Origin of the sequence: Nodularia harveyana UHCC-0300 (assembly GCF_034931085.1) — a bacterium.
GTDB classification, from domain to species: domain Bacteria; phylum Cyanobacteriota; class Cyanobacteriia; order Cyanobacteriales; family Nostocaceae; genus Nodularia; species Nodularia harveyana.
The window spans coordinates 57,672-115,342 of sequence record NZ_JAYGHG010000009.1 but is presented as its reverse complement, the minus strand read 5'-3'; the positions used below and the strand labels follow the sequence as shown (position 1 = coordinate 115,342).

The 57,671-nt window shown below is 42.0% G+C and carries 45 protein-coding genes, 1 other RNA gene and 1 pseudogene (2 of these 47 cut by a window edge); 23 read left to right on the top strand and 24 right to left on the bottom strand.

Annotation, left to right across the window (positions count from 1 at the left end):
* Positions 1-1,226 carry the 5' portion of a form I ribulose bisphosphate carboxylase large subunit gene (locus tag VB620_RS08435; RefSeq protein WP_323195695.1) on the bottom strand. The gene continues 205 nt to the left of window position 1, outside the view, so 1,226 of the gene's 1,431 nt are visible here — the first part of the coding sequence; it begins with the start codon at positions 1,224-1,226; the stop codon falls past the left edge of the window.
* A 955-nt stretch (positions 1,227-2,181) separates the two neighbouring features.
* Here VB620_RS08435 and VB620_RS08430 point away from each other — a divergent pair.
* From VB620_RS08430 to VB620_RS08400, 7 genes are all read left to right on the top strand, one after another.
* Positions 2,182-3,219, top strand: a complete 1,038-nt coding sequence (locus VB620_RS08430) for a ligand-binding sensor domain-containing protein (protein WP_407674188.1) — start codon at positions 2,182-2,184, stop codon at positions 3,217-3,219.
* Between the two features lie 148 nt (positions 3,220-3,367).
* Positions 3,368-4,138 carry a 3-methyl-2-oxobutanoate hydroxymethyltransferase gene (panB, locus tag VB620_RS08425; RefSeq protein WP_323195693.1) on the top strand — a complete coding sequence of 257 codons (771 nt, stop codon included), beginning with the start codon at positions 3,368-3,370 and terminating at the stop codon, positions 4,136-4,138.
* Between the two features lie 30 nt (positions 4,139-4,168).
* Complete coding sequence (locus VB620_RS08420) at positions 4,169-4,924, top strand: Uma2 family endonuclease (protein WP_323195692.1); 756 nt, start codon at positions 4,169-4,171, stop codon at positions 4,922-4,924.
* A gap of 243 nt (positions 4,925-5,167) precedes the next feature.
* Positions 5,168-6,748, top strand: a complete 1,581-nt coding sequence (serA, locus tag VB620_RS08415; RefSeq protein ID WP_323195691.1) for a phosphoglycerate dehydrogenase — start codon at positions 5,168-5,170, stop codon at positions 6,746-6,748.
* A gap of 136 nt (positions 6,749-6,884) precedes the next feature.
* Entirely contained in the window at positions 6,885-7,805 is a 921-nt protein-coding gene (gene prmA, locus VB620_RS08410) for a 50S ribosomal protein L11 methyltransferase (RefSeq protein WP_323195690.1), read from the top strand.
* An 18-nt stretch (positions 7,806-7,823) separates the two neighbouring features.
* Positions 7,824-8,975 carry a tRNA preQ1(34) S-adenosylmethionine ribosyltransferase-isomerase QueA gene (gene queA, locus VB620_RS08405; protein ID WP_323195689.1) on the top strand — a complete coding sequence of 384 codons (1,152 nt, stop codon included), beginning with the start codon at positions 7,824-7,826 and terminating at the stop codon, positions 8,973-8,975.
* A gap of 87 nt (positions 8,976-9,062) precedes the next feature.
* On the top strand, positions 9,063-10,046 hold the full coding sequence (locus tag VB620_RS08400; protein WP_323195688.1) for a tetratricopeptide repeat protein: 984 nt from the start codon (positions 9,063-9,065) through the stop codon (positions 10,044-10,046).
* A gap of 37 nt (positions 10,047-10,083) precedes the next feature.
* Here the strand turns inward: VB620_RS08400 and VB620_RS08395 are convergent, their stop codons facing one another.
* Together VB620_RS08395 and VB620_RS08390 are read right to left on the bottom strand one after the other, a co-directional pair.
* Positions 10,084-11,271, bottom strand: a complete 1,188-nt coding sequence (locus VB620_RS08395; protein ID WP_323195687.1) for a GNAT family N-acetyltransferase — start codon at positions 11,269-11,271, stop codon at positions 10,084-10,086.
* Positions 11,272-11,448: 177 nt separating this feature from the next.
* Entirely contained in the window at positions 11,449-12,177 is a 729-nt protein-coding gene (locus tag VB620_RS08390) for a RibD family protein (protein WP_323195686.1), read from the bottom strand.
* A gap of 297 nt (positions 12,178-12,474) precedes the next feature.
* Between VB620_RS08390 and VB620_RS08385 the strand changes: the two genes are divergently transcribed.
* Positions 12,475-14,532, top strand: coding sequence for a sensor histidine kinase (locus tag VB620_RS08385; protein ID WP_323195685.1), 2,058 nt, complete (start codon positions 12,475-12,477; stop codon positions 14,530-14,532).
* Here the strand turns inward: VB620_RS08385 and VB620_RS08380 are convergent.
* The 6 genes from VB620_RS08380 to groL all read right to left on the bottom strand — a co-directional run bounded on the left by VB620_RS08380 (position 14,519) and on the right by groL (position 21,007).
* The gene (locus tag VB620_RS08380) at positions 14,519-15,556 is read right to left on the bottom strand and encodes a Gfo/Idh/MocA family protein (RefSeq protein WP_323195684.1); all 1,038 of its coding nucleotides are present in this window, start codon (positions 15,554-15,556) and stop codon (positions 14,519-14,521) included. The two genes, VB620_RS08385 and VB620_RS08380, sit on opposite strands and share 14 nt — an antisense overlap.
* Before the next feature lie 9 nt (positions 15,557-15,565).
* A complete protein-coding gene (rnc, locus tag VB620_RS08375; protein ID WP_323195729.1) occupies positions 15,566-16,291 on the bottom strand; it encodes a ribonuclease III in 726 nt (241 codons plus the stop codon).
* A 182-nt stretch (positions 16,292-16,473) separates the two neighbouring features.
* Positions 16,474-16,903, bottom strand: an RNA gene (gene rnpB, locus VB620_RS08370) — RNase P RNA component class A.
* A gap of 49 nt (positions 16,904-16,952) precedes the next feature.
* Complete coding sequence (locus tag VB620_RS08365) at positions 16,953-17,657, bottom strand: hypothetical protein (RefSeq protein WP_323195683.1); 705 nt, start codon at positions 17,655-17,657, stop codon at positions 16,953-16,955.
* 56 nt (positions 17,658-17,713) lie between these two features.
* On the bottom strand, positions 17,714-18,856 hold the full coding sequence (gene corA, locus VB620_RS08360) for a magnesium/cobalt transporter CorA (RefSeq protein ID WP_323195682.1): 1,143 nt from the start codon (positions 18,854-18,856) through the stop codon (positions 17,714-17,716).
* Between the two features lie 465 nt (positions 18,857-19,321).
* The gene (groL, locus tag VB620_RS08355) at positions 19,322-21,007 is read right to left on the bottom strand and encodes a chaperonin GroEL (RefSeq protein WP_323195681.1); all 1,686 of its coding nucleotides are present in this window, start codon (positions 21,005-21,007) and stop codon (positions 19,322-19,324) included.
* 158 nt (positions 21,008-21,165) lie between these two features.
* On the opposite strand from groL, the gene VB620_RS08350 reads away from it, so the two are divergent.
* Positions 21,166-22,248 carry an MraY family glycosyltransferase gene (locus VB620_RS08350; RefSeq protein ID WP_323195680.1) on the top strand — a complete coding sequence of 361 codons (1,083 nt, stop codon included), beginning with the start codon at positions 21,166-21,168 and terminating at the stop codon, positions 22,246-22,248.
* A 19-nt stretch (positions 22,249-22,267) separates the two neighbouring features.
* Here VB620_RS08350 and fabG read toward each other — a convergent pair whose 3' ends face one another.
* Positions 22,268-23,032 (bottom strand): 3-oxoacyl-[acyl-carrier-protein] reductase, encoded by a 765-nt coding sequence (gene fabG / locus VB620_RS08345; protein WP_323195679.1) that lies wholly within the window; start codon positions 23,030-23,032, stop codon positions 22,268-22,270.
* Positions 23,033-23,251: 219 nt separating this feature from the next.
* Between fabG and trxA the strand changes: the two genes are divergently transcribed.
* From trxA to VB620_RS08330, 3 genes are all read left to right on the top strand, one after another.
* Positions 23,252-23,569, top strand: coding sequence for a thioredoxin (gene trxA / locus VB620_RS08340; protein WP_323195678.1), 318 nt, complete (start codon positions 23,252-23,254; stop codon positions 23,567-23,569).
* A 305-nt stretch (positions 23,570-23,874) separates the two neighbouring features.
* Positions 23,875-24,747 carry an SDR family oxidoreductase gene (locus tag VB620_RS08335; protein ID WP_323195677.1) on the top strand — a complete coding sequence of 291 codons (873 nt, stop codon included), beginning with the start codon at positions 23,875-23,877 and terminating at the stop codon, positions 24,745-24,747.
* A 207-nt stretch (positions 24,748-24,954) separates the two neighbouring features.
* Positions 24,955-25,344 (top strand): hypothetical protein, encoded by a 390-nt coding sequence (locus tag VB620_RS08330; RefSeq protein ID WP_323195676.1) that lies wholly within the window; start codon positions 24,955-24,957, stop codon positions 25,342-25,344.
* A gap of 90 nt (positions 25,345-25,434) precedes the next feature.
* Here the strand turns inward: VB620_RS08330 and VB620_RS08325 are convergent, their stop codons facing one another.
* Complete coding sequence (locus tag VB620_RS08325) at positions 25,435-25,941, bottom strand: YraN family protein (RefSeq protein WP_323195675.1); 507 nt, start codon at positions 25,939-25,941, stop codon at positions 25,435-25,437.
* A 14-nt stretch (positions 25,942-25,955) separates the two neighbouring features.
* On the opposite strand from VB620_RS08325, the gene VB620_RS08320 reads away from it, so the two are divergent.
* Entirely contained in the window at positions 25,956-26,465 is a 510-nt protein-coding gene (locus VB620_RS08320; RefSeq protein WP_323195728.1) for a pentapeptide repeat-containing protein, read from the top strand.
* A gap of 229 nt (positions 26,466-26,694) precedes the next feature.
* A complete protein-coding gene (locus VB620_RS08315) occupies positions 26,695-27,657 on the top strand; it encodes a protochlorophyllide reductase (RefSeq protein WP_323195674.1) in 963 nt (320 codons plus the stop codon).
* 170 nt (positions 27,658-27,827) lie between these two features.
* Here the strand turns inward: VB620_RS08315 and VB620_RS08310 are convergent, their stop codons facing one another.
* Positions 27,828-28,406 (bottom strand): Uma2 family endonuclease, encoded by a 579-nt coding sequence (locus tag VB620_RS08310; protein ID WP_323195673.1) that lies wholly within the window; start codon positions 28,404-28,406, stop codon positions 27,828-27,830.
* A 199-nt stretch (positions 28,407-28,605) separates the two neighbouring features.
* A complete protein-coding gene (gene dnaG / locus VB620_RS08305) occupies positions 28,606-30,522 on the bottom strand; it encodes a DNA primase (protein WP_323195672.1) in 1,917 nt (638 codons plus the stop codon).
* 127 nt (positions 30,523-30,649) lie between these two features.
* Between dnaG and tftA the strand changes: the two genes are divergently transcribed.
* A complete protein-coding gene (gene tftA, locus VB620_RS08300; RefSeq protein WP_323195671.1) occupies positions 30,650-32,002 on the top strand; it encodes a hormogonium tapered terminus morphoprotein TftA in 1,353 nt (450 codons plus the stop codon).
* 130 nt (positions 32,003-32,132) lie between these two features.
* On the opposite strand, the gene VB620_RS08295 is transcribed toward tftA, so the two are convergent.
* From VB620_RS08295 to VB620_RS08270, 6 genes are all read right to left on the bottom strand, one after another.
* On the bottom strand, positions 32,133-34,214 hold the full coding sequence (locus VB620_RS08295) for a mechanosensitive ion channel family protein (protein WP_323195670.1): 2,082 nt from the start codon (positions 34,212-34,214) through the stop codon (positions 32,133-32,135).
* Between the two features lie 813 nt (positions 34,215-35,027).
* Positions 35,028-35,801 carry a hypothetical protein gene (locus tag VB620_RS08290; RefSeq protein WP_323195669.1) on the bottom strand — a complete coding sequence of 258 codons (774 nt, stop codon included), beginning with the start codon at positions 35,799-35,801 and terminating at the stop codon, positions 35,028-35,030.
* A 97-nt stretch (positions 35,802-35,898) separates the two neighbouring features.
* Complete coding sequence (locus tag VB620_RS08285; protein ID WP_323195668.1) at positions 35,899-36,306, bottom strand: hypothetical protein; 408 nt, start codon at positions 36,304-36,306, stop codon at positions 35,899-35,901.
* Positions 36,307-36,375: 69 nt separating this feature from the next.
* Positions 36,376-37,623 (bottom strand): glycoside hydrolase family 10 protein, encoded by a 1,248-nt coding sequence (locus VB620_RS08280; RefSeq protein WP_323195667.1) that lies wholly within the window; start codon positions 37,621-37,623, stop codon positions 36,376-36,378.
* 176 nt (positions 37,624-37,799) lie between these two features.
* Positions 37,800-39,272 (bottom strand): glycolate oxidase subunit GlcD, encoded by a 1,473-nt coding sequence (gene glcD / locus VB620_RS08275; protein ID WP_323195666.1) that lies wholly within the window; start codon positions 39,270-39,272, stop codon positions 37,800-37,802.
* A gap of 75 nt (positions 39,273-39,347) precedes the next feature.
* Positions 39,348-40,208 carry a WG repeat-containing protein gene (locus VB620_RS08270; RefSeq protein WP_323195665.1) on the bottom strand — a complete coding sequence of 287 codons (861 nt, stop codon included), beginning with the start codon at positions 40,206-40,208 and terminating at the stop codon, positions 39,348-39,350.
* 149 nt (positions 40,209-40,357) lie between these two features.
* Between VB620_RS08270 and VB620_RS08265 the strand changes: the two genes are divergently transcribed.
* Positions 40,358-41,065, top strand: coding sequence for a Uma2 family endonuclease (locus VB620_RS08265; protein ID WP_323195664.1), 708 nt, complete (start codon positions 40,358-40,360; stop codon positions 41,063-41,065).
* Between the two features lie 149 nt (positions 41,066-41,214).
* On the opposite strand, the gene miaA is transcribed toward VB620_RS08265, so the two are convergent.
* Positions 41,215-42,105: a tRNA (adenosine(37)-N6)-dimethylallyltransferase MiaA gene (miaA, locus tag VB620_RS08260; RefSeq protein ID WP_323195663.1), complete on the bottom strand. Its 891-nt coding sequence runs from the start codon at positions 42,103-42,105 to the stop codon at positions 41,215-41,217.
* 347 nt (positions 42,106-42,452) lie between these two features.
* Between miaA and gyrB the strand changes: the two genes are divergently transcribed.
* Together gyrB and rpoD are read left to right on the top strand one after the other, a co-directional pair.
* The gene (gene gyrB / locus VB620_RS08255; protein ID WP_323195662.1) at positions 42,453-44,390 is read left to right on the top strand and encodes a DNA topoisomerase (ATP-hydrolyzing) subunit B; all 1,938 of its coding nucleotides are present in this window, start codon (positions 42,453-42,455) and stop codon (positions 44,388-44,390) included.
* Between the two features lie 1,847 nt (positions 44,391-46,237).
* Complete coding sequence (rpoD, locus tag VB620_RS08250; RefSeq protein ID WP_323195661.1) at positions 46,238-47,413, top strand: RNA polymerase sigma factor RpoD; 1,176 nt, start codon at positions 46,238-46,240, stop codon at positions 47,411-47,413.
* A 236-nt stretch (positions 47,414-47,649) separates the two neighbouring features.
* Here rpoD and VB620_RS08245 read toward each other — a convergent pair whose 3' ends face one another.
* Positions 47,650-47,829 (bottom strand): chlorophyll a/b-binding protein, encoded by a 180-nt coding sequence (locus VB620_RS08245; RefSeq protein WP_323195660.1) that lies wholly within the window; start codon positions 47,827-47,829, stop codon positions 47,650-47,652.
* 374 nt (positions 47,830-48,203) lie between these two features.
* Entirely contained in the window at positions 48,204-50,690 is a 2,487-nt protein-coding gene (gene gyrA / locus VB620_RS08240) for a DNA gyrase subunit A (protein ID WP_323195659.1), read from the bottom strand.
* A 227-nt stretch (positions 50,691-50,917) separates the two neighbouring features.
* Between gyrA and VB620_RS08235 the strand changes: the two genes are divergently transcribed.
* Positions 50,918-51,322, top strand: a complete 405-nt coding sequence (locus tag VB620_RS08235; protein WP_323195658.1) for a response regulator — start codon at positions 50,918-50,920, stop codon at positions 51,320-51,322.
* A 330-nt stretch (positions 51,323-51,652) separates the two neighbouring features.
* On the opposite strand, the gene VB620_RS08230 is transcribed toward VB620_RS08235, so the two are convergent.
* Positions 51,653-52,507, bottom strand: coding sequence for a tetratricopeptide repeat protein (locus VB620_RS08230; RefSeq protein ID WP_323195657.1), 855 nt, complete (start codon positions 52,505-52,507; stop codon positions 51,653-51,655).
* A 141-nt stretch (positions 52,508-52,648) separates the two neighbouring features.
* On the opposite strand from VB620_RS08230, the pseudogene VB620_RS08225 reads away from it, so the two are divergent.
* The 4 genes and pseudogenes from VB620_RS08225 to VB620_RS08210 form a co-directional block, all read left to right on the top strand.
* Positions 52,649-52,735: pseudogene (locus VB620_RS08225) on the top strand (macrolide ABC transporter ATP-binding protein); the annotation flags it as partial.
* A 62-nt stretch (positions 52,736-52,797) separates the two neighbouring features.
* Positions 52,798-54,201, top strand: a complete 1,404-nt coding sequence (locus VB620_RS08220) for a TolC family protein (protein ID WP_323195656.1) — start codon at positions 52,798-52,800, stop codon at positions 54,199-54,201.
* A 314-nt stretch (positions 54,202-54,515) separates the two neighbouring features.
* On the top strand, positions 54,516-55,982 hold the full coding sequence (locus VB620_RS08215; RefSeq protein WP_323195655.1) for an efflux RND transporter periplasmic adaptor subunit: 1,467 nt from the start codon (positions 54,516-54,518) through the stop codon (positions 55,980-55,982).
* 243 nt (positions 55,983-56,225) lie between these two features.
* Positions 56,226-57,443, top strand: a complete 1,218-nt coding sequence (locus tag VB620_RS08210; protein ID WP_323195654.1) for an ABC transporter permease — start codon at positions 56,226-56,228, stop codon at positions 57,441-57,443.
* A gap of 6 nt (positions 57,444-57,449) precedes the next feature.
* Here the strand turns inward: VB620_RS08210 and VB620_RS08205 are convergent, their stop codons facing one another.
* On the bottom strand, positions 57,450-57,671 hold the 3' portion of the coding sequence (locus VB620_RS08205; RefSeq protein ID WP_323195653.1) for a DUF4351 domain-containing protein. It continues 639 nt past the right edge of the window; only the last 222 of its 861 coding nucleotides appear in the window; the start codon falls outside the window, past its right edge; the stop codon is at positions 57,450-57,452.

The window sequence follows — 57,671 nt, the reverse complement described above, 5'->3', positions numbered from 1 at the left end:
CCCAATGTACCACCACCGAATTGTAGTACGGAGTCATCACCGAAGATTTCTACAAGTGCGGGCATATGCCATACGTGGATACCACCGGAAGCAACAGCCATTACACCAGGCATGGAAGCCCAATCTTGGGTAAAGTAGATACCGCGAGACTTGTCTTGTTCAACGTAGTTTTCACGCAATAGGTCAACGAAGCCCATTGTGATTCCACGTTCACCTTCCAACTTACCAACAACTGTACCGGTGTGAATGTGGTCACCACCAGACATCCGCAAGGTTTTAGCCAATACACGGAAGTGGATACCGTGGTTCTTTTGACGGTCAATTACGGCGTGCATCGCACGGTGAATGTGCAGCAAAATACCGTTCTTACGACACCAATGAGCCAAGGTGGTGTTAGCTGTGAAACCTGCGGTCAGGTAGTCGTGCATAACGATGGGCATTTTGAGTTCTTTAGCGTACTCAGCCCGTTCCAGCATTTGTTCACAGGTAGGTGCGGTGACGTTCAGGTAGTGACCCTTGATTTCGCCGGTTTCTGCTTGTGCTTTGTGGATTGCTTCTGCTACAAACAAGAAGCGATCGCGCCATCTTTGGAATGGTGCAGAGTTGATGTTTTCATCATCTTTGGTGAAGTCCAAACCACCGCGCAAACATTCGTATACAGCGCGTCCGTAGTTCTTAGCAGAAAGACCTAATTTGGGCTTAATGGTACAACCCAACAAAGGACGACCATATTTGTTTAATTTGTCACGTTCTACTTGAATACCGTGAGGAGGCCCTTGGAAGGTCTTCAGGTAAGCAACAGGAATCCGCAAGTCTTCCAAACGTAGCGCCCGCAGAGCTTTAAAACCAAATACGTTACCTACAATTGAGGTCAACATATTGGTAACGGAGCCTTCCTCGAACAAGTCTAGAGGATAAGCAACGTAGCAGATGTATTGGTTATCTTCACCGGCAACGGGTTCGATTTCGTAGCAACGACCTTTGTAGCGGTCAAGGTCGGTTAGTAAGTCTGTCCATACGGTTGTCCAAGTACCGGTGGAGGACTCAGCCGCCACAGCAGCACCTGCTTCTTCGGGAGGAACTCCGGGTTGGGGAGTCATCCGGAATGCTGCAAGAATATCTGTATCTTTAGGTGTGTAGTCTGGGGTGTAATAAGTTAGTCTGTAATCTTTAACCCCGGCTTGATACCCTGATTTGCTCTGGGTCTTCGTTTGCGCGTAAGACATAAATTCCCTTCCAAGAAGTCACTCTAATTACTTAATCAAATCATGTTCTGTGCAACTTTCTCTCACTTCCTCTTTTTACCCTCACTAAATAGGGGGAAAATTAGGAAAAATTTTTGTTAGAGGTTGGCTTTGGCGGGTAGATTTTCTGGCAACGAACATTTAGTAACAATTATTAACAAATGTTCTCCCCAAAATGGGGTGCATGAACTGGCATTTAGTGCTGTTTCGTCATCCCGTGAATAAAAATTCTCTTTTATCTCTTTCTCTTGCCCCGCTAAACTTTTCTATTTCTAGCAAAAACTCCACGCTTTGCGGAAAGTATGAAAGTATTCCCCTATATACCGGGGTTTCTAGGTTTTAGGGTTGCTGAAACCCGTTCCCTATGACACACTCCTGATATGTCTTCCAGTAATGGTAAACATACCCAGAGAGAATTTGCTTGACAGAAATTCAGCAGAGTGGTAAAGGAAAGAAAAAAAGTTGCACACTACCTAATTTGTAGCTTGTCTCACAATATATCAAGAATTTGATAAGTTATTCTTTGAAAGTTTTTAACTTATATATTTAATTTTGTTATTACATAAAGTTTTAAACCTTTTGTTACGTTTAATGTACAAAAGTAAACTTTGAGTATGGGGAAGAGGCAGGGGAGCAGGGGAGTGTGGGGAGTGTGGGGAGTAAAGAATTTTGGATTTGCGTTAGCGAAGCGTACACAGCGCAGCGAGTATTTTAGATTGCAGTCTAATCCAAAATCTAAAATCTAAAATCTAAAATTGATTGACTAATGACCAATTTCTGAGTGAAGTTGAAAACCATCTGACTAGGGGAATACTGAGACTAACTGTTAGCCATTTAAGGAAAATTGATCGTGGAATTACGTCGCCAGCATCATAAATTATTACTGACTTTGATATCTCTGGGGTTAATAGCTGTGCCTAGCATTGGTGTTGTAACCATGACAGATATCGCTAGGGCAGACAAAGTTGGTACTAGTGTACCGCCGGAAAAAACGCCTGATGTTGATTCATCTGAGTTAACTCCTACTTATCCGGCTACACCACCACCACCGGGAAGAGACCCTTTACCGGATGAACGGGGATTTCCAGGGCGATCGCCAGAAACAGACTATCGTGTAAGTAACCTATTAAAAGATTTTACAGGTAATCTCTGGGTGGGTTCATGGCGGGGATTATCGCGCATTAACCCAAATACAGGCAACATTTTAGCCCGTGTGAGTTTGCCAAATGTGGCCATTGGTGCATTAGCAGAAGATAAAGTGGGTCGCCTATGGGTAGGAACCTATGAAGGACTGAAGCGAGTAGATCCCCGCACAGGCAAAATTACAGCCCAGAATTTATTTTTACCTTCCAAGCGGGTTTTGTCCTTGTTGGTTGATAACCGGGGTTATGTATGGACGGGAACAGATAATGGTTTGGCGTTAATTAGTCCTGACCAAGGGTTAATTATGACCACATTACAAAATTTGCCTGGGGTCAGCGCCAACACCATGACTTTAGATAATGAAGGTCAACTGTGGGTAGGAACTCTAGATGGACTGGTGCGGGTAAATACTGCTAGTGCTTTGATTATGAAGCGGATTAACCAATTACCAGGCACAACTGTACAAACTTTAGCCTTTAGTCCAGAAGGTCTCATTTGGGCGGGAATGCCGAATCATTTACTGGTGATTAATCCGAAAACTGGCGCGGTTTTGCGGTCTGTAACTCCACTGCGGGGGCGAAATGTCACAGCAGTGCGCTTTGCCCAAGATGGTAGTGTGTGGGTGGGAACTGACAATGGTTTATTACGGTTAAATCCACATACTGGCGCTGTATTAGACGAAGTTGCGGGACTTCCTTCTAGCCGAGTTCTGGCGCTGGAACCGGATATCGGTAATAAATTATGGATTGGTACTGGTGAAGGTCTGGCTTGGTTAATGCCTACAAAGGACAGTGCAAGTCCTCATCTGGCTTTTGGTCGGGCGGTGAAGTAGGGAATGGGGAGTGTGGGAGGTGTGGGAAGTGTGGGAAGTGTGGGAGGTGTGGGGGGAAAGAGGGGGGGTACTGGTGCAGGGGGCAGGGGGGAATAAATTAGAATATCCTCATCCTTATCATTTATCCCTACTCCCTATACTTAAAAATATGGCAATTACGACTCAGCAATTAATTGAATGGAAACAACAGGGGCGAGCTATCGTAGCTTTGACTGCGTGGGATTATGCGATCGCCCAACTTCTGGACGCGGCTGGGGTAGACTTAATTCTAGTAGGGGACTCAATGGCAGCTGTTTTAGGCTACGAAACTACCCTACCAATTACCCTAGAGGAAATGCTGCATCATGCTAAAGCTGTGCGTCGTGGTGTCAAACGGGCTTTAGTTGTCGTAGATTTGCCATTTTTAAGTTACCAAGAAAGCATCCCCCAAGCTATGCACTCAGCAGGATTGGTGTTGAAGGAAACTGGCGCTCAAGCTGTGAAGTTAGAAGGTGGTTATCCGGCGATGGTGGAAACTATTGCGAGGTTAGTCCAGGCGGGAATCCCGGTGATGGGTCATGTAGGTTTGACACCGCAATCAGTTCATCAACTAGGACTGCGACAACAGGGTAAGACTCAAACCACAGCCGAAAGAATTTTAACTGAAGCGATCGCACTGGAACAAGCCGGTGTATTTTCTATAGTCTTAGAACATATCCCCGCAGATTTAGCAATGCAGATTACACAAAAATTAAACATCCCCACCATTGGTATCGGTGCGGGAGTGCATTGTGATGGACAGGTGTTAGTCACCTCCGATATTTTGGGTCTAGTCCAGAAGCAGCCACCCTTTGCCAAGGTTTACACAAATCTGCGCCAGACAATTACCAAAGCTGTAGAAGATTACGCTTCCGAAGTGCGCGATCGCCAGTTTCCCTAATTGAATACACTGAATATTAGGAGTAGTCTTATGGTTCTACAAATTCAACCTATTCCCACAACTCACAAAGAATTAAATATTACTTGGGAGGAACTTCCCAGCAATTTTATTTTACCCGATGACCCAGTGGAAAATATTCAGCAACCGGCGATCGCATCAGCATTGACAGACGCTTTAGGAGCTACACAACGCATCCAACCCCAAATGCTGATTGGCTCTAATTTTGGGCTAGTAGCCACAGTTAACAAAAAAATCGTTGTCAAAGCCCCAGATTGGTTTTATGTCCCCCAAGTGCAGCCTGTCGCCGCCGGTGTAATTCGTCGGAGTTACACCCCCAACTTAGAAGGTGCGCCTGTGTCTCTAGTCATGGAATTTTTGTCAGACACCGAAAATGGGGAACTATCCATCCGATCCACGCCACCCTACGGTAAACTGTATTTTTATGAACATATTCTCAAAGTTCCTACTTACGTAACTTATGACCCCTACGAAGTGATTTTAGAAGTCCGGTATTTACAAAATGGACAGTATAGTTTGTTAGCAGCAGATGCCAATGGACGTTACTGGATTCCTGAGTTAGAATTATTCTTTGGAATATGGCAGGGTGAAAGACTATGCCAAACTATGAATTGGCTGCGGTGGTGGGATAGAGAAGGCAACTTGTTGTTATGGAGTAGCGAACAAGCCGCACAAGAACACCAACGTGCAGAACAAGAACACCAACGTGCAGAAATGTTAGCAGCAAAACTGCGTGAGTTAGGTATTGACCCAGGGGCGATCGCCTGAAAAATCATGCATATATAGCAACCGCGAAGGAAGTTAGGACAGAAACAGATCATGAAACCCTTACAATTAGCGAGTTTCCAGCCTGTTCCCTGTTCCCTGTTCCCTGCTATACAACTTGCACAGATACATCAGAACTCAATGCCATATTAAAATGCTTAATTTTTGCCGAATTGCCACAGATAAAGATTAAACTAAAAAGTCTTGTGTAGCAAGACCTGTAACTCTAAAAGAAATGAACTAATTATGTCTAAGGTTCTCGTTTCCGATCCTATCGACCAAGCTGGAATTGATATTCTCACCCAAGTTGCGACTGTAGATGTCAAAACAGGTCTCAAACCAGCAGAACTAACCGCAATCATTGGTGAATATGACGCGCTGATGATTCGCTCTGGTACACAGGTTACAGAAGAAATTATTCAAGCTGGGACTCAGTTAAAAATCATCGGTCGCGCCGGTGTAGGTGTAGATAACGTGGACATTCCCGCAGCTACCCGCCGAGGAATTGTGGTTGTCAATTCTCCAGAAGGTAACACAATCGCCGCCGCCGAACACGCCCTAGCGATGATGTTATCCTTATCTCGTCACATTCCCGATGCTAATGCTTCCGTCAAAAGCGGTGAGTGGGACCGCAAAAGCTTTGTCGGCGTAGAAGTTTATAAAAAAACTCTCGGCGTTGTCGGTTTGGGTAAAATCGGCTCCCATGTGGCTACAGTGGCGAAAGCAATGGGGATGAAACTATTAGCTTACGACCCCTTTATCTCCACAGAACGCGCCGAACAACTGGGGTGTCAGTTAGTAGAAATTGATTTGCTGATGCAGCAAGCCGACTATATCACCCTGCACATTCCCAAAACACCACAAACCACCCACCTAATTAACGCCACAACTCTGGCGAAAATGAAACCCACAGCCAGAATTATCAACTGCGCCCGTGGTGGGATAATTGACGAAGCTGCTTTAGCCGCAGCCATTAAATCAGGTCAAATTAAAGGCGCAGCCTTAGATGTGTTCGAGTCAGAACCCCTGGGTGAATCTGATTTGCGATCGCTCGGTAAAGAAATGATCCTTACCCCCCATTTAGGAGCCTCCACAACGGAAGCGCAAGTAAATGTCGCCATTGATGTCGCTGAACAAATTCGTGATGTTCTCTTAGGACTCCCCGCCCGTTCCGCCGTCAACATCCCCGGATTTGGCCCCGATGTTCTAGAAGAACTCAAGCCTTATATGCAATTAGCCGAAACCCTCGGTAACTTAGTGGGACAGCTCGCCGGTGGACGAGTAGAATCCCTAACCGTCCGACTACAAGGGGAACTCGCCACCAACAAGAGTCAGCCTTTAGTTGTCGCCTCCCTGAAAGGACTACTTTACCAAGCCCTCCGGGAACGTGTAAACTACGTTAACGCTAGTATAGAAGCGAAAGAGCGCGGAATCCGGGTAATTGAAACCCGCGATGCTTCAGTTCGTGACTACGCCGGCTCACTGCACCTAGAAGCTACAGGTACTTTAGGCACTCATTCCGTTACCGGGGCTTTATTAGGTGACAAAGAAATTCACCTCACTGACGTTGATGGTTTCCCCATTAATGTACCCCCCAGTAAATATATGCTGTTTACCTTACACCGAGATATGCCAGGAATTATCGGTAAACTCGGTTCCTTACTGGGTAGTTTTAATGTCAACATTGCCAGTATGCAGGTAGGACGGAAAATTGTCCGTGGGGATGCTGTAATGGCTCTGAGTATCGATGATCCTTTACCCGATGGCATTTTGAGCGAAATTGTCAAAGTAGCGGGAATTAGGGACGCATACACCGTAAATCTTTAAATCCTCAAGACTTTGATGACTAAGTGCTGAGTACAGAAAAATGTTAAGAGTAACTTATACTTCTTAATGATCTGAGACTCAGCACTACAAACTTTTTTTCCAGACTAGTGCAAAGTCTCCGCTTACAGCAATAAATATGGCAAACACTTGGTGGGAATTACAGATTTCATGTGAGCCAGCTCTAGAAGATTCTATCTTTTGGCGACTGGAAGATTTTGGTAGCCGTGGTACAGCCAGTGAAAGCAAAGGTAATTCCTGTTTAGTCAAGGCTTATTTGCCAAAAATGCAAGTGCGGTTACTAGATTTGGCGGCGCTGTCGCTGTGGTTGCGTCAAGATGCTCTTTGTGCCGGATTTTCTATTCCTAGCCTCAAATGGGAGTTAATTGATGAGGAAGATTGGGCGACTAGCTGGAAACAATACTGGAAACCTGAAGAAATTGGCGATCGCTTTCTGATTAATCCCGCATGGTTACCTTTACCAGAAACATCTGAACGATTGATAATTCTTCTTGACCCTGGGGTAGCATTTGGTACTGGCAATCATGCCACAACTCAATTGTGTCTAGAATCCTTAGAAATGCGTTTGGCTAGTTTACCAGAGGCTTTTATGGATAAAAGTCAGAAAAAAGAACCTGTAGTAATTGCAGATATTGGCTGTGGTTCTGGTATCCTTTCCATAGGGGCATTACTCCTGGGAGCCGAAAAAGTCTATGCTGTGGATACAGATCCCTTAGCGGTACAATCAACCTTCAGCAATCGCACCCTCAACAACATTAGACCAGAACGCCTGATACCAGCAGCAGGTAGTGTAGAAATGGTCAAGGAACTCTCACTGCAACCTGTAGATGGCATCGTATGTAATATTTTAGCTGATGTGATTATTCAATTAATCCCCGAAATGAGTGCGATCGCTAAACCCACTACTTGGGCAATTTTTAGCGGAATTTTACTCGAACAATCAAAAGCGGTCGCTGACACCTTAGAAAACAACGGTTGGATTGTTGCTACCCTGTGGAAAAAGAAGGAATGGTGTTGTTTAAATGTCCGGCGTTCTTAAAGCGATTCAATAAATTCAATGGAGAAACAAATAGCATCTACTAATTTGCATCAACCAGAAGAGGTAAATTTAGATTACTCATTGGCAGGGTATGATTATCAATTACCCCCGGAACTGATTGCTCAAAATCCCGTATTTCCCAGGGATAGTTCCCGTTTATTGGTAGTCAATTCCCCCACCACAGGCCAAGGAACCGCTCCCCTACACCAGATTTTTCGAGATTTACCAGATTTATTACGTGCTGGTGATCTATTAATTATCAATGATACAAAAGTCATCCCGGCGCGGCTGTATGGTCGTAAATCTACGGGTGCAGAAATAGAGGTTTTACTCTTAGAAGAAAGAAAATATAACTGTTGGTTAGCTTTAGTTAAACCAGGAAAACGCTTTAAAATCGGGACAAAGATTGTTTTTCCACCCAGGGAATTAGGAATTAATCCCACCGATACTCAACCTCTCACCGCTACAGTTTTAGAAACGGACAAAGCCACGGGAGGACGGTTATTAGAGTTTGATGTCCCGGAAGGAAAACCACTACTAGAAGTTTTAGATCAATTTGGTGAAATTCCCTTACCGCCTTATATCACCACATCTACGGCGGCGGATGAACAATATCAAACAGTTTATGCTCAACAACCAGGAGCGATCGCCGCACCAACGGCAGGATTACATTTTACCCCAGAGTTGCTAGCACAGTTAGGCGATCGCGGGATTAATCAAGCTTTTATTACATTACACGTTGGCATCGGTACATTTCGCCCCGTGGAAATCGAAAATGTTACTAACCACCAGATGCACGAAGAATGGATTTCAGTTCCCCCCGCCACAGTGGAAAAAATCCGCGCCACCAAAGCTGCTGGTGGTCGAGTGATTGCAGTGGGAACAACAGCAGTCCGCGCCTTAGAAGGAGCCGCAAAATCTGGAGATTTACAACCATTTGGTGGGAAAACAGACCTATTTATCTATCCCGGATATGAATGGCGAGTGGTAGATGGTTTAATTACCAATTTCCACCTCCCACGTTCTAGTTTGATGATGCTGGTCAGCGCTTTGATTAGTAGAGAACGGTTGATAAATATATACCAAGAAGCGATCGCCGCTCAATATCGTTTTTATTCCTTCGGTGATGCTATGCTAATTCTCCCAGAAGCTAAAGGATTGCCAAGTTAGCAATTTTTAACTTGGAAATTTGAATTTTCCATCTCGTTATGGGTACTCTGGGTTATAGCAATATACAAAAGTTCAGAGTTTCTATTTATGTATAAACAGCATAAAATTAGTCAGTGGTTACACCCTCTGATCAATTGGCAGCAGCCACATCTCAAACTTCTCTCTGCTGCTTCTGCGTGTTTGCTATTAGCTGCACCGATAATTATCCCAGGAAGTAAGGTACTAGCACAACAATCAGTTTCTCAGGATTTAGAAACAGCTAGCCTTTACCAGCAAGGAGTCACACGCTATCACCGGCAGGATTTACAGGGTGCAGAATCGGCTTTTCGTCTAGCCTTGCAGCGAGATCCTTCCCTGGACATGGCACGCAATTATCTGGGTAACATCATGTTGATGCGAAATCGCCCGGATTTAGCAGTGGCAGAATATAGAGAGGCGGTGAGAATTAATCCTAATCTGGCTGAAGGCTACTATAATCTGGGACTAGCATTGGATCGAGACGGACAAAAGCAAGCTGCAATTAATGCTTATCAAGAAGCTGTGATCATTGATCCTAGCAATTCAGTAAGTCAGTATAATTTAGGAGTAATCCTGTATGAAACAGGACAAGTATATGCTGCGATCGCCGCTTATGAAGCAGCAATTAATTTCGATAGCAGCAATGCTAAAGCTTATTTTAACTTAGCGATCGCCCGACAAGAACAAGGACAAATAGAGTCAGCGATCGCCGCCTATCAGCAAGCCGTAGCCCTAGAGCCTGACAACGCCACAGCCTACAACAACATGGGCAGTCTCATGGCGATTCAAGGTCAAAACTCAGAAGCTATTGCCGTCTATCGCCAAGCTATTCGCTACAATCCTCAGAATGCCTCAACCTATTATAACTTAGGAGTAGTTTTATACAACGAAGGTGAACTGAAGCTAGCTCAAAAAACATTGAAACAGGCTGAAAAATTATCTGCACAGCAAGGCAATCTTGAAGAATCCCAGAAAATAGCACAATTAATCCAGGAAATTGACCAGTTGATGGAATACCAGCGTCAAACCAGTCAAAATATGAAAATTAAGTAGTTGTAGCCATTCTCCGCTCAATATGTGGAGATTCTGTCTATAATTCAACGGTTTTCTGAACAAATGGCAGATCCTGATTAATCGCTGCCATTTCTTCCTGTTCTAATTGATTCACTTCCCGAATATAAGGGCGAAGAATTTGGTCTAAACGACTATTGTAAAAGCGGTGCAAACTGTAATTAGGCATAGCCGGAAAACCACGACGTTTCTTGTGTCGTCCTCCAGCACCGGGATCGAAACTTTGGATATTGTGAGCGATCGCCCACTCAATGGGTGTATAGTAACAAGCATCAAAATGTAAACAATCTATATCTTGAAAACTACCCCAGTAACGTCCATATAGGCGATCGCCCTTAAACAAACAAAAAGACATACCCACAGGTTTATCCCCAGCCTCCTGATCATAAGCCGGAAAAAACACAACTCGATGGCGATAATTACTGTGTAGCTGCTCAAAAAACTGCTTTGTCAGGTATTTACTACCCCACCAGCCAAACTTATCACAAGTATCAGCATAGAAATCATACATCAAAGGAAATAGAGACTGAGGAATTGCATCACCAGTCACCGCTTCTAATCTTAAACCTGCTTTTTCTACCGCCTTCCGTTCTCGCTTGATATTGCGGCGCTGATTGGCGTTGAATAATTTCAAATAATCATCAAAACTTTCAAACCCCACATTATCCCAAATATAGCTATGGTGTAACCAAGCCATAAAACCATTCCGTTCCAGCACATTCCGCCATTCGGGATCAACATAGAGAAAATGACAACCAGAAATCCCATGTTTGATGCAGAAAGAATCAATCTCACGCACCATCATGGCCGTAATTTCATCCTCATCTTCCCCAGGGGCGATTAAAAACCGATAACCTTCAGCCGGGGTAAATGGAGTCATTCCCAGTAATTTAGGATAATACCTCACTCCAATCCGCTCGGCTAATTCTGCCCATTGGTGATCAAAAACAAATTCACCATAACTATGACCTTTCAGGTAAAGTGGCGCAACCGCAATCAGCGTTCTGTCTCGCCAAAGAGTTAAATGATTAGGTAACCAGCCAGTTTTAGCTGTAGCACTTTGGGAAATTTCTAAATTATTCAGCCAATCCCATTCCAAAAATGGCGTTTTTAGCGGCATTGCTAAAGCATCCCAAGCATTTTGGGGTATTTCGGCAATTTTGTTAATCCAAAGACTAGAGTAGCGAGGCTTGATTTTTTCCACCATTGTTAGGTTTTGCTAGGGACTCGGAAGAAGCAGGGGTGCAGGGGGGAAAGAGGCAGGGGTGCAGGGTGCAGGGGGGAAAGATTGTAATTTCCTACTGACCAATGACTAATGACCGATGACCAATGATTTACCCTGAGCGTAGCCGAAGGGCTAATGACCAATGACTACTAGCCTAATCTAATTTACGAAACGTTGCACCCGATAGTGCAGAAATACTTCTTGCTCAACTTGATGCACTTTTACAAGTTCTAATTTAGGCGCTAAATCAGATAAAAATCCCGCCCCTTCTACTGGTGTTGGTGTAGATACACCTCCTAAAATTAAAGGACAAACCGTGAGCCAGAGTTCATCAATTAAATCTAATTGCAGCATCGAAGCTACTAATTCGCCTCCTCCCAATATCGCCAAGCGTGTTATATGTAGAGATGCCAGATGTTGCAAAGCAGTAAACAGATCAACTTTTCCCGTTGATGTGTCAAAAACTATAATCTGATCAAATTTCGGAGGAGACTCCTGTGCAGTTGTTAACCCCTTTAAATGAAGTTTTTGCCAAGAATTTGCCCCCATTGTTGTTGTCAGTAACCAACGTTGAATGGGTTGTTGAAAAAACTTAATCTCCGGATTAAGTTCACCAGAGTTTGTAATGATTATATGAAGAGGCTGGATTGGCTTACCCTGTTTTTTGCGATTTTCGAGCAGCATCGGTTTTGATACTGTCAGTGTTGTACCGTAGGCGCGAAGAGTACCAGCACCCATTAAAACAGCATCAGAGGCAGCAATTTGGGCTTCCAAGTGTGCTTTATCAGCCCCGGAGCCAAACCGAGCGGGCGATCGCCTAAAATCCGCTATCTTGCCATCTGCACTCATCGCCAAAACTACTGTGGTATGAGGACGAAGTTGGATCATGGAGTTGGTTTGATAGTCTTAACATTTTGCTAGTGAGTAGATTGATTTAAAACATATTTCTTCGTCAGCTACTGTTTAGCAATTTCATCACTGTATTAATATCTATATGCAACATCAGTTTTATTCACATCTACCCGCTATGATTTTTAGTATGCCTGATTCCTGCTCATACGTGAAAATTTTGCCATTTTTGAGAGTTGATAAGCAAATTATTATAACTTAGCAGAATATCGCCTTGAGCTGTTCTAATTGCGCATAATTAGTTTTGTGGTTTCCAGATGCGAAGTGAGATACTAGATGGCTCAACCTCGTCAATCATCCTTTAGACGTATTTTAGTAACCAGAATTTTACTTTTGTTTGTCCCAGCTTTATTACTGGGAGAGATTGTGGCATTAAATAAAGCTAGGTCTAGCCTATTAAAAACTGCCACTCAAAATCTCACAGAAAGCGCTATCTTCAAAGGTGAGAAAATTGCCAATGCGATCGCTACCCTGAAAATTCACCTGCTAACTGTCAGCCAAACAAACGTTATTCAGTCTGGTTCCCCTCAAGAAGTAGAAAAATATCTCACTCAGCTATCAAAACAATTACCCAGCCATATTGAGTGCTTACAATTAACTCATCTACAAAGCCGTAAAATTATTGCCAGTACCTGTGGAAACCAAGAAATTAGCCCATTGAAATTATCTTTTCCTCAGCAAGGAGAAAAGATTCTGATCCAAAAAATTCTACCTCCCAAGCCAGGAACCACAGGCCCTAAAAATCAGTATGATCAACTGCAATTAATGGTATCCACCCCAGTGTATAGCCGCACTGGAAGAGCAGTATATGCTTTAAGTATTCAATCAGCACTATATAGACAAACCAAAAATAAACCAGGTTCCTTAACAGGCGCTACAGTAGTAATTGCTGAAAACGGCATGATTTTAGCACACCCATCAGCAAAGCTAGTGGGTAGTAATATTCAACAACACCCAGATGCTCGCCAACTGCAATATATTGTTAAAAATGCCATAGAGGGAAAAAGTAATTCCATAAATTTGCCTTCCCAAGGAACTACAGAATTAATCGTTGGTTTCACAGCTATTACCAATCCCACAACCACCGAACCGGGGCAAAAATGGATAGTTCTAGCCGTAAGCACTGTAGATAATGCTCTATTGGGTTTAGAAGAAATCAAACTGATCTTGATTGTGTTAGCAGTGGGTTTGATTGGTGCGAGTTTGTTAGCATCCCTTTATTTAGCCCCCTACCTGGCTAACCCTCTCGAAGAATTGCGAGATTACGCCCTCAATCTTCACAGTCACCACGCCGCCCAACCAGTACCACGGAACTTCAAAATCCGGGAGTTCAACCAACTAGCCCAAGCAATAGACCAAATGGTTGAGAGACTTAAAGCCTGGGCGGAAGAACTAGAAATAGCTTGGAAAGAAGCAAAAAACGCCAACCAGATTAAAACTCAGTTTTTGGCGACCACTTCCCATGAATTAAGAAATCCCCTGAATGTGATTATTAACTGTGTGCGGGTGGTTCACGATGGCTTGTGCGATAACCGAGAAGAGGAAATTGAGTTTCTCAAACGTGCCGACGATACAGCTATTCACTTGCTCGGTATTATTAATGAGCTACTGGATATTTCTAAAATTGAAGCAGGTAAGCTGTCAGTGGTGACAGTACCGGTTGATTTGAGACAAATATTACTGGAAGTGATTAATTTACAATCAGTAAATGTGCAGCAAAAAGGTTTGCAGTTAAAAACTGATTTGGGTACTGAATTAATTCCCGTCAAAGCAGACGCAGCTAAGTTAAAGCAAGTCCTGATTAATGTCATTGGTAATGCTACTAAGTTTACCGATGAAGGTAGCATCCGAATTTCTACAGCAATTTCCTACAATCTTGGTCAGCCATCTCAGGTAATTGTCAGTGTCACAGATACAGGTTTAGGTATAGAACCCGCCCAGCAGCACAAACTATTTCGCCCATTTGTGATGCTGGATGGTGGCGCAACCCGCAAGGTGCAAGGTACGGGATTAGGACTGGCGATTTCTCGGAATTTAATTGAACTGATGGGAGGTTCTATTACATTAGAAAGTGCGGGTATAAATCAAGGCACGACGGTAAATATGATATTACCAATGATTGATAGCGCCCTATTAACCAGTGCAGATACAGTTGTGGTTAAGCAGATGAAGTCATATCCTCTTCCTGGGAAGGAAATTCTGGCAGAGTCTCAGGAGATAAATGGATCTGAGAAACCAGGTTTAGATCCGGGAATTTACGAACATTCACTGATGGAGAATAGTTACAGTGTCTTGCAATTAGGTGAAGTACATGGAGAAATTACCAAGCGTTGATGTTAACATCAATCGTTTGTCCACCTTGCTTGAGAGATGCTGTCAGGGCTGAAAGAATCTCTACTAATTCTGTGCCTACCCAACCAGAGGAAATATCTGGGGTAGTATTCTGGATTATATTGACAATAAAGCGATCGCAAACTCGCTGCAATGGTTCACCTGCTGGAAATTCCACCACCTCTCGTTGTTGATTCACAGGTAAAAACTGATTTCCCTGACGTTCAAATTCACCATGTAACAGAGTTAGGGGTGATGCAGTGGACATTTCATCAAAAATTAAGCAACCACGACTACCCACAACCGCCAGTCTTCTCTGTTTATCAGGATTTCCCCAGCAGAGATGAATATATACCTGAAAGCCATCGGGGTAGGTCATTGTTACCCAGACTAAATCTGCTAATCCTGATAGAGAGTGGTGAGATTCACCATTCCTTTGCAACCACACCGTACCTGTAGCCTGTACTTTCACGGGGATTTGACCAAGCCAGTTGTTAAAAATAGCAATATCATGAATCGCTAAGTCCCACAAAGCATCAACATCTTGGCGAACTGGACCTAAGTGGGTGCGTGTGGCGTAACCATAGCGTAAATCACCTAATTTACCTGCTTTAACTACGGTTTGCCCTTGTGCAACAGCTGGGTGAAATAAATAAGTATGGTCAACCATCAGGATTAAATGCTGTTTTTCTGCCAATTGACAGAGTTCTAGACATTCTATTGGGTCTAGAGTTAAGGGTTTTTCTGCTAGAACATGATAGCCCGATTTTAGGGAGTCTTTAATTAAAGTATAGTGGGTGATGGCTGGAGTTGCGATCGCTAGTGCTGTCAGACCAGGTACTTGCTGTAAATCTGACCACTGAGTACTCAATAATATATTTGCATCTAAGTTAAACTGCTGCTTTACTGCTGCTAATCTTTGTGCCTGGGGGTCTATAACCGCCACTACATCCACTTGAGGATGTGCTAAAAAATTCCGCAGTAAATGTACTCCCCAACGTCCGACACCAATAACAGCGATTTTCATATCAAAATTTTAAGTTTCAGGATTATCCTGCTGAGGAATTGCCAAGAAAGCTACTTTAGCTGCGGCTTGTTCAGCAGCTTTAATTGAGCGTCCTTTACCTTCACCGAGTTTGTGATCATGTAGCCAAACTTCAGCCGCAAAACGCTCTTGATTTTGGTTAGTTTGATTAACCTCTGTTACCCGATATTCAGGCAAAACTTTAAATTCAGCCTGTGTCCATTCTTGCAGAGCGGCTTTGTAATTAAGTCGAGCGGGATCGAGACGAATTTCCGTAGCTAATTTTTTTAAGTGAAAATCTAGCCAAGGACGAATTAACTCCAAATTGTTCGTACTGAGATAAAACGCACCCAAAACCGCCTCAAAAGCATCTGCCAATCGTGATTCTTGACCAATTTTATCACCAGTAGCACTACCTGCCACAAGCAAGTATAATTCAAAACCATATTCTCTAGCCAGTTGAGCCAGGATGCGATCGCTCACCAACACTGACCGAATTGCTGCAAAATCCCCCACGGGACAATCGGGATAAGTTTCCCACAAAACCACCGCCGCCGCTAGTCGCACCACAGCATCACCGACAAACTCCAACTGTTCATAATTTGCCGATTCCGAAACAGTAGGATGAGTCAGAGCTAAATCCAACAGATCCCACTTAATCGGTAAACCTACTGGTAAACCTAACCTTCTGACTAAACTTTCGAGCTGTCGCTGACGGCGTGGATAAACAAGTGTCATCAAGGGAGATAGGGTACTGGGGACTAGGGAATTTTAGATTTTAGATTTTAGATTTTAGATTTAATTCCAATCTAAAATACTTGCTGCGATGCTTACGCTAGGAAAACCGCTTCCTCCAAAATCCAAACTAGATTCACTGGGGAATTTTAGATTTTAGATTTTATTCAACACTTAAAAAGAGGGGAGAGAGTCGGACATAAGCCGGGTTCTGTTCTCGCCAGTGTTTAAAAACACCTTTGAGGGCAGTTATCTATCTGGGACGCTTGTTACCAAACGCCTCTAGCGGCTCTCCTAACGGAAACTGGTAAAAGACCAACCATAGTCTCCTTTCGCCTTGCTCCCAACCGGGGTTTACCGAGCCACAACCTCTCGGTTGTGCTGGTGCGCTCTTACCACACCTTTGCACCCTTACCATTTTCAGTTATCAGTTATCAGTTATCAGGTTTTGACTGTTCACTGTTCACTGTTCACTGTAGATGGCGGTATCTTTCTGTGGCACTATCCTCACGATCGCTCGCACTGGGCGTTATCCAGCAAGTTTGGTCTTTCGGGAGCCCGGACTTTCCTCAAACCAGTCAATCTGACTGATATGCAACCGCCTGCGCCTACTCACTCCTTAATTCCAGTGTAATCTGGGATGGTGTGATCTGTGCGATTGTGATTATTTCTTTTTCTTCCAAGGTAGTGCATAAGTCCAGGGTAATTTTTTAATCGTGACGGGACAATTGATAATACAGATGGGTGGAACATTTACAATTGGATCTGAACCTAGACCCACTTTAGAGATGCGTAGGACTAGTTGTAGAGAAAATTCCAATTCTTTTTTTTCATTCATAAAAGCGTTATATAACTTTTTTTGCGGTGGACCACCTTTGCTGAGTGCAGTGATATTAATTATCGGTTTTGTAGCTGAGTAAGTTCCAGATACTTGATCACGCTCAAAAACATCTTCTGCTGTGACGGTTTCAGAAAGTGTTTTTCGAGGAGGAATCAGACTAGGACTCTGGGGAACAGCCAAATCGCGGGTTAAGTCTGGTGATTTGCGAATAACTCGGCGTGATTGCTTGGTCTGTTCCACAACTAAAGAACTATTATCCCAGTCAACATATATAGCAATATTCTCAGATTTATTCTCGATACTCAGGGATAAATCTTTGAGGTCATCTATCGGATACAAAGGTTTAAATTTCAAAGAAATCCCCACTTGGTCTTGAAGATTTTGTTCTTTGAGTTGCTCATCAACCACTGATTTTTGAAATTCAAATTTAATTTTATCGTCGATAGATTCGACCATACGGTTAAAGACGTAGGAAACGCCAATAATATAAATGGTCAAAATCACTAAATTTTGGTCGCCATTCTTCATAAATCTAAATATGAACTCCCTCTAAAAATTTTGTATATTTGCCTAAGGAGTTATTATCAACCTTCCTTAATTGTCGAAGAATTTTTCAGCCAGCCTCGTCGCCAGAAAAAGAATAGTAAACCAAAACCAATAGCTGCCATTACAGCCAAGCACACTGGGTAGCCCCAATACCAATTTAGTTCAGGCATATTGTAAGGAGATTTTTCAGGATTAAAATTCATCCCATATATTCCAGCCACAAAAGTTAATGGAATAAAAATGGCCGAAACTACCGTTAGTAGCTTCATGATTTCATTCATTTTATTACTCACTGCTGATAAATAAACATCCATTAATCCAGATGCTAGTTCCCGGTAATTTTCCACCATATCCATAACTTGTACAGCATGGTCATAACAATCTCGTAGATAGATTTGTACTTCTGCTCCTATTAATTCACTCCCATCTCGAATTAAAGAACTAATTGCATTTCTCTGAGGCCAGATAGCACGACGTAATTGCAGAAGTTCTCGTCTAATTTGATAAATTTGTTGTAGTGTGTTGCGGGTAGGGTTGAATATTACTTCTTCCTCTAATTGTTCCAGTCGTTCTCCGTACATTTCTAATACTGGGAAAAAGCCATCAATAATGGCATCTAACAGGGCATAAGCTAAATAATCAGCCCCCTGTTTGCGAATCATCCCTTTACCTCGATCAATGCGTAATCTCACTCCTGCAAAGCAATCATGTTCTGGTTCTTCTTGGACTGTAAGCAGATAATGTTTACCCAAAACAAAACTGACTTGCTCGCTGTGAAATCCACAGTTTTTTTCTATTGGAACTACCATCTGGGAAATTATGAGTAATTGGTCTTCATAATCTTCAATTTTGGGACGTTCTCCCATATTGACGACATCTTCTAAAACTAGAGGATGTAAATCGAAAACCCTACCCAATCGTTGTAATATGTCTTGATTCCCTAAGCCTTGTACATCTACCCAAGAGACAGATTCCTGCTCCAGATAACTGATACATTCTTCAGGAACTGCTATTTGTTTACGAATGCAGTTAGTTTGGTTATAGTCAAACAAAACAATTATGGGTTCTTCAGCATTTATGTCAACAATGATAGTTCCTGGAAGAGTTCCTGGTTGGTGATAGAATTCTTTTTTGTAGAACTTCTTCACTGTTTTGGGTATACGGCGAAGTTTTTTTACCATGCAGTTTTATTTACTATTTAATATTTGTTAGTTAAGGGTGAAAAATTGCAATTTTGTAATTTTGCTCCAGAATTTTATAAGAGTATAGTAACCGCCCAGGAGGTGAGGATACAAACAGATAATTAAATTTCTTAATTAGGGAGTTTCCAGCCTCTTCTCCGTTACCTGCTATGGCTGTATTGATTTAACCTGTTGTCGGAAATTTTATAAGATTTGAATATCAGTCATTGATAGATAACCTTATTTTGTCAAATATAGCATCAGTATTAAGTGGTGATCATTTCGTGGAATCAGGAAGGGTATAAAAAAACAGTTTGCCGTCATCAGACAAACTGCTCACAAAATATTTATAGCAACCGCCAAGGAGGTTAGGACAGAAACAGATAATGAAACCCTTACAATTAGCGAGTTTCCAGCTTCCTGTTCCCTGTTCCCTGTTCCCTGCTATACATGAAGCAACAGAGATTAGAACATACCCATGCCGCCCATGCCGCCCATGCCACCCATGCCGCCCATGCCACCCATGCCGCCCATGCCGCCCATGCCGCCCATGTCAGGGGCTGCTGCGGATTGGGGTTCTGGTTTTTCAACGACGATGGCTTCAGTGGTAATTACCATACCGGCAATGGAACCAGCATTTTGCAAAGCTGAACGCACTACTTTAGCAGGATCAATGATGCCGGCAGCAATCAAATCTTCAAATTCTCCAGTAGCAGCGTTGTAACCGATATTGAAAGCACTTTTCTTGACTTCAGAGACAATTACAGAGCCTTCGTCGCCGGCATTTTCTGCTATTTGACGCAGGGGAGCTTCTAAGGCTCGTTTGACAATATCTGCGCCAATTTTTTCTTCTTCGGTGAGGTTTTGTTTGATTGCGTCGATTTTTGTGATCAAGTTAATCAAAGTTGTGCCACCACCGGGAACAATGCCTTCTTCCACAGCAGCTTTAGTGGCGTTCAGCGCGTCCTCAATTCGTAGTTTGCGGTCTTTGAGTTCGGTTTCTGTGGCTGCACCGACTTTAATGACTGCGACACCACCTGCTAGCTTGGCAATGCGTTCTTGGAGTTTTTCTTGATCGTATTCAGAATCAGTTTCTGCTAGTTGCTGACGAATTTGAGCAATGCGGGTTTGTACTTCTGGTTTGGTTTCACCAGCAGCGACAATTGTGGTGTTTTCTTTGTCGATGGTGATTTTGCGGGCTGTTCCCAGCATTTCTAAAGTAGCGGTGTCTAGGCTTAAACCGATTTCTTCAGAAATCATTTGTCCATCGGTGAGAATGGCAATGTCTTGTAATAGGGCTTTGCGGCGATCGCCAAATCCTGGTGCTTTGATAGCAGCAACATTTAGCACACCCCGGGCTTTGTTAACTACCAAAGTTGCTAAAGCGTCTCCTTCTACGTCTTCAGCAATAATCAGCAAGGGTTGACTGAGACGGGCAACTTTTTCCAATACTGGCACTAAATCCTGGATGTTACTGATTTTTTTATCGGTAATCAGGATGCGAGCATTTTCAAATTCTACGATTTGTCTGTCGGTGTTGGTGATGAAGTAGGGAGAAATATAACCCCGATCAATCTGCATCCCTTCCACTACTTCCAATTCTGTAGTTAGGGATTTAGATTCTTCTACAGTGATCACACCGTCTTTGGTGACTCTTTGCATCGCTTCGGCGATCATCTGGCCGACTTGTTCGTCATTACCAGAGGAAACAGTGGCTACTTGAGCGATCGCACTGCCTTCTACTGGCTTGGCGGCGCTAGCAATTTCTTTTACTAGGGCTTCGATGGTTTTGTCGATACCACGCTTTAAGCTGATGGGGTTAGTACCAGCTGCGACGTTCTTTAAACCTTCTTTAATGATTGCCTGTGCTAAAACTGTGGCAGTGGTAGTGCCATCACCGGCGATATCCTTGGTTTTGGATGCCACTTCCTGAATCAATCTGGCACCAGTATTTTCTAAAGGGTCTTCTAATTCAACTTCTTTAGCAACGGTAATTCCATCATTGACGATTTGGGGTGCGCCAAACTTTTTTTCTAACAGGACATTACGACCTCTGGGACCCAAGGTAATTTTTACTGCGTCAGCGATAGCGTTGACACCTCTTTCTAGCGATCGCCGTGAATCTTCATCAAAGGAAATAATTTTTACCATGTTTTATCTCTCTAGTGGTAACTTTAGACAATTTAGCACTCACAACAGCAGAGTGCTAACTACCCAGGCAGTTCAGATTATAAATGAAAATAAAAAAATTGATTAATATTACAGTTGTTGATTATATAGGACACTGGCAGTAATGCTTGAATTGGGGGATGAATCTAGACAACTTTTTTGAGTCCCTCGGCATTGCCGACCCTAGCGGCTCCGGCTGGTTGGCAGTAGTATTTACATTTATTTTGGCTTGGGTGGTTACGTGGCGTTTGATTCCCACAGTCCGTAAATTTGCCCTGCGGGTAGGTTGGGCCGACCAACCAAATGCCAGACGACTTAACCAACAGCCCTTACCCAATGCCGGGGGTTTAGCAATTTATGCGGGAGTAATTGCCGCAATGGTACTAGCTACCCTGTTACGACCGATTGCCCTGCAAAACGTCTTAGCTCAGGTGCTAACTATTTTACTGGGAGGTTCCATCCTTGTACTTGTTGGCTTTATTGATGATCAGTTTGGTTTACCCCCTCTAGTACGCTTGTGGGCGCAGATTGTGACGGCATTGTTGCTGTATGCCAATGGCATCAGTATCGAAGTGGGTTTGAATACTCCCATTGACTCGATTCTTTCTATGTCCCTGACAGTACTTTGGGTAGTAGGTATCACCAACGCCATCAATTTGATGGATGGCATGGATGGATTAGCGGGAGGGGTGAGTTTTATCACTGCCATGAGTTTGTTAGGGGTTGCTGCCCAATTTCCCAATCGGGCAGCTGCTATTTTAGTGCTGGCAGCTTTAGGGGGTGGCGCACTGGGATTTTTGCGCCATAACTTCCACCCCTCACGGATTATCATGGGTGATGCAGGTGCATACTTTTTTGGTTATGTGTTGGCTGCCACTAGTATTTTAGGTAACTTGCAAGAAAATACAATTTTTGCTCTGGGTCCAACAGTTTTATTTGTGTTGTTGCCAGTAGTGGATACTACACAAGTATTTATCCGCAGGTTATTGGCAGGAAAAAACCCCCTCAGTACTCCCGGTAAAGATCACCTACACCACCGCTTGCTGGCCTGGGGATTTTCCCAAAGTCATGCAGCATTAACTTTATGGACTATTGCTTTAGTCTTTAACTTGCTGGCTATGGCAATCAAGGGCATGAAGTGGCAGGTGATCTTGGCCACTGGTTGTAGTATTATCGCCCTCTTGGGCTTGACTGTCTGGCACAAAAATTTTAGTAATTCGTAATTGAACTAATGATCACAAATTACATCACCATGCCACCATCAACGTTAAAGACTTGTCCGGTAATGTAGGCAGCTGCTGGATCGGCTGCGAGGAAGCGCACCATGCCGGCTATTTCTTCTGGTTCACCGTAGCGACTGAGGGGGATATATTTCAAAATTTCTTCGCTGTTGCTGAGGTTACTGGTCATGTCTGTGGCAATGAAACCGGGGGCGACGGCGTTAACTGTGATTCCACGAACTGCCAATTCTTTGGCTATGGTTTTGGTAAAGCCAATCACACCTGCTTTGGCGGCGCTGTAGTTTGCTTGACCAGCATTCCCCATCTGTCCCGCAACGGAAGCGATATTAATAATCCGTCCTGAACGTTGTTTAAGCATGATTTTACTAGCGGCGCGTGTACATAAGAATACACCAGTTAAGTTGAGGTCAATTACTGCTTGCCAATCTTCTGGCTTCATGCGTAAAAGTAGGTTGTCACGGGTGATTCCGGCGTTATTGACGAAGATATCAATGCGCTGGAATTTTTCCATCACAGTTTTAATTAGTTTATCTACTTGGTCGCCTTGGGATACGTCTGCTTGTAGGGCGATCGCCTGACCGCCGGCGGTAGTAATCTCTGCAACTACACTCTCAGCCGCACCGCTAGAATTAGCATAATTAACTACTATAGTGGCTCCTTGGGTTGCGAGTTCTAATGCGATCGCTCGTCCAATTCCCCGTGAAGCACCTGTAATAACTGCTACTTTTTCCCGCAGGTTTTGCAAATTTTCTGGCAAAATTTCCATCAATTCATCCTCAGTTTTTTAAATAACCGCGCTAACGATCTTATGGTGATTTGTGCCTATAGTGAAATATTTGGCACTGATATTTTGCCCGCATTAGATATCTATACCTTTAGGAACAGTGCATAATTAAGCAACAATAAAAACAAAATTATGATATGCCCATTCTTTGAGAGACACATTACCATTGAAAGAAATCAATAAAAATTTAGTGTGTGTCACATGGCTACAAAAAAACAATTCAACAGTTTTGAAGAGATGTTAGCTGGTTCTGATGTACCTGTGTTAGTAGATTTCTATGCTGATTGGTGTGGTCCTTGTCAGATGATGGTGCCAATTTTAGAAAAAGTTAACGCCCAATTACAAAATCGTTTACGTGTTGTCAAAATTGACACAGAAAAGTACGACGGACTAGCAAGTCAGTATCAAATTAATGCCTTGCCAACATTGGTACTATTTAAGCAAGGTCAGCCAGTAGAGCGTATTGAAGGAGTGGTACAAGCAGACCAATTGGTGCAACGTCTGCAAAACTTCATTTAGAGATAAATCTCATCACATTACGACACAAGTTTTTGACTTAGGTTAAAGTCTTCCCTCTTCTTAGTCAGGAGAGGGTTTGTTTTGAGATAATTTAGCTATAGCAAACATAACTTATAGCAATTTAAAATTCTGCTAAAAGATAGCTTTGTTACATTTATTTTCAACAAGTAAATTTATAGTTAAGGTATTTATAGCATTCAAAAATCATGGCGATAAATCAGCATTTCGGTGCAATATAACGGGATTCAGAGACTTGTAATGCTTAAATTTTCTCAGGCTCTAATATCAATTATCATAAATTAATAGTGCTGAAGAAATTAATGTTTCCAGGAAAAAAAAATACAGTTGTGATCACAGGAGCATCAACAGGAATTGGTGCAGCTTGTGCTTTACTCTTAGATGAGTTGGGATATTTTGTATTTGCTGGTGTTCGGAAAGATGAGGATGCTCAAAGATTACAAAAAAAAGCATCACCAAAGCTAAAACCAATTTTTTTAGATGTAACTGACTCTGAATCAATTCAAGGTGCTGTGGAGACTTTAACAAATGTAGTTGGTGATAGTGGAATTTTAGGTTTAGTAAATAACGCCGGTGTTGCTGTTCCCGGCCCCTTAGAATTACTCCCAATTGCTGAATTTCAACAGCAGATGGCAATTAATGTCACCGGACAATTAGCAGTTACACAAGGATTTTTGGGTTTATTGCGCCAGGGTCAAGGTAGAATTATCAATATGGGTTCCATTAGCGGTAGAACTGCTGCACCGTTTCTAGGAGCTTACAATACTTCAAAATTTGCGCTGGAAGCACTAACCGATGTGATGCGTATGGAGTTGCGCCCTTGGGGAATTTCAGTTGTAATTATAGAACCAGGTGCGATCGCCACACCAATTTGGGAAAAGTCCTTTACCCAAGTGGACTCAGCACGACAAAACCTATCGCAATCAGCAGAAGAACTTTATGGCGAAGCCATGACTGCTGTACGTAACAAAGTGGGGACAATAGCATCTGGGGGAATTTCTCCAGAAATTGTTGCTAAGACTGTTGTTAAAGCCCTCACCGCAAAGCATCCCAAAACTCGCTATGTTGTCGGAAAAGACGCTAAAATTTCCGTTTTACTAAAGTCTCTGTTGCCCGATCAAATTTACGATCGCGTGATGTTGTATTCAATGGGTTTGTGATTTAATCACAGTAAATCTGCTATTTTTTGCCGTATATTCCCGACGATATGCAACTTCAAGATCAATGGGGATAACACGCAAGTATCAATTAGGAGCAAAATTGGGTAGACCTCCCCATAGAAAAACGGGGGCTTTTACCCTACCGGGAATAGCGATCTATTGACGAAAATAGAAATGTAGGATGGAGATTAATCCCAAGCAGCAACTATGGAATATTTGTATTACTTGGCAAATGCCAGTTTAACGTTGAGGATTGTACAACATCTGCACAACAGACCTCAGATGCCCGTTTCTTTCGTCAGTGTGATTCATCAAATTGATGGTTGGGTTGTAAGAATAAAATTTCAAGAAGAAATTTCACCCCAAGAAGATGGGAACTTTCGAGCTTTTCTTAACGAATTAGGAATTAGCTATGAACCACCAATGCGGGTACAAATGGCTCTTTGGAGTTTACAAGCAGGACAATCTCCTGTAGACGTAATGCGCCGCTACCAAGTAGCGATTGTTTCTCACGGTAATCCACAGAGAGAAGAAATTGAAGCTTTCCGACAACAATTCGTGCGAGGGCTGGGTTATTGTCCAGAAACACTGGCTTAATTTTCCTCAGTTTCAGGGTTGCTACCAAAAATTAATGTTATGGCTAATTCAGCAGAAAGCCAAGTTGAGATGTTTATCAGGTAGCCATCATTACTCATCAATTGAACAGTCAAAAGCTGCTATTAGATATTCTTGCAGATAAAATTGGCATCCATCTACAAATACAGTAGCCAAAGGTTCTGGAGTCAAATTCAGTGTCGTGGGCTGTGTTGATATTTTCTGACAGTAAACAATAGCAACATCAAAGCGACATGGGTAGTCAGCTTTTTCAGGATACTGAGCTAAAAACATTCCCGCCGTCCGCGCAATTTTTGCTTGCTTCTGTTGTGTAATAGCACTTTTACCACCGACATCCCAATTTCCTCGACTACGGGTCTTCACTTCGACGAATGCTACTTGGGGTAATTGGTTGATAAACAGATGATTTTCACTACATGGCTGTTGTGCTGGACTCTGGGCGATAATGTCAATTTCTCCCCAACGGCTGGAAAAGCGACGATGCAAAATCTGCCAGCCTGTAGATTGTAACCATTGTGCTACTAAGTCTTCTCCTAATTCACCAATATCGGGATAATGAAAGGAAGGAGGGTTCGCCATTGGTTAAAAATATGATGAATACTAGATTAAGTAATCGAATTAGAGCCAGTATACTCAGTGTATTCCTGGGGGTAGTAGTTGGCATCACCACAATTGTAGGGTATACGCCAACAGCTTTAGCCTTGGAATATAACAAAGAGATTTTGGTAGAGGCTGATTTTTCCGGACGTGATTTAACAGACTCTAGTTTTACTAAAGCTAATCTCCGTCAAAGTGACTTTAACCATGCTAATTTGCGCGGTGTCAGCTTTTTTGCGGCTAATTTAGAATCGGCTAATTTGGAGAGTGCTGATCTCTCATTCGCTACTCTCGATTCCGCCCGACTGATTAAGGCTAATTTGACCAACGCGGTTTTAGAAGGTGCGTTTGCTTCTAATGCTAGGTTTGATGGTGCAATTATTGATGGCGCAGATTTTACTGATATTCTGCTGCGCGCGGATGAGGAAAAAAAATTGTGTCAGCTGGCTAAAGGTACAAATCCTGTTACGGGAAGAGATACCAGGGAGACGCTGTTTTGTCCTTAATAGGACTTACGCATAATCTACGTTTTCTTGGCGTTCTTCTCCCAAGGGGAGACGCTACGCGAAGGCGGCTTGGCGGTACGATAAATCAAGATTTTTGGCAATTGTTGCGTAAGTCCTGCTTAAGATCAAGTCAACCTCTTTTCAAAAATTAAAAGTTGATGGTTCGGTGATATGAGATCATGAGAAATCATCAAAGATGTCACTAGACGATTCATGCAATTTTAAGAAAATGGCACAAGATCAGAAGTCAACAGTCGTAATCACGGGCGCTTCCTCTGGGGTGGGTTTGCAAGCTGCGAGAGCGCTTTCTCAAAAGGGGTGGCACGTAGTGATGGCCTGTCGAAATTTATCGAAGGCGGAAAATGCTGCTAAATCTTTGGGGATGGAGCCGGATAGCTACACAGTCATGCATATTGACTTAGGCTCTTTAGAGAGTGTTCGGCAGTTTGTGAATGATTTTAGAGCTAGTGGTAAGTCCTTGGATGCTTTGGTGTGTAATGCGGCCATTTATATGCCTTTAATCAAGGAACCATTGCGAAGCCCAGAAGGATTTGAGTTGAGTGTGGCGACAAATCACCTTGGTCATTTCCTGCTATGTAATCTGCTTTTGGAAGATTTGAAAAACTCACCTTCTTCTGAGCCAAGGCTGGTAATTTTGGGAACTGTAACCCATAACCCGAAGGAGTTGGGCGGGAAGATTCCACCGCGTCCCGATTTGGGCGATTTGCAGGGTTTTGCGGCCGGGTTTAAAGAGCCGATCGCTATGATTGATGGTAAGAAGTTTGAACCTGTGAAGGCTTATAAGGATAGCAAGGTGTGTAATGTGTTGACTATGCGGGAATTACATCGCCGCTATCATGAGTCACACGGTATCACTTTTAGCTCTCTTTATCCTGGTTGTGTGGCGACAACGGCTTTATTTAGAAATCACTATCCTCTGTTCCAGAAGATTTTCCCGCTTTTCCAACGGTATATTACTGGGGGTTTTGTGACTGAGGAAGAATCAGGCGATCGCGTGGCTGAAGTTGTCAGCGATCCTCAATACAACCAGTCTGGTGCTTATTGGAGTTGGGGAAATAGACAAAAGAAAAATGGTAAGTCTTTTCTGCAAGAAGTTTCTAATGAAGCCAGTGACGATGATAAGGCTGAACGGATGTGGGATTTAAGCGCTAAGTTAGTTGGATTAGCTTAATTCTTTGGCTCAGTTGCATCATAATTGAATATGCCGACTAGATAACTAATCCCACGGGATTTTATGTTTATCTAAAAAGTTAGCTGTGTTGTTGTAGTAGGGATAATTTATGAATTGTCTCTACATTTTTTTTGGAGATTCAGTTCGGTAGAAAAAATATTTATATTGATTCACTTTTGAGGGACAATCTGAGATAAATCTAAAACTAAATCAGGAAAACCAGATAAATTTACTGTTTCATTAGGTAAAAAAATCAACTTGCGACGATAGCCAAATTTATTTTGTAAATCTTGATAAGGTTCACTGTAGGACTCCAGATAATTATCTACTAAATTAAATATCCAATAATTACTAATACCTGCTTTGGCATAAAGTTGTAATTTGATCTCTTGGTCATATTTTAAAGAGGAATCAGCAACTTCAATAACTAGTAATACATCAGAGGGGTGAGGATGAGCAGAAAGGTAATTATCATCAACATTACGCACAATGGCTATATCTGGCTCAGGTTCACTGTCTTCAGGGATGATAATTGGTTGTTGACCTCTGACTAAAGCTCGGTCAGCTAAAAGCTTGATTAACTTCCTAAATAAAAGTGTTTCACAAACCGAGTGTGCTGTACCTTTAGCGACCATCTGGACTATTTCTCCTGCAATTAGTTCAACTCGCTCATTCTCTACAAAAAAACCGAGTTCTGCGAGACGGTGGTATTCATCTATGGTGAAGCGTTTAGCAGTAGTTAGGCTCATAACAGCTAAGGGAATATGGGGTTATTTTCATTTTAATCTATTGGTATTTAATTCATGTTATTTAATATAGAATGGAAGAGGCTAATTCTAGAATTTCCAGAATAATTAAACGCAGATGAACGCAGATGAAAATCCATGAATTAAAGATTGGTTTATTTAGGAGAGATATCAAGAATTAGTTGCTATTTAAATCACGAAATTAAAGTAAATCTGTAATGGAAAATTGGCGTTGACGGTCTAATTCTTGCAGTTTCATTTTCTCATTGTAAAAAGACTGGTAATAGGATTGCCATTTTTCTGGGTCGGCTTCTGCATCGGTTTTTTCCCAAAGTTCTAAAAAGTAACGATAGCGTTTTTCTATTAATACTCTTTCCATACAAGCAACAGCAGCTTGGACTGCTTGGGGTGTCCGCAGGATTTCTTTCTGACTTTTCTCGTTGAGATGAAATAAATGGGAAATTGAGGCGATTTCTGCGGATGATTCTAAATATCTATCTTGCAAACTTGAGATAATTTCTATTTCTTCTCCGGTGGATGTGAGAATTTTTTGCCACAATAAGCGATGGTGAGAAAGACTAAATTCTAAATTTCTTTCTTCTAAGGTGTTAAGAATAACTTGACGCTGTTCGGGACAATGGAGATAAATTCTTAATAGTAAGGCTTCTGCTAATTCTAGAAGACTGCGATCGCCTGGGATGGGTGACTGGGTAGGTTTGCGACTATCCCCTTTCTTTTTACCAGATGGAGGTTTATGTCTCGTCGCCGTAGTGGGTGCAATTTGAGTTAAAAGATTTTCTACCCGTAGGGGTATAAGTCTCGTATCACCTAAGCTGAGGATTTCGGCACAGTGAGAAACGTAATAATTTCTGGTATCACTATTATCTATATTTTGCAGTAATTTTACTATCTGCTGAGTAACTTGCTGAAAGTCGGTAGCTTGTTTTAAATCCCGATTTTGGATAATTTGCTGAATTTGCCAGTTGAGCCACAGTGGGGCATTTTCTAGGAGTTTTTGATAATCTTCTGGTGTATGAGTATACAAATATTCATCAGCATCTTTACCATCGGGAATATTGACAATTTTCAGTTGCACTTCCCCTTTATATGCTAGGGTGGCAATTTCCCCAATGGCGCGTTCGGCGGCGATATTACCTGCTTTGTCTGCATCAAAGTTGAGGATTAATTGTTTGGATTCGGTGTAACGTAGGATTAACCGGACTTGTTCAATACTTAAAGCTGTTCCCAGTGAAGCTACGGCGTTATTAATACCAGCAGCATGGAGGGCGATCGCATCAAAATATCCTTCTACCACTACAGCTTGGTCACATTGGGAAATGCCGTCTTTGGCTTGATCCAGAGCAAATAAAGTTTTACCCTTACTAAATAGCTCAGTTTCTGGTGAATTTAAATACTTCGGCTGTTCATCACTTAAAGTTCTTCCCCCAAAAGCAATGACCCGCCCTTGGATATCACGGATGGGAATCATCAGGCGATCGCGGAAAACATCATAATAACCGTCGCCCTCCTTCCTGGGCTTAATCAATCCCGCCTTTTCCACCAACTGCACAGGATAATGTTTATCCTCCACCAAATAGCGATGCAGAGTTTCCCAACCTGCGGGCGCATAACCTAAACCAAACTGCTGAATAGTTCCTTCCTGCAATTGGCGCTGAGACTGTAAATACTGGTATGCTTTTTGTCCTTGGCTTTGTCTCAAAGCGTGTTGATAAAACTGTCCGCTAGAAGCCAGAACCTCATATAACTGTTCACGGAGAGAAATTTGACGCTGTAACTCTTGGCGTTGTTCTGGTTCGAGGGTTTGTACAGGGACTTGGTAACGTCGTGCTAAATCTAACACCACCTCCACAAAGGACTGTTTTCCCAAATCCATTAAAAACTTAATTCCATTTCCCCCAGCTTGACAGCCAAAGCAATAATACATTTGCTTAGTTGGACTGACTGTAAAACTAGGCGTTTTCTCATCGTGGAAGGGACACAAACCCACAAAATCCTTACCACGTTTGCGTAAAACTACGTATTCTGACACCACATCAACAATATCAGCACGTTGTTTAATTTCCTCAATTGTATCTGGGTGTAAGCGGGGAATTTGCATTCTCTTTGATGACTTCCTAGCTCTAACTGCTATCAACCTACCCACTGATAGGTATTATATTCTTGTTGCCAAGTCAACAATTATGTATAAAATTGCTTCAGATTAATTTTTAGGGGAAATACTGACAATGGGACGTATTTTTATTTCAGCAGCCCACGGAGGTAAAGAATCCGGAGGTATCGATCCAGGTTCCGTCGCAGGTGGGACTAGCGAAGCCAGAGAAATGATTCTACTGCGGGATTTGATTGTAACAGAATTGCGATCGCGCAGTTTTGATGTTTTAGCCGTTCCCGATGACCTCAGCGCCGCCGAAACTATCGCCTGGATAAATTCCCGTGGTCGCCGGGTAGATGTCGCCGTAGAAGTTCATGCTGACGCTGCTGGTAGTCCCTCTGTTAGAGGTGCAAGTGTCTATTATATTGCCAACAACCCGGAGCGCAAGACCAATGGCGAATTATTATTAATGGGGCTGTTGCGTCGTGTCACACAGTTACCAAATCGAGGTGTAAAACCAGATACCGAAAGTGGGTTAGGAAGTTTAGCATTTTGTCGCCAAATCACCATTCCTTCTTTATTAATGCAAGTCGGCTATCTCAGCAGTCCAGAAGACCGCCTTTTGCTGCAAAATCGTCGCCGTGATTTTGGTTTAGGAATTGCCGATGGTTTAGCATCTTGGAGTCGGCTAATTGACCCCAGTGAAGCCACCCCCGTAGAACCAACTTATCCCGCCATTAACATTAATATTAACGGGCAGAAATACCTGGAACAAGGAATATTAGTTAATGGTAATGCTTACATCCCCATTGACTTAGTAGATAAACTCCGCATTGACCTATCAAGAATAGCCAGTATTAACCGAATTAGTTATCGGAAAATAGTTTATATCAAAGCCGTTGATTTACGAGACTTTAATGTTGTGATTGGTTGGGATGGCGCAACTCGTACAGTTGAACTCCGCTCAAACTTATTAGTTTGTGTTGATCAACTTGACCGCATCATTTCACGCGGAAATACATCAGAAGTAGAGTTACAATTATTTTTGAGAAACAATAATGAAAATGCTTTACAGAATTTTGCAGACATACCAAAATTGTATCGAGAAGAAGGTAATGCAGAGGGTGTAAACTATGATATTGCTTTCTGCCAAATGTGTTTAGAAACTGGATTTTTACGCTTCGGTAGCGATATCAAAGCCACACAAAACAACTTTGCTGGTTTAGGTTCCATCGGTGGCGGTGCAGAAACTGCATCTTTTCCTAGCGCTAGAATTGGTGTGAGAGCGCACATTCAACATTTAAAAGCTTACGCTAGTTTAGAACCTTTAGTAAATGAAGTTGTAGACCCAAGATTTCGGTTTATTACCCGTGGAATTGCACCATCAATTTATCAAATCTCTGGGCGCTGGTCAGTGGATTTAGATTATGGAACAAAAATCTTCTCATTGATGAAAAGATTATATGAGTCAGCACGACTTTTATAATTCCTCATATCTCCTTCCGAGGAGCTAAGTTAACATCAAGAGTGTCATATTTTTTTCATTGACTAAATTAAAGGGTATTGGGAACATTAAATGCTCCCAGTACCAAATTCCAGAGGAATATCTTAATTTATTACCTTTGTGCTGATAGAGATCGTGTGGTTTTTTCAGCTACAGGCTCAGGTGTTTGAGTTGTATTCTGTAATAAATGAAGATTACGTTCCGGAATTGCAGACATTTGGATATTTTCTTCCTTGAAACGTTCCTGAATCATCTGAATGATATCTTCATGAACTCCCCAAAAATCATCTGTTTTAGTCCAGCCACTAAGACCAATAGAAAAATAATACTCTTCCACTGACCAGAGAAATTTTCCTGGTCCGGGATTTTCCAGAACTTTTGGGTGTGATTTCATAATGTCCACCATTAAGTTTTGGACGCGTTCTAAGTCTTCATTAAAGCTAATCCGCAACCAAATTGATATTTTACGGATTTCATCAGGAGTCAGATTTTCTATCATTCCTCCCCAAACATTATTATTGGGAATCACATACATCTGACCCGCGAAACCTTTAATATTAGTGTTAGCCAAAGAGATAGAATCTACATAACCCCAAATCCCACCAACTTTAACTTCATCACCAATATCAAAGGGTTTGTTAAACATAATCATCAAACCACTAGCAAAATTACCCAAATTGCTTTGTAGGGCAAAAGCTAACACAAAACTCGCACCCCCAACCAAGGCTAAAATTGGACCAAGGCTGACTTCTAGTGCTGTTAATGCCAACATGACACCGACCACAACACCACCACGCTTGACCACCATAACTATAAACTGGCGTAATAGCTCAGATGCACCCCCAATCTGTTTTAAGGAACGATTCAGGATCATTCCCAGAAGCTGAGAAACAATTACCGAAGCAATCACAATACTTACAAATTTACCGATGTTAGCTGCCCAGCGCAAGCCACCTTCACCTGATTTCACCCAGCTTACTAACCGAACTAATGCACCTTCAGTATCTTGTAAGTCAACTGTAACTATGCTGATGGCTTCGATGTATTTCTGATAGGCTTGAGGATCTCCTCCTTTGCGTTCTAACTCTGCAAGCACAACTTTGAATCTATCAACTATGGCTGTGCGATCTGATTGCAATTCTGTAACGTTAGCTACTAGTTGATTTTTTAATTTCGCTTCTGTATCCGCATTTTCATCTAACTGTTCGGCGGCTTTTTCTAGTTTGTCTCCCTTGGTTTTGAGACTTTCTGTATCGTTAACCGTTTCAATTGCTCCAGCAACTTTGGTACTTCCATCACCTGAAATTTCGGTGTTATCTAAAGCAGTTGCAGTATTATTTAAATCTTGAGAAGATTGTTGAGTCGGATCTGGGGTTGTAATCCCTTCTATTGATTCTCTGATTTCCTTGAGAGATTTTTGGGCTGCATCTAGCTTTACAGTCGCTGCTTGGAATTCCGGTGAATCAGGAACAGATTCTTTTTGCTCAATTTGGGCTGCTTCAAAAGCTTTGATTGCTGCATCTAATTGCTCAATCTGCTGCGTAGCATTATCATAGGCTAGTGAACCAGCAATGAATTGTTCTCGCTGTTTCTTGGCTTCGTCTAATGCTGCTTTAGCTTTGTCTAATTCTTCTGTTCCTTTAGCATTTTCTATGGCTTCGGTTAAGGTATCATCCTGTTGAATGTTCTGTTTAGCTTCTTGAGCCTCCTGAATAGATTCCTGTCCTTTTTTCAGGTCTTCTTTGGCTGCTTCTAATTTTTTGGTAGCCTCTTCATATTCTGGAGAACCAGGAGTTGCTGTCTTGAGTTGTTCTTCTGCTGCTTTCAGGGCTTCTTGTGAATCAGATAAGGCATCAGATGCTTCTTTTTGTTTATTAATGCTTTGGTTTTGCCGTTTAATAGCTATTTCAGCATTACTGATGTTTTGAACTTTATCTTTTAGTAAGAGTAGCCAAGCTGCTGATTCATTTTGCAGTTCTTCTAAAGTTAATGGCTTAACTAATAATTGCAGTTCATCAATAGGAACGGTAGGATCTTGAGTGGTAATGGCAAATCTCGGATCTCCACTAGCAGCAGGTTGAGCTTGTTCTGCTGTTGATTCTTCTACTGGCTGTTCTTGGGTTCTTCCTGGTGTACCCCATAATGCAAATACGCATACTACACCAGCGACAATCGCACGAACTCGGTAGCGCATGAAATTTTTCCTCGGTTTTGACAACAAGTCTATAATCCTGATTTATAAAACCAGAATATATCATACTCTGTGGTCAAAAATGCTACGAATAAATGCTTAATTTAATAGAACACCTTAATTTTTATTGACCAAAAATGTGAAGATAGTTAAGATTTGTTTAAGACTAAAAAAGCTGTGTGAAAATGTGTTAATTGCTTTTAAATAAAATACTAAAAATATAGCCTAATTATAGGTATATATAAAGTTTTGTATGACTTTATTAAGTTTATGTAAATAAGTTTGAAATTCAGAAATAATCAACTTTTGTCTGCTCAATTTCCTAAATCTGATGATGATTTTAATTCAACAAATTTTTAATCTGAATATATAGCAGGGAACAGGCTCGTCCTGAGCGACTTGTACTGAGCGCAGTCGAAGTAAGTTGTTTGCGTAGCATCCCGAAGGGTAGGGCTGGAAACTCTCTACTTGTAAGGGTTTCATTATCTGTTTCTGTCCTAACTTCTTTGGCGGTTGCTATATGAGAGTTTGATATCGAATATCTATGATTATATACAACTAATTCATAGATGATTGGAGATTTTTATCCCTTTTCCCAGCACCCAAATATAATTGATAGTTAAAAGTTTTCTGGAATTTAGGAGAAAGTAGACTCAGGAAAATTTCTCTGAAGATGGTAGGCGATATCCCTTTTATTCTGAATATCAAGTTAGGTGAATCGCCTTATTATCTCTGAAATTTAATCATCTTAGAGATAATCTTACCATTTCATGATTCCGCCTTCACTCCTATGACTCAGGTGATTGAAATGCCATATTAGGCTGTTTTGAAAAAACGGATAATTTCACGGACATGATCCAGGAATTGTCCATCGGTGGAAAGTTGAGCGATCGCACTTCTAGCTTCTCTGCCTAAAGTTTCGTGTTCCACTTGATTTGTAGCGCGTAATTCTGCTAAATTAGCTTTCAGACTGGCTAAATCATTGTGCGTTTCTTCACTAAAGCGTTTTTGAGTTGCAGGTAAGGAGTAACTTAGTTCTGGGTCGAGTTGTTCTCCTAAGCGTTTAACCGTCTCATCCAACTGATAAAAGCGATTACGGAGTTCCATGATATCTTCACGAGGATACTGAAATTCTTGACGAATCATTCTCAGCCGTGCATATAAATATTCGTAAGCGCGGATAGCTGGACGGAGAACGGTTAATAATAAAGCCGCACCAGAACTGATATATCCCACAGCACTGACCCCGGTAGCAGCAAGAGTATAAAGACCTATGGTTGAGAATAAGTGTAAAGCAATGGCTACCCAGAGCGATCGCTTGGCTAGAACAGTGACATAATTAACTTGTTTTACATCTACAGGAATTTGTTTTTCCGTAGATTGTGCGGCTTCAGCTAAAACTTCCTTAGCTTGAAAATATACACTCCAAGGTACAGTTACAATTACCAATAACCACAAAAAACTTGCACCAGCAATTACCCAGTCCAGGAAGCTACCAGCAGGTATTTCAAACCATCGTAGTCCACCGAAACCCAGCAGCACCGCCACTATAATCAGTAAAGTAGAATTAATAAAAAAGCTGAAATTCATGTAGCCTTATCCCTGGTGAAACTATCACCTCAATCATGGCTATATCTCTGAATTTATACCGTCAAGCCTATGATACTTCCTGAATCTGCACATTAAATTAGAGAATTAAATAGCTGTGCCAACTCTGCGGAACTGTTGTATTATTCTGTTCAGGAACTAGCAAACGCCAAGATTTACCTTCTTGCTGAATTTGCAGATAGACCTCAAAAGGTTGTTCCAGTTGCTTCAACTGTCTTGTGGGGAGATGTAAAATTAAATCGTAGGTTCCCCTTACTCGAAAAGCCGGTAAATTTTGAATAGTTAGGGGTAATTCCTGGCGAATCTTTAAATCTTTGATGTCAAAACCTTGGAAATCCAGATCCAACTTTTCATTTAGTTGCGCCTGAGTTTGTTCAACCTGGAGTGCGATCGCCTTTTGGACTAACTGAGTGTTAGGTAAGAGACCAACAGTACCACATCCTGCCAAAAACACCAGTAAAATCGCCGTCAAAAGAATCCGCACCATCTTAAACTCATATACCATCCGCTAGCGATAGTATATACCCGAACTCAAATTTTGTATAGCCCGTTAACCTCAGCGCCGGTCTGCGTTAAAAAACTCCGGTCGCATCGCCCTTTCTGCAAACAACTTTTCAAACACATTCCGCCGTTGTTGCGGTGACTCTGGTGCAATCGAACCCCATAAACTTTCCCAATAAAAAAACGAAATACCGGGAAAAGTGCGATCGCGCACAGTTTGAACCTGCTGTTGAATCCGATGAATACTCACAGGAGTTTTAGTCGTTCCCGTTAAAATTCCCACACCTACAGGAATGCGACTCCGAGCAAACTTAACTGCTGGTTGTTCCAACTCCGTGATAAAACTTTGCTGATTATTGCGATATACCTGCACAATCAACTCATCCACCAGACCCTTCCTCACCCAACTTTCCCAATCTTGCAAATAGTATTTATAGGAAAAACTTTGTGAATTGGGCGACAACGATATAATCGCATTAGGTTTAATAGCCTTGACACTTTTATAAATTTCCGCCATAAAATCGGTAATTTTATCAGCACGCCAACGCATCCATTCCGGATTAAAAGGATCATTAGGAGGGCTTTTACCTTGATGTTCCTGACGATAAAGATCAACAGTAAAAGCATCATAACCTAATTGTACAGGCATTCCAAAATGATCATCTAACTGAATCCCATCCACATCGTAATAACTGACAACTTCCACAATCAGCGCCAAGATAAACTCCCGCACCTCTGGATGTAGAGGATTAAGCCAAGCTTGCTGATGCGCCGAGTTATCTTCCATTTCTTCCAAAGGAACTTCAGTAGTAGACTTTCTCCCTTCTTGACCCATTGTCAACCAATATGGATAACGCTGTGCTAATTGGGACTTAACCGGAGTCATAAAACCATATTCAAACCAGGGAATCACACTTAAACCTTGAGGTTTAGCAATTTGAATAATCTTAGTTAAAACATCCTGTCCACCGTGGATTAAATTCAGGATAGGGTCAGCATCTGAGCCAGTAACAATTTTCGCTATACTACTTTTATAAAAAGTATTACCTCTATTCCAAACTACCGGATAAATCGTATTAAAATTCAGCGCTGATAGTTGATTAATAGCGCGATTAATTCCCCAAGGCAAAAACAGCACACCACTAGCGACATTAGTCAGCCAAACGCCACGAATTTCCGTGGTACTAGGTAAACTTTTTCCCTGATGAAAAACTGGTTCTGAAGGGAACGAGAAAATTGTTAACCATAGCATTGAACCCAAGCACAGTAAATAAATAAAGCCACGTCTATTCCACCGATTCATTTCTGAGCTTGACTTAATTTGAGAGCAATACTTGTCACTACGAATTAAATTCCCATTTTTCCGGAATATGTAGAGATACTATCATACAATTGCAAAATTAAGCAATTTTAGTAAATAGAATACAGCAGCTTTCTGAGAAATAAAGTACAGATTTAACTACTGTATATTTATTCAAATTAAAATTGTTCCACTCCGGGAAACTTTTTCATACTGATAGCATTGGCTGCTTCACCACAAGTCCGAGGGGTAGGGAAAATTTTATCAGGATTTGCTAAACCCTGGGGATTAAAAACCTGTCGTATCCACTGCATACTTTCCAAATCAGCCGGACTAAACATATCTGACATATAGCATTTTTTATCAGCACCAATACCATGTTCACCAGAAATACTCCCACCCACTTTAACACAAAGTTTGAGAATTTCTCCACCAACTTCCTCAACTTTTTCCAAAGCACCCGGTACAGCATTATCAAAAAGAATTAAAGGGTGAAGATTACCATCACCAGCGTGAAACACATTAGCGATTTGATAACCAAACTTTTGACTTAACGCCTCAATTTCCTGCAAAACATAAGTCAATTTAGTCCGAGGAATCACACCATCCTGCACATAATAATCTGGGCTTAAATGTCCAGCCGCAGCAAAAGCAGCCTTCCGACCTTTCCACAGTTTCAGCCGAGTTTCTGGGTCACTAGCAGCAGTCACATTTCGCGCCCCATTCTTTTTGCAAATTTCCGCCACCCGTTGTTTATTTAACTCAACTTCCACATCTAAACCATCAATTTCTACTAATAAAATCGCCGTTGCATCACGGGGATAACAATTAGTAGCCACAACATCCTCAACTGCATTAATACTAATGTTGTCCATCATTTCCATCCCACCGGGAATAATCCCAGCGCTGATAATATCAGAAACACTAGCCCCAGCCGCTTCTACACTAGTAAAATCTGCTAATAAAACACAAATTGATTCAGCACTTTTGAGGATTCTGAGAGTAATTTCTGTAGCGATACCCAAAGTCCCTTCTGAACCCACAAATACACCAGTTAAATCATAACCAGGCATTTCCGGAACCTGTCCACCTAAATCGAGAATTTCCCCGGTCGGTGTGACAATTTTTAAACCCAAAACATGGTTAGTAGTCACACCATATTTGAGACAATGTACACCCCCAGAATTTTCCGCCACATTACCCCCAATTGAGCAGATAATTTGGCTAGAAGGGTCTGGTGCATAATAAAATCCCGCACCACTTACAGTTTGCGTCACCCAACTATTAATTACTCCTGGCTGTACTACGATGCGCTGATTATCTAAATCTACATTCAGAATTTGCCGCATTAATGAGGTGACAATTAATACTGAATTTTCCGAAGGTAAAGCACCACCAGATAAACCAGTACCAGAACCCCGCGCGATAAAGGGTACAGAGTATTTATTGCATACTTTCACCAGTTCAGCAATTTGTTCTGTAGTTCTGGGTAAAACCACCACAGCTGGACGTTGACGATAACTGGTTAAACCATCGCACTCATAAGTAATCAGTTCTTCCCGACGTTGCACCACACCATTTTTACCAAGAATAGCCTCAAATGCTTTAATAATAGGTTTCCAGTTGTATTGCTTTTTCTCTTGGATAAGCATAGTTTTTTATAGTTAGAGGTAGATATATCACCATTGTGACAAGAATAGCGCTTTAGGGGAAGTAACAAGGGATGATTAACTTGAAGATGTATTTTTTCTTTTGCGCCTTCTTCTATGTAATAATTGTGAATTTTGGCTTTCTTCTTTGGTGGAAGTCAGTGGTGAATGATTATGTATTACTGTGTTTTTTGGTAATTCTTTAATTATGATATTAGATTCTACATAATTAGATTCTACATAATTTATTTTTTTACCTTTGCAGTCAATATATTTATATTTGCCACCAATTTTAACTTTTGCTCTACCTTTTTCAAATATCTCAGCAGCATCAAACTGGGGATTGATTATTACTTTACCTGATAAATCAATATACCCCCATTTTTTGCCAATTTTAACTGCTGCTAGGTTTTCCGAAAAATTCTCTATGTAATCATATTTAACTGGGATTATAAAGCTACCATTTGAATCAATACACCCATATTTTTTCTCGATTTTAACTCGTGCAAGACCTTGAGAAAAGCTCTCAGCTAAATCAAATTTAAAATTAATTACCAGCTGACCTGTTAAGTCAATATAACCCCACTTGTATCCAACTTTGACTGATGCTAATCCTTCGGAAAACTCGTAAGATAAGGTGAATTGTGGGGGAATAATGACTTGGCCTAGTTGATTTTTATAACCGTATTTTTCTTGCTGTTTAAAACGTTCTAAATCTAGGTTACAATTTGTGATATTGCCACTTGTGTTACTTAATTTGTCAGATGTGACTTTTCCCTGCTGATTGATATAGTTAATTTCATCGCCAATTTTAACTTGGGCAATTCCATTATAAAATTTACCTGCGTCATCAAATATAGGGTGAATGATTACTTGTCCTTTCTGGTTTTTGTAACCCCACTTATCTGCATGGGTAAATGGTATTAAGGTACTACTCATCTGTTTTTTTATAGTGATGATCAAACAGCTAAGTAAAATATAACAAGATTAATTCCAAATGATATTAGTAAATTTACGGTTAAGGCTAGTTGATATCCAACTCAAATGAATTAAGCTAGAAATAAGGCTCTCAAATAGTGGATAAAATTATGGTTGAGCAAATTCTCATCAATACAGATGATTTCTATGTGCCAGATGCCAACCGACTAGTTACTGAAGATGATACACCTGTGGACAATTTCGCATCTGAAAAGCAACAACGCTTATTAGTGGGTTCTCTTTATAGTTCTTTACAAAATCAGACTTTTTTAGCAGCTGCTAATGTGGGTGTTTACTACACAGACCTTCAGCCCCCCATTGTACCAGACGTTTTTCTGAGCTTAGATGTCCAAATTCCAGAAAAGTGGTGGGAAAAACACAATCGTTGTTATATGGTTTGGCGTTTTGGCAAACCTCCAGAAGTTGTGATTGAAATTGTCTCTAATAAAGAAGGTGATGAATTAGGTAAAAAGTTAGAAATTTATGAGCAAATGCGGGCGAGTTACTATATTGTCTATGACCCAAATCAGCAATTAGGCGAACAAGTATTACGAATTTATGAACTCAGGGGAAGGCGTTATTTTGAAACTTCAGAAACTTGGCTGGAACAAGTAGGTTTAGGTTTAACTTTGTGGTCAGGGAAATTTGAAGGTAGACAAGATAATTGGTTACGCTGGTGTTACGAAGATGGAACTATTGTACCTACTGGCGATGAACGAGCGGAACAAGAAAAGCAACGGGCTGAACAAGCAGAAGAACGCGCCCAATTACTAGCAGAAAGACTGCGGGATATGGGCATAAATCCTGATACTTTGTAGAGATACAGCATATTTAATTTTAGTAGACTAAGGCGGGCAAGATGCCCACCCCACAAGAGTTTGAGTATTAATATCTGTACCTCATCTACCTGCAAACTGCTGTATTTCATAAAACCTCTTAACTTTGCGCCTCTGCGCCTCTGCGTGAACTAAAAAAACTCTTCCACACGCCGCCAAACCTTCTCAAATAAATCAGGATCATCGGCATCAAACCAGTGAATTTGGGGATTTGCTTGAAACCAAGTACGCTGGCGCTTGGCAAATTGTCGCGTGTGTAAAACAGTTAATTCTTTGGCTTCATCCAAGGAAATTTCCCCATTTAAATATTGCCTGATTTCTTGATATCCCAAAGTATTTAATAAAGGTAAATCAGCACCATATTTTGCAACTAAATATTCTACCTCTTCTACTAAACCATCCGCGATCATTTGTTCTGTGCGTTTGTGAATGCGGAGCCTGATTTGTTCGACTTCACAATCTAACCCAATTTGCAAAATGGGATAGTCTGGGGGGTTTTCTCCTTGCTGCTGGGAAATGGGAACACCAGTAATGTAAAATACTTCTAATGCTCGTAATGTCCGCACTGTGTCATGGGGGTGAATTTTCTGGGCGGCGATCGCATCGACTTGTTGCAATATCCCATATAGCGTAGTTTGTCCTAAAGATTCCAGTTGCGATCGCAATGCCTGATCCGGTGCAACCCTGGGAATTTTCATCCCCTGCACAATAGAACGTATGTATAAACCCGTACCACCAACTAACAACAATGGTGTAGCCGGAAGAGTTGTAATTAACCCTTGGGTTTGTTCCTGATAGTCTGCTAACGTCATCGTCTCTGTGGGATTGCAGATATCAATTAAATAATGTGGAACTAATTTTTGTTCTGCCAATGTTGGTTTCGCCGTCCCAATATCAAATTCTCGGTAAACCTGACGAGAATCTGCACTCAGAATTACAGAATTTAACCGCATCGCCAACTTCAATGCCAAACCTGATTTACCAGTCGCCGTCGCCCCACAAACTACAATTAACTTAGTCACTGGTCAATACTTCCCATACTTTCAACTCTTCCGTAAAGCTTTTGTGATAAAATCTTAAAGCTTTTATCGAATTTTTGCTGATGGGCAGTTTCAGTCTAGGCATTAAGTTAATTTTGATGACAAGCATTTGATTTTAACTTAGGTCTTCGTTTCTGTATTTAGACCCAATTTCGGCAATTTAAAATTTTCAGGCAATAAAATCAAAAAACTTATGGGGTTAGATCCCTAGATAAACTTCTCATAAAATTGCTCCACAGTCGCCCGGAAGCCTTTTGTGTTAGAATTTTGGGGTGTTTTAACTTTTTTGTTTTTGGGCGACTTTAAACCCACGCATCAGGAGAATTTTCATGACGAGCAGTTACAGTGCCGATCAGATTCAAGTTCTGGAAGGTCTGGAAGCCGTCCGTAAACGGCCAGGGATGTACATCGGTACTACGGGACCGCGAGGACTCCACCATTTAGTTTACGAGGTGGTAGATAACTCTATTGATGAAGCTTTGGCGGGTCACTGTACCCATATAGAAGTGGATATCAATGTTGATGGTTCGGTGGCTGTCACAGATGATGGTCGGGGTATTCCTACTGATACTCATTCTCGCACTGGTAAATCAGCTTTAGAAACCGTATTGACCGTACTACACGCCGGCGGTAAGTTTGGCGGTGGTGGCTATAAGGTTTCCGGGGGATTACACGGGGTGGGTATTTCTGTGGTTAACGCCCTGTCAGAAGTCGTAGAAGTGACTGTGTGGCGAGAGCAAAAAGTTCACGTCCAGCGCTATGAAAGGGGTCTACCAGTTACAGAACTGCAAGTACAGCCGGAAAAATCGGGGAGAACGGGAACTTCTATCAAGTTCAAGCCAGATACTCAAATTTTTACCAATAGTATTGAGTTTGACTACATCACCATAGCGGGTCGCTTGCGGGAGTTGGCTTATCTGAATGCAGGGGTAAAAATTACCTTTAGCGATTACCGTCTAGAATTGCTGAAAACCGATACCCCCAGAATCGAAACTTACGAATATAAGGGTGGGATTAAAGAATATATTGCTTACATGAACCGTGATAAGCAACCACTGCACGAAGAAATTATTTATGTGCATGGGGAACGTAATAATGTCCAAGTGGAAGTTTCTTTACAGTGGTGTACTGACGCTTACACAGACAATGTGCTGGGGTTTGCGAATAATATTCGTACCATTGATGGTGGTACTCACCTGGAAGGTTTGAAGGCGGTTCTAACTCGGACTTTAAATGCGATCGCCCGTAAGCGGAATAAAATTAAAGAACATGAATCTAACCTCAGTGGCGAACACGTCCGGGAAGGTTTAACAGCCGTAATTTCCGTTAAAGTTCCAGATCCAGAATTTGAAGGACAAACCAAAACCAAACTCGGTAATACTGAAGTGCGGGGAATTGTTGATTCCTTAGTGGGAGAAGTTCTCAGTGAGTATTTAGAATTTCATCCGGGAATCGCCGACTCAATTTTAGATAAAGCTATTCAAGCCTTTAAAGCCGCAGAAGCCGCCCGTCATGCGCGGGAGTTAGTCCGACGCAAATCTGTACTAGAATCTTCCCCATTACCAGGGAAGTTAGCAGATTGTAGTTCCCGCGACCCCAGCGAGTCAGAAATCTTTATTGTGGAAGGGGACTCCGCAGGTGGAAGTGCTAAACAGGGACGCGATCGCCGGACTCAAGCCATCCTCCCCCTACGTGGTAAAATTCTCAACATCGAGAAAACAGACGACGCGAAAATCTACAAAAATAACGAAGTCCAATCCTTAATTACAGCCCTCGGTTTAGGTGTAAAAGGCGATGAATTTGACTCCACCCAACTACGCTATCACCGCATCGTGATTATGACCGACGCTGACGTAGATGGGGCGCACATCCGCACACTGTTGTTAACATTCTTCTATCGGTATCAACGCGCCTTGATTGAACAGGGTTTCATCTACATAGCTTGTCCGCCACTATTTAAAGTAGAACGAGGTAAGAATCATGAATACTGCTATAGCGAACGGGAACTACAACAGTATCTAGGGACACTTCCCAGCAACGCCAACTACAACATTCAACGCTTCAAAGGTTTAGGCGAAATGATGCCTCAACAACTCTGGGATACTACTATGAACCCAGAATCCCGGAAAATGAAGCAAGTAGAAATTGAAGACGCTGCCGAAGCTGATCGTATTTTTACCATTTTAATGGGCGATCGCGTTGCACCCAGACGGGAATTTATCGAAACCTATGGTTCTAAACTCAACTTCACAGATTTAGACATCTAAACATCAAGCTAATAACTTGCTTCCCTTGGGGCTACCACATACATACATCCTCAGCCACACACCGGATTAAATCAGAAATCCAGTTCCCCTCCTCCCTTGCGGAGAGAAGTCACAAGGAGGGTTTCCCTCCGGGTGAACTTCGGGGGAGGGGCTAGGGGTGGGGTCTTATGGCACAAATGAAAATTTCCCGACTTGTGTGTACACCGTAGCCCTGGTATTCGGGGGCTAGGCGCGTGGTTTGATGAATCCCCCAACTTGTGTATACAAGGTAGCCTCACCAACCATAGGGAATCGGGATGAGGTTCTCTAAAATCCATAAAACTCATATAATATAATAAAAAACAATACCTCCCCGGTTTGATTTTGAAAAAGTAGTCATAAAAACCGAGCAAATCTTAATTCTACTTTTATAGCAGGGAACAACTCGACATTTATGTAATATTTAATACTTTTGAAGCACTAACTATGGGGAGTGTATACCCCCGCGCTTCTTGGTTTTGTGAATTAAAGACCAATAATTCCTTCTAGCGTATAAATTGATGACTCTTGAGATATGCCAAATTTCTCCCCATTTCAGTAAAAGTCAAAAGAATTGCTCGCAAAATTTTGGGTTAATTTCTTCCACAAGTTGAAAAAGCATTTGTTATGCTGAAATAGCAAAGTGAAATCTTGTCTACCAAGCAAAATTAGCTAAATATCTTCAAGATTCAATATTAGGGAATCCCAACATTCTCATCAAGTTGAAAGTACTATATTTAACACTTTTCTTACTGAAAGCGATTATGCAAGTAGGTTCTTAACCAATCATCTCACTTCCCTATGTTCCCACTTCCGACTGCTAAAACCAGCCAGTATTGCCGGGGTAATGACTATTATTGTGTCTGTATCATCTAAATATTTGCCTTCAGTAGCGTAATATCTGTAATTTTGACTGACAAATCTCTGCTGAATTGATTAGAATATCGGTGTATACAATAAGAACAGTTTGTCAACTTTCATAGGGTTGAAATCTCAGCAGTGCGCTAATGTGTGAATAAGACCAATCAGTCGAATCTCAATTTTTTGCCTTATAAATGGTTTCGTCACAGCCTTAACTCCTTAGTTCAGGCATTTGTCAGCAGCCAGATGAGGTATATGAAGACAACCATGATGATTCTTGCCATGTTTCAGATGCCAGGAACTTCATGCAATTCTTAAGATTGAGTCCTTTATGAAGGAAATGTAAAAATGGGTGCATTAATATTTCTCGCTTAAGTTAACATTAACAAAACTGTTTCTGAGTGATTAATGTTGCACAACATACATAAAAGTATGTTAAAGCGGGTGTAATTTCCTTTGAATGTGAAGATAACGCCACGAAGATACCGAAAAGTTTGAGAAAAGTCTCAGGGCATGACTACTATGAACAATATCTTTTTGTGATCTGTGGCTTTACTTTGCTGAATGGCATCATGATTAATACACAAAAAGAGTGCAATTTTTGTGAAACAGGCTACAATCGAAAAAGTCTTTATCAGAAAATATGCCAACATTCATATTACAGACATATCTTGTTGATCTGGATGGGTAGATTTTTGAGATCAAGACAAATCTTTGTAAAGACGAATTAGTTAAAAGTTTTATGTCCTAGCAACACATATAATTTCTAACTAAAATGAGCAAGTCACTGTTTAACTACGACTCTGCACATACAGTCAAAAAACTCTCCCACCGAGGAGCAAAACTTCCGAAAAGACTTCCGGGAAATCAGCCTAAAACCCTATTTTCGGTAGCTAACTGGCTCATTCAAAAAGAGCAGTAACCACATCTTGAGTAATTGATTCTGCAAGGAGCATGAGGAACGCGGCATGAACCAGGCTAACAACGTACTCGAAAGCATTTATCAGCCTGACCTAGAAATAATAAATCAGCCTGAGCTCGAGTTGGAACTCTTAGTCGAAGAAGAAGAAGAAGAAGAGGACTTGCTGATTAACGATGATGGCGAAGATGAGTTTTTAGAGCCTCAGTCTGATGAGGACGGCACAAAGTCTGGAAAAGCCGCTAAATCTCGTCGTCGGACACAAAGCAAGAAAAAGCACTATACCGAAGACTCGATTCGCCTTTATTTACAAGAAATTGGTCGAATCCGGCTATTGCGGGCAGACGAAGAAATTGAATTGGCGCGGAAAATCGCCGATTTGTTGGAATTAGAAAGGGTGCGCGATCAACTCCAAGAACAGTTAGAACGCGAACCTGAATATCGGGAATGGGCGGAAGCCGTACAAATCCCACTACCAGCATTTCGTTATCGCCTGCACGTTGGTCGCAGGGCAAAAGATAAAATGGTGCAATCGAACCTGCGTCTTGTAGTGTCAATTGCTAAGAAATATATGAATCGTGGTTTGTCCTTCCAAGACCTAATTCAGGAAGGTAGTCTCGGTTTGATTCGCGCCGCAGAAAAATTTGACCACGAAAAAGGTTATAAGTTTTCTACCTATGCTACATGGTGGATTCGTCAAGCAATTACCCGTGCCATAGCTGATCAATCCCGTACTATCCGCCTCCCGGTTCACCTCTACGAAACCATTTCGCGGATTAAGAAAACTACCAAGTTGCTATCTCAGGAAATGGGTCGCAAACCCACTGAGGAAGAAATTGCGACTCGCATGGAAATGACCATCGAGAAGTTACGGTTTATTGCTAAATCTGCTCAGTTACCCATTTCGCTAGAAACTCCCATCGGTAAAGAAGAAGATTCTCGTTTAGGGGATTTTATTGAATCTGATGGTGAAACTCCCGAAGATCAGGTTTCCAAAAATCTCCTACGTGAAGACCTGGAAAAAGTCCTCGATAGTCTCAGTCCTCGTGAACGTGATGTACTCCGACTCCGCTATGGTTTGGATGACGGACGCATGAAGACTTTGGAGGAAATTGGACAGATTTTCAATGTTACCCGTGAACGGATTCGCCAAATTGAGGCGAAAGCACTCCGCAAGTTACGTCACCCGAATCGCAACAGTGTTCTCAAGGAATACATTCGGTAGTAATCACTAATTTAGTCATTAGCTGTACAGAAATGTTTGATGACTAAAGACAAAATCAATTACAAACAAATTACCTGGTAATGATAACTCACTACCAGGTTTTCTTTATTTATTTTTTTATCTAGCTATTTCGGTATATTGACATACCTCCTCGTCCTAAAGAAGCGAGGATTCCTTGACACTTCGCTGGAACACGCCACAAGTGGTCTTATCGTCCCTCCATGTCCGTGTCAAACTTACAGAATTCCCCAGAAATGCAGGAAGCCTTGACCAGAAAACAACTCGATGAATGCTGCTGCTAAAAAGCCAATCATTGCCAAGCGGCCGTTCCAGATTTCTGCTTGTGGTGTAAAGCCCCAGCGCCAAGCGTTGCGATCTTCAGTTACGGGGGTATTAACGTTTGTTGCGTTTGTCATGGTTAGCACTCCAAACTAGATTTACAAAGTATTATTTCCTTATGTAAACTAATATAACAAAAAAGTTGAGAAATGCAAAGTTTATTTATATTTTATTACTATGGATGGACTTAATTACGTGTTTATGAGTTTTACAAAAAAAGTATCTATCACTAAGTAGATTTACAGATTTGCCGGAGTGAATAGACTTGAGAGATTTAGCCAAATCCTTCTTTTGTACATAAGTGGTAAGCATACTTCGCCCGCCCAGAATAAGCATCTTACCTGTTCCACAAAAGAAAAAAAGCGACGGGAAGCCAATTCCTTCTAAGGATCAGAGGGATAGCCGTCCGCCGCTTAGTCATTAGTGACCAATGAGGCTAAATTACGTTGATTTACTGACAAATTGCCATTACAGTAATAATTCTTTCATCGCGTTGCAGGTCAAAAACGCTTTCACCGTGACCTTCTCTAGTTAAAATTGGCACTGTTTCTACAGGTACGCGGATCACACGGTCTTTGTTCGTGACTACTGCTATTTCCGTAGAGGCGATCGCCTGAAGCATAGCAACTAAATGATCGGTTTTACTGGCAAATTTCAGGGCTTGTGTACCTAAATTACCCCTTTCCGCGCGTTTTAAGTAACTCACAGGTAGGCGTTTGGCATATCCTTCTTCAGTCACCAGCAACAAGTGATCCTCCCCAGCAGCCGTGACACAGCCTACCATTTGTTGATGTTTCAACAGGCGCAAGGCTTGTAAACCCATCGCTGTGCGACCCATCACCGGAAGTTGTTGATCATCGGCGGCGAACTTTAACAACCGCCCCCCGGAACTGGCTAAAATCAGATTTTCCTTGGGACTGGCTAACTGGGTAAATAACAATTGATCATTTTCTTTGAGCTTCAAAATTGTAATTCCCCGACGAGTCAGATTAGTCAACTCCCCTAACAATAGGCGCTTAATTCGTCCTTCCTTCGTTAGCATTATTAACTGTTGAGCTTCTCGGTTTTCTGGGAGAACTAGACGACTGACGACGGGTTCTTGATTACCTTGAGCGGTAGTACTGAGCATGGTAATCAGTGGTGTTCCCCGTGGAGAACGTCCAGTAGTCGGGCGAATATCTCCTATGTTCACAGGGTAAACTTTGCCACTACTGGTAATTACTAGCAACTCTTGATCTGTGGCGGTGACATCGCTTTGGATGATGAAGTCATGATCCGGTAGACCGTTTTCAAGTTTCGATTTTTTGCCTGATGTCTGGAGACGACGCACATATCCCCGATGGCTAAAGTCTAAAACTACTGGTTCTGGTGGTTGAGAAGAGGGGGTATTTTGGGTAGTTTCGGCTATTTTGGGTTGAAGTTTTGCGGCTTCTTTGTTTGGAGTTAACAGCTTAGTGCGGCGGGGATTGTTATATTTGCGCTTGAGCGATCGCAAGTCTTTTTTCAGTGTCTTCAGTAATTCTCGGCGATCGCTGAGTAATATTTGCAATGAACCAATTTGGGCGCTGAGTTCCTCAAACTCTTGCTGCAAGTTGTGCTGTTCTAAACTAGTAAGGCGACGTAATGGCATCGCTAAAATAGCATCTCCTTGAGCCTCACTCAAATCTAGACGACTACAAAGACTCATTTTAGCGGTAGTACCATCAGCAGCATGGCGCAAAATATCAATGAGTTCATCCAATTGAGATAAAGCTTTCAGCAACCCAGACACAATATGCAGCCGGCTTTCTGCTTTACCCAACTCATAACCATAACGACGGTTTAGAGTTTCTTCGCGGAATTTCAAAAATTCCTGTAACATCTGGCGCAAACTTAACTGGCGGGGTTGTCCATCCACCAACGCTAAGAGAATCGCCCCAAAGTTGCTTTGTAATGCAGTTTGCTGATACAACCTCTGGAGGAGTTCTTGAGGATTGGTATCACGCTTGAGTTCAATTACCACCCGCATTCCTTCGCGATCGCTTTCATCCCGCAGATCAGAAATTCCTTGTATACGACCTTGATTAACTAAATCTGCTACCTTCTCAATCCACCCAGCCTTATTTACTTGATAAGGTAATTCCGTGATAATAATTGCCGTCCGTCGCTTAGTCCCTCTGGTAGGTGCAATTTCCTCCATGTTAGCGACACCCCGCAGCAAAATTCCCCCCTTACCACTGGAATATGCTTCCCGAATCCCTGATTTACCAACTATTTCGCCACCGGTGGGAAAATCGGGGCCAGGAATAATTTCCCATAACTTTTGGTCTGACAAATCCGGCTGGTCAATTAACGCAATCAAACCATCAACTAATTCCCCCAAATTATGGGGAGGAATATTTGTCGCCATCCCCACAGCAATACCAGAACAGCCATTTAGCAACAAAAAAGGCAACTGTGCCGGTAGTACGGTGGGTTCTTGTTGGGAATTATCGAAGTTACCGATAAATTCCACCGTTTCATCCCCAATTTCCGCCAACATTCCCTCATAGCTGATGGGTGCGAGACGTGTTTCTGTGTAGCGCATCGCTGCTGGGGGATCATTATCGACGCTACCAAAGTTACCATGTCCTGCTAATAGGGGATAACGGCAGGAAAATTCCTGTACTAATCTAACCAAGGCATCATAAACTGATTGGTCGCCGTGGGGATGGTATTTACCCAGCACATCTCCCACCACACGAGCGCACTTACGATAGGGTCTATCTGGCGTTAAACCGAGTTCATGCATGGCGTATAAAATTCGCCGATGCACTGGTTTTAAACCATCCCGCACATCTGGTAACGCTCGCCCCACAATTACACTCATGGCATATTCTAGGTAAGACCGTTGCATCTCCGTATGCAGGGCTGTTGTGATTACCTGTCCCTTGGGGAGAAGGTTTAACTGTTTTGCCATGAGTTTTTTCCCTGAAATTTAATTACACAAAAGTCGCTTGAATTGAACACCGCAGCAAACACAGCATAACGGATGAAAGGGGATTCCTGACATAATTTTGATCGGTGAAGGATAAACAGCAGTAGTATTATCCTTGATGGTGGTGTGGCAATTTAATAGTTAAAAAGGAGCTAGACAACTGTTTTTGTTCGGGTGTCATCTCCCTTAACTCTATAAATAAAATTCTCATGAGAACTGTTTTAATTGTTGAAGACGATCTAATTAATGCTCGCGTTTTTTCCAAAATTTTGACTAAGCGGGGTGGCTTGAATGTCAAACATACAGAAAATGTGGAAGAAGTGATCAAAATTGCCCACGCAGGAGAAGCAGACCTAATTTTAATGGATGTTTCTCTTTCCAGAAGCGTTTACCAAGGTCAGTCTGTGGATGGGATTAAAATTACCCAAATTTTAAAATCAAATTCCCAAACAGCAAACTTACCTGTAATTCTGGTAACTGCACACGCAATGGAAGGCGATCGCGAAAACTTTCTCAAGCAAAGCGGTGCTGATGGCTACATCTCTAAACCCATTGTCGATCATCAAGAATTTGTGGAACAAATCATCGCCCTTCTCCCTCATGAGATGGATTAACTACTGAGGAATACTCGCCCACTAATATTTTGGGTGAATCATTCCGGCTGGATATAGTCTATATGTACTATAGGATAGTATGTTTAGCAACTGCTCAAGTGGTATCCCCCAAATAAAATTCGGGGGTTTTACTTATGACTACTGGTAAATATAGCAACAGATAAGGAAGCGAGGACAGGAACAGGTAATGAAACTCTGACAATTAGGGAGTTTCCAGCCCTTAGACTATACTCAGGCGAGCCTGTTCCCCGTTCCCGTACACTGAGCGGCTTGTACTGAGCGAAGTCGAAGTAAGCCGAAGTGCTATTCCCTGCTATAGCAAAAAGCTGATTAATTGTCTGATTGCTGTAGAGCTGCTTGAATCTGGGGCAAGTCTAAGAATTTTTCCGTATCAGATAGTAATCTTTCACCCCAGAGATTTTCCTTGAGGAAATCTAAATTACCATAGCGCTGATCCATACGGAGTGCCTGTTCTCCCATTGATATAGCTTGTTGGCGTTTGCCTTGATTGTACAGTGCCACTGCTAATGCTAATAATGGTTCTGGGGCTTCTTTGTCGATTTTAACTGAAGTTTGCCACTGTTTAATTGCACTATTAACATCACCTTGTTCATATTGAATTAAGCCAATGTTATTAATCGCCGGCCAAAATTTGCGATCTTGAGAGAAAGATTTATTGTACTGGGCGATCGCCTCCGGTAATCGACCTAACTTATAGTAAGCATTTCCCAAATCAAACAGACCTTCTCGGTGGTCAGGCTTTAACTTTAAACCCTGTTTGTAATAATCGGCTGCGGCTGGGTACTTTTCCTGTTGGAAATGAGCCGAACCCACAGCAAACAAAATTTCGGGATTTTGGGGATTAATCCTTTGTGCTGTTTGCAAAGCTGCGATCGCCGCATCAAAATCTTGGGTTTGTAAATGTAAACTACCTAACAGGAACCAGACGCGATCATTCTTCGGAGCCAGTTGACTAGCCAATCTCGCCCGTGGTAGAGCCAAATCAAACTGCTGAAACTGTCCGAGTTGAGCCGCTTCTTGTGCTAACCGTAACCCTTGTGCTTCTAATTTTTCTGTATCTATGTTCAGTGTATGAGGTATCAGTGCCTGTGCGTGGACAGCCTGGGGCATATTCCACAAACTACAGACAACCAGAAAAGAAATCAAACTAATATGTTTAGGCACAGTACCGCCTCTTAGCCACAAATCAAGGAATCTTCCAGCTAGCTTAAACGATCTGTGCTGGAGAAGAAAGGCAAAGTTCACTAGAAAAGTCAATTACAGGATTTTTCAGGTATGGCTGGGGACTAGGAAAAACAAAGACTTCCTCTTGTGATTGTGACTCATGAGCCAGACATTGCAGCTCAAACTCACAGAATTATTCGAGTTCAGGATGGTTTAATTGTAGGCTGATGGGGTTTTCCACTACCGATCTTATAATTATTGAGAAAACTAATTCATTCCTAGATAAAACTATGAATTTACGCTTATTTTGTTTACATTCTATGGGTTTTGCTGTGGCGATCGCCCTTGTAGTTCCCACTTTCCTCACAACTGTGGCGGCGCAAACTCCCCCTGATGCTGTACAAGTACCCGATTTTCTCAACCCTAGCCCCAATCTTCTCCAGTTTCCCACTCAGCCAGAAGAAGTTAAAATTGAGCGCAATCAAGCCATCACTTTAGCCCAGGCTTTGGAGCTAGCAAAACGTAACAATCGAGATTTAGAAGTAGCCATCTTGGAGCTAGAACGCAGTCGCTCGGCATTAAAACAAGCTGAAGCGGTGTTCTCGCCCAACGCGAATGTGAATACTAACTTGACTAACAGTGGTGATGGTTTTACTGGTGATGCATCGCAATCCAGCACTAGTTTCACTGGTCAAGCACAAGTAAATTATGATCTCTATACCTCTGGTAATCGTCGAGCTAGAGTCCGCGCCGCAGAGGAAACCCTACGGATAAATGAACTGAATGTAGAGAACAGAAATTTAGAAGTTCGCTTGAATGTCACTACTCGATATTACGATTTACAAGAAGCAGATGAACTAGTCAGAATTAATCGGTCGGCTGTGGAAAATGCCCAAGCTAGTTTACGGGATGCTCAATCTCGACAAGAGTTTGGCGTGGGGACACAGTTCGATGTCCTACAGTCTCAGGTGAATTTGGCTAATGCTCAACAGGCGCTGACCAATTCTCTGTCACAACAAAGAATTACTCGCCGTAATTTTGCTACTCTCTTAAATTTATCTCAATCTGTAGATGTGAGCGCCGCCGATGTTGTGGAAGTAGCGGGACTTTGGGAACCAACCCTAGAAGAATCTATTGTCCAAGCGTTTCAAAACCGTCCAGAATTACCACAATTTTTAGCACAACGGAATATTTCTGAGCAACAGCGCCGACAAGCTCTTTCACAGTTAGGTCCACAAGTTGGTGTAAATGGTAACTACAGTATCATAGATCGGTTTGATGATGGCAGCAGTTTGACTGATGGTTATTCTGTAGGGGTTACAGCGAGTTTAACTTTATTTGATGGGGGAGCAGCTAAAGCTAGTGCAGCTCAGTCAAAAGTTAACATTGCGATCGCCGAAAATCAATTTGCTAGTCAGCGTGACCAAATTCGCTTCAATGTGGAACAATTCTATGTGCAATTACAGTCAAACCTAGATAACATCCAAACTTCTACCGCAGGTTTAGATCAAGCCAGAGAAGCCCTGCGTTTAGCAAGGTTGCGCTTTGAAGCCGGCGTAGGAACTCAAACAGATGTAATTTTCGCCGAAAACGATTTGACCAGAGCCGAAGGGAATCGAATCACCGCGATTTTAAATTACAATCGCGCTTTGGCTAATTTACAACGGAATGTCACCTTGAGGAGTTCCAGATAATTAAAAGCAAAACTATTCTCGCAGCTGAAGGCGTAAACAAACACTAAAAGCTAATATAAAGAAAGATTAAGCAACTCTAAAGCTGAATCTCAGCTTGGTTGTTTGGTGTACGGATGGATTTGAGTATTTACTCCACCCGTCTTTTAAATCAGTGAACAGTGAACAGTGAACAGTGAACACGCCTATGTATTAGGGGACTTAGAGCTAAATATATATCTTGACTGATAACTGATAACTGATAACTGATAACTGATAAATTCCTGCACTGGCTTGATCAGCTTATTACAGCTAAGTGTTATTCGTAGGCTATTATTATGGTTCCACAAATCGAAGTTCCTCTGATTGGTAAAATTAAATATCCCTTACGCTGGGGTATTGGGTTAATAGTCGCAGGTTCTTTAGCTGTGGGGACAAATATTGCCTATAACCTGGTAAATCAGAGAAATAGTCAGCAAAACATTACCGAATTAACTATTCCTGTAGAAGCCCAAAATGTGACTTTAAGGATTACCGCCAGTGGTAAAGTAGTACCGGTTCAAAGTGTCAATATTAGTCCTAAAAACCCCGGTGTGCTGTCACAGTTATATGTAGAACAAGGCGATCGCGTGGAACAAGGACAAGTTCTCGCCCGGATGGATGTGGGCGACATACACGCGCAAATCCTCCAGTTCCGCGCCAATTTAGCCCAAACACAGGCACAATTAGACCAAGCCCGTGCGGGGAGTCGTCCCCAAGAAATAGAGCAAGCCAAGGCGCGTTTAGCCCAAGCTCAGGCGCAGTTAAATCAAGCCCGTGCGGGGAATCGCTCTCAGGAAATTGCCCAAGTACAAGCACAGGTAAATTCAGCCCAAGCACAGGTAAATCTCACCCAATCACGGGTCAACAGATATCGACAATTAACAGAGGAAGGGGCGACTTCTCAAGACCAATTAGAACAGTATATTAGTGAAAACCAAAGAGCAAAAGCTAGTTTAGATGAAGCCCAAAAACGACTATCACTATTAGAAAGTGGTAGCCGCAATGAAGAAATAACCGCCAGGGAAGCTGCTGTAACCGAAGCCCGCGCTGCATTAATATTATTAGAAAATGGCAGTCGTCCAGAGGAAATTGCTCAACGTCAAGCCGCAGTAAAAGGGGCGGAAGCGCAAATTCAAGCGGCACAAGTGAGGTTACAAGACACAGTAATTCGTGCGCCTTTATCGGGAATTGTGACGCAGAAATACGCCAATGTGGGGGCTTTTGTAACTCCCACAACTTCTGCTTCTACCAGTGCATCTGCAACTTCTAGTTCTATTGTCGCAGTTGCTAGGGGTTTAGAAGTTTTGGCGCAAGTCCCAGAGGCGGATATTGGCAGAATTGAACAGGGTCAGGAAGTGGAAATTGTCGCTGATGCTTATCCTGATCAAGTATTTAAAGGTAATGTGCGGTTGATTGCTCCCGAAGCGGTGGTGGAACAAGGTGTGACATCCTTTCAGGTGCGGGTAGCTCTGGATACGGGTACTGAGGAACTGCGTTCCGGTTTAAATGTGGATTTGACTTTTTTGGGCGATCGCCTCAGTAATGCTTTGGTGTTACCCACGGTAGCAATTGTCACCGAACAAGGACAAACTGGTGTTTTAGTCACAGATGAGAAAAATCAACCCCTGTTTCGAGAAGTTACCATTGGGGCGCAAATCGCAGACCAAACTCAAATTTTACAGGGAGTAGAAGAAGGCGATCGCGTATTTATCAACCCACCAAAAGACTACATCAACAGAAAAGCCAGAGAGCAGAATAACTGATTAACACATAAGAATTACAAAGTATAAATTATGAAAAAACGAACCACAGAGACACAGAGGACACAGAGGAATAAGGGTTTGAGAGAGTTTTTGCGTAATACCAATTATTTATGAAGCTGCACATTTACCTCTCTAGTTCCCTCCCTGCAAGCGGGGAGGGTTAGGGTGGGGTTCTTTGTCTGCATCTTTATATTAAATTGATATAAGTCCGAATAAATTACAAATTACAAATTACGAATTATTATGAATCTTTTAGAAAGTATGCAAATGGCAGGAAAAACCCTGCTGTCTAATAAGTTGCGTAGCGCCCTGACTATGTTGGGGATTGTCATCGGGAATGCTTCGGTAATTGCGATGATTGGAATTGGGGAAGGGGGACAAAGGTTTGTCTCTAAACAACTGGAATCTTTAGGGCCAAATGTGTTATTTGTGATTCCAGGAAATCAAGCATCTCAGCGCATCTCTAGAGATGTACCGAAAACTTTAGTCTATGAAGATGCTGAAGCGATCGCCAATCAAGTTCCCAGTGTAGCCGCAGTTACCGGAGAGTTGAATAGTCGCCAGGTACTCATCTATCGTAATCAAAACAGTAATGTGAATATCATTGGCACGACTCCCGACTTTTTAACAGTGCGTGACTTTGAAACAGCCACAGGGCGATTTTTTACCGACGTAGATATGAAGCGCAATAATCAAGTTGTGGTCATCGGTGCAGACTTAGCAGACAGACTATTTGGTAATAGTAACCCAGTCGGTGAGCAGTTACGGATTAAAAACGCTAGTTTTCAAATTATTGGTGTACTCGAAAGCAAAGGCTCAAATTTAGGGGTGAATTACGATGAAGCGGCTTTAATCCCACTGATGACAATGGCGAATAGAATTGTGGGGCGAACTTCTCCCTACGGATTAGAGTTAACTTATATTGTCGTCTCAGCTAAAAATGCCGAAAGTGTAGATGCAGCACAGTTTCAAATTACTAATTTACTGCGGTTGCGCCACAAAATTACCGGGGAGGATGATTTTAGTATCAATACTCAAAAGGATGCTTTGCAAACCGTCGGTCAAATTACAGGTGCATTAACTATTATGCTCGCGGCGATCGCCGGGATATCATTATTTGTCGGTGGTATTGGTATCATGAATATTATGCTAGTTTCCGTCACCGAACGCACCCAAGAAATTGGACTGAGAAAAGCCATTGGTGCAACCGAACAAGATATTTTACTTCAGTTCATGATTGAAGCCGTGATTGTTTCCATTATCGGTGGTGCAGTAGGGACTGCGATGGGTGTCGGCGGTATTGTTTTGGTAGCAGCAGTCACACCCTTAGAAGCCGCAATTTCTGCTACTGCGATCGCCACAGCAGTTGGTGTTTCCGGCGGAATTGGCTTATTTTTTGGGGTCGTTCCTGCCCGTCGTGCAGCACAACTAGACCCCATTGTTGCCCTCAGAAGTGCTTAGAATCGGTTAATCTCCTGTATTTGCTTGAGATACATTCCCTAAATAATTCATTAAATCACTTTGGCTAGAAAAATCTAACAAAGCCTCCGCTAAATCCTCTAGTCGAGTAATGGATAAAGCGCGAATTTCCTCTTCTATTTCTGGTTCAACTGCACCCAGGCGACGTTTCAAAAGACGTAAAATCAGTTGTAACGCCTCTTGTTTCTTCCCTCTTTCTTCTCCCTGTTG

Coding starts and splice junctions, on each gene's coding strand:
- VB620_RS08430 (WP_407674188.1), top strand. CDS start 2,182: ATGACAGATATCGCTAGGGCAGACAAAGTTGGTACTAGTGTACCGCCG.
- panB (WP_323195693.1), top strand. CDS start 3,368: ATGGCAATTACGACTCAGCAATTAATTGAATGGAAACAACAGGGGCGA.
- VB620_RS08420 (WP_323195692.1), top strand. CDS start 4,169: ATGGTTCTACAAATTCAACCTATTCCCACAACTCACAAAGAATTAAAT.
- serA (WP_323195691.1), top strand. CDS start 5,168: ATGTCTAAGGTTCTCGTTTCCGATCCTATCGACCAAGCTGGAATTGAT.
- prmA (WP_323195690.1), top strand. CDS start 6,885: ATGGCAAACACTTGGTGGGAATTACAGATTTCATGTGAGCCAGCTCTA.
- queA (WP_323195689.1), top strand. CDS start 7,824: ATGGAGAAACAAATAGCATCTACTAATTTGCATCAACCAGAAGAGGTA.
- VB620_RS08400 (WP_323195688.1), top strand. CDS start 9,063: ATGTATAAACAGCATAAAATTAGTCAGTGGTTACACCCTCTGATCAAT.
- VB620_RS08395 (WP_323195687.1), bottom strand. CDS start 11,271: ATGGTGGAAAAAATCAAGCCTCGCTACTCTAGTCTTTGGATTAACAAA.
- VB620_RS08390 (WP_323195686.1), bottom strand. CDS start 12,177: ATGATCCAACTTCGTCCTCATACCACAGTAGTTTTGGCGATGAGTGCA.
- VB620_RS08385 (WP_323195685.1), top strand. CDS start 12,475: ATGGCTCAACCTCGTCAATCATCCTTTAGACGTATTTTAGTAACCAGA.
- VB620_RS08380 (WP_323195684.1), bottom strand. CDS start 15,556: ATGAAAATCGCTGTTATTGGTGTCGGACGTTGGGGAGTACATTTACTG.
- rnc (WP_323195729.1), bottom strand. CDS start 16,291: ATGACACTTGTTTATCCACGCCGTCAGCGACAGCTCGAAAGTTTAGTC.
- VB620_RS08365 (WP_323195683.1), bottom strand. CDS start 17,657: ATGAAGAATGGCGACCAAAATTTAGTGATTTTGACCATTTATATTATT.
- corA (WP_323195682.1), bottom strand. CDS start 18,856: ATGGTAAAAAAACTTCGCCGTATACCCAAAACAGTGAAGAAGTTCTAC.
- groL (WP_323195681.1), bottom strand. CDS start 21,007: ATGGTAAAAATTATTTCCTTTGATGAAGATTCACGGCGATCGCTAGAA.
- VB620_RS08350 (WP_323195680.1), top strand. CDS start 21,166: ATGAATCTAGACAACTTTTTTGAGTCCCTCGGCATTGCCGACCCTAGC.
- fabG (WP_323195679.1), bottom strand. CDS start 23,032: ATGGAAATTTTGCCAGAAAATTTGCAAAACCTGCGGGAAAAAGTAGCA.
- trxA (WP_323195678.1), top strand. CDS start 23,252: ATGGCTACAAAAAAACAATTCAACAGTTTTGAAGAGATGTTAGCTGGT.
- VB620_RS08330 (WP_323195676.1), top strand. CDS start 24,955: ATGGAATATTTGTATTACTTGGCAAATGCCAGTTTAACGTTGAGGATT.
- VB620_RS08325 (WP_323195675.1), bottom strand. CDS start 25,941: ATGGCGAACCCTCCTTCCTTTCATTATCCCGATATTGGTGAATTAGGA.
- VB620_RS08320 (WP_323195728.1), top strand. CDS start 25,956: ATGAATACTAGATTAAGTAATCGAATTAGAGCCAGTATACTCAGTGTA.
- VB620_RS08315 (WP_323195674.1), top strand. CDS start 26,695: ATGGCACAAGATCAGAAGTCAACAGTCGTAATCACGGGCGCTTCCTCT.
- VB620_RS08310 (WP_323195673.1), bottom strand. CDS start 28,406: ATGAGCCTAACTACTGCTAAACGCTTCACCATAGATGAATACCACCGT.
- dnaG (WP_323195672.1), bottom strand. CDS start 30,522: ATGCAAATTCCCCGCTTACACCCAGATACAATTGAGGAAATTAAACAA.
- tftA (WP_323195671.1), top strand. CDS start 30,650: ATGGGACGTATTTTTATTTCAGCAGCCCACGGAGGTAAAGAATCCGGA.
- VB620_RS08295 (WP_323195670.1), bottom strand. CDS start 34,214: ATGCGCTACCGAGTTCGTGCGATTGTCGCTGGTGTAGTATGCGTATTT.
- VB620_RS08290 (WP_323195669.1), bottom strand. CDS start 35,801: ATGAATTTCAGCTTTTTTATTAATTCTACTTTACTGATTATAGTGGCG.
- VB620_RS08285 (WP_323195668.1), bottom strand. CDS start 36,306: ATGGTGCGGATTCTTTTGACGGCGATTTTACTGGTGTTTTTGGCAGGA.
- VB620_RS08280 (WP_323195667.1), bottom strand. CDS start 37,623: ATGAATCGGTGGAATAGACGTGGCTTTATTTATTTACTGTGCTTGGGT.
- glcD (WP_323195666.1), bottom strand. CDS start 39,272: ATGCTTATCCAAGAGAAAAAGCAATACAACTGGAAACCTATTATTAAA.
- VB620_RS08270 (WP_323195665.1), bottom strand. CDS start 40,208: ATGAGTAGTACCTTAATACCATTTACCCATGCAGATAAGTGGGGTTAC.
- VB620_RS08265 (WP_323195664.1), top strand. CDS start 40,358: ATGGTTGAGCAAATTCTCATCAATACAGATGATTTCTATGTGCCAGAT.
- gyrB (WP_323195662.1), top strand. CDS start 42,453: ATGACGAGCAGTTACAGTGCCGATCAGATTCAAGTTCTGGAAGGTCTG.
- rpoD (WP_323195661.1), top strand. CDS start 46,238: ATGAACCAGGCTAACAACGTACTCGAAAGCATTTATCAGCCTGACCTA.
- VB620_RS08245 (WP_323195660.1), bottom strand. CDS start 47,829: ATGACAAACGCAACAAACGTTAATACCCCCGTAACTGAAGATCGCAAC.
- gyrA (WP_323195659.1), bottom strand. CDS start 50,690: ATGGCAAAACAGTTAAACCTTCTCCCCAAGGGACAGGTAATCACAACA.
- VB620_RS08235 (WP_323195658.1), top strand. CDS start 50,918: ATGAGAACTGTTTTAATTGTTGAAGACGATCTAATTAATGCTCGCGTT.
- VB620_RS08220 (WP_323195656.1), top strand. CDS start 52,798: ATGAATTTACGCTTATTTTGTTTACATTCTATGGGTTTTGCTGTGGCG.
- VB620_RS08215 (WP_323195655.1), top strand. CDS start 54,516: ATGGTTCCACAAATCGAAGTTCCTCTGATTGGTAAAATTAAATATCCC.
- VB620_RS08210 (WP_323195654.1), top strand. CDS start 56,226: ATGAATCTTTTAGAAAGTATGCAAATGGCAGGAAAAACCCTGCTGTCT.